Raw genomic sequence first — 55,627 nt, 5'->3', positions numbered from 1 at the left:
TCTCGAGACTGCGGAAAGGGTCGTCGATCGGCTCACCGTGGATCTCGTCGACGGACAAATCAACCCTCCGGGGCGTCGTGGTGGATCCGCTCGGGCGCCACGCCGAGCACCTGCAGCGCGGCACTGGTGGCGGCCAGCATCACCGGCGGTCCGGCCAGGAAGACATCCGCCTCCGACCATTCCCCGTACGCCGCGATCGCATCCGTCACCAGGCCCGAAGCGTACTGACCCGAATCGCCCTCGGAAACGACGGGAACGACGGTCGCCCTCCGGCAAGCGCGGGCGATCAACGCGATGTCGTCCATGTCGTACAGCTCGTTCAGGTCGCGTACGCCCCAGAACAGCACCGCCGACCGAGGATCGCCGGTCGCCGCCAGCTCGCCCAGCATCGCCTTCAGCGGGGCGACGCCGGTGTCACCGGCCACCAGCAGCAGATCCCGCGAGCCCGGCGGCACACCCATCGAGCCCTCCGCGCGGCTGAACCGCACCTGGTCACCCGGCTGCGTGCGGTACACCAGCGTCCCCGACACACCCGTCTCCGTCTTCGCCCGCACGTGCAGCTCGATGACGCCACCCCGCCCCGCCAGCGAGTACGGCCGCCACACCCCCGGCACCTCGCCCACCTCGATGCGCGCGTACTGCCCCGCACGAACCGGGAACGGCAGATACGGCCGGATCCGCACCACGGCCAGATCCGGGCGCCGCAACTCGTGCGACACCACCTCGGCCAGCCACGTCACCGGCTGATACCGGGCCGCCTCCGCACCGTGCCCCATCCACTCGTGCACGTGCTGCCAGGTGCTCCGCCACGCCTGGTCGAAGTCCTGCCGCCACCCGTTCGCGGCCATCCCCGCCCGCATCGCCTCGGCCAGCGCGGCGCCCACCAGCTGCAACTGCGCCGGCTGGATCCCGCACGCGGCGAGCGCACCGCCCAGCTGCACACACCCCGCCACCACCGCGGGCGGATTGTCCAGGTTGTGCGCCAGCCAGGTCAGCGCCTGCGCGAGCTGCTCCCGCTGGAGCTGCGCCGAGCCCGGCAGCATCGTCACCAGCTGCGGCTGGGCCAGGATGAGCGCGGCACGCAGCCGGGTCGCCACCTCGTCGGTGCCGCCGGCCAGCGACAGGCTGTTGCTGAGCAGCCGCTGTACTTCGCGCAGCACGGCGTCGTCCGCCGGGTTCATGCCGTCGGCGGGTGCGGGTGGTGCGTGGCCGGGCCCTTCAACAGCCGGGGGTACGCCGATGCCGGCCACCCGCGGCCACATCGCCCCCGGCATCCCGGGCATGCCCGGCATCCCCGGGGTGACTGGCTCGGGGTACTGGCCGGGGACCGCGCGGCTGACGCCGGACACCGCGGAAACCGGGTCGATCGAGACCGGGCCGGTCGAGATCACGGAGCCGTGACCGGGGTGCGGGCTGGTATGCGCCGGGCCGCGTTGCACCCGGCTCCCTTGCGCAGGGCTTCCTTGCGCAGGGCTTCCTTGCGCAGGGCTTCCTTGCGCAGGGCTTCCTTGCGCAGGGCGCACCGAGGACGACGCCCACGGGATGGGCACGCTCTCGCCACCGGGCACACTCGGCAGCTGCGGAATGACACCCGGCTGCTGTGCAGCCGGGTGCTGTCCGCCCGGGAACATCCCACCCGGTTGCGCGCCCGGTTGCGAAACGACCGGGAGGCCCGGTTGCGAAACGACCGGGAGGCCGCCTGGCTGTGGAACGGCTGGTTGGCCCGGCACGGGCTGCGGCACCAGGGCGCCCGGATTGAAGGCGCCGGGCCCGGGTCCGATTGCCGGCGGTGCGGGCTGTGGTGCCGCCGGGTCGGGCGCCACGGGACGGCCGCCCGGCGCAGGCATCGCCGGGAAGGTCGCGGGCCGGAACGGCGTCGTACCGGCGGGCGGCCCCGGGCTGTAGGTGAGCGGCGTGTTCGGTCCGCCCGATGCCGGGGTGAAGGTGTCGCCCTCCGGCGGAGCAGCAGGCTGCCCGGGCGACGCAGGCTGCCCGGGCGACGCAGGCTGCCCGGGCGAGGCAGGCTGCGCGACAGGTGAGACTCCCGGGCCGCCCGGGGCCGACGGGATCGGGAGAAGCCGAGGGGCCGCAGAGTGCGAAGGCAGGTGCTCGACCGGCTGGTGAGCAGACTGCGCGAAGGGGTCCGCGTTGGCCGGTCTCGCGAAAGCGTCGTCCACCTGAGCGTTGCCGGAACCGTCAGCGCCCGGCGCGGAGAGGCCGTGAGCAGCGGCACCGTGCGCAGAGAGCCCGTGAGCAGCGGCGCCGGGGGCGGATGGGTCGTGCGCGGCGACGCCGGGGGCGGATGGGTCGTGCGCGGCGGCGCCGGGAGCGGATGGATCGTGCGCGGCCGGGGCGGGCGGCAGGCCCAAGCAGGCGGCCTGCGAGAGGGCGGCCGGCGGCGGGCCGGCGGGCATCGGGGTGGCCGAGTTCGGGCCGGCGGGCATCGGGGTGGCCGTGGACGAGCCAGCGGGGCCGAGGGCCGCCTCGACGTCGGCGGCGCCGGCGGCAGCCGCCTCCGGATGGGCCGCGCGGAGGCGGATGGCCCGGAGGAGGGCCATCAGATGCGGGTCGGAGCCGGACGACACCTGCACACCCCCGGATCGGCCGGTGAACGCGAACAGTACAACCGTACTGCCGTGGTGGGCACTGCGTCCTCTACCCGGACAGAGCGGCCGCCAGGCGGGCCGTCGCCTCGTCGAGCACGTGCGCACCCGTACCGTAATTGAGCCTCACGTGTCCCGCCCCGGCCGCGCCGAAGTGCAGGCCGTCCTCGAGGGCGACCTTCGCGCGGTCCAGGAAAAACGGCTGGGGGTCGTCGGCCAGCTTGTGGCAGTCGAGCCAGGCCAGGTAGGTGGCCTGCGGCGGATGCCAGGACACCGCGGGCAGGCGGTCGCGCAGCAGCCGGCCGAGCTGGGTGCGGCGGGCGTCGAGGGTGTGCAGCAACTGGTCGAGCCAGGGACCGCCGTGGCGGAAGGCGGCGATGGACGCGATCACGCCGAGGTGGCCGGTACGCCAGCGGGAGTCGGGAGGGAAGTCCTCGACGGCGGCGGCCATCCGGGCGGAGGCGGTGACGACGGCGGCGCACTTCAGGCCGGCCAGGTTGAAGGCCTTGCTCGCGGAGACGACGGCGACGGCCACGTCGGCCGCGCCGGGCAGGGAGAGGATCGGCGTGTACGCGGCTCCGGGCAGCACCAGCGGCGCGTGGATCTCGTCGCTGACCAGCGTGACCCGGTAACGCGCGGCCAGCCGGACCAGCGCGGTCAGCTCCTCGGCGGTGTGCACCCGGCCGACGGGGTTGTGCGGGTTGCTCAGGACGTACACGGCGGGGTGCAGGGCGAATGCCGTCTCGATGGCGGCCAGGTCGAGGCGGTAGCCGGTCTCGTCCCGGTGCAGCGGGACCTCGAAGGTGCGGACGCCGGCCTCGGGGTTCCAGTCGAAGAACGGCGGATAGACCGGCGGGCTGATCGCCACCATGTCGCCGGGGCGGGTGAAGACCCGCAGCAGTTCGACGACGCCCACCCCGACGTCGGTGATCGCGGTGACCGCGGCGGGATCGACCTGCCAGCCCCAGCGGTCGGCGGCGAACCCGGCGTAGGCCTCGCCCAGCTCGGGTTCGGCGTGCGAGTAGCCGACGTCGGACGCGTCGACCGCCTCGCGCAGCGCGGCCAGCACGGGTGGGGCCAGCGCGAAGTCCATCTCGGCGACGTGCAGCGGGAGCACCCCGGCGGGATATTTGCGCCACTTGGCGGACCGGCGCCGGGTGAGCTCGGACAGCGGCGCGACCGGCAACTCGTCAGTCATGGTTGTCACTTTGCCGGGTTGGGGAGGCGGTAAACGACGGATGGCATGACGCCGTCGGCGAAGTCCAGGGCGGGGTCGTGGATCATGCCGAGGCGGGTCATGACGGCGTGCGAACGGGTGTTGCCGGCCGCCGCGATGGCCACGATCTCGGGGAGGTTCAGCGTGTCGAAGCCGTACGCCAGGCAGGCGCGAGCGGCCTCCGTCGCGTACCCGAAACCCCAGGTCTCGCGCGACAACCGCCAGCCGATCTCCACACCCTCGATCGGCGCGCCGGGATCGGTGGGGTCGAGGCCGGCGAGGCCGGCGAGGGTGCCGGTCGCGGCCACCTCGACCGCCCACCAGCCCCAGCCGCGCTCGGCGATCCCGGCGCGGAACCCGGACATCGACGCCAGGCTCTCCTCGCGGGTGAGCGTGCCGCCGAAGAACTCGCGGACCTGCGGGTCGGCGTTCAGGGCGGCCCACGGGTCGAGGTCGTCGTCACGCCACTGCCGCAGGATCAGCCGGTCGGTGCGCAGGTCGGTCATCCGTCGATCTCCTTGTCGTCGCGGCCGAGCTCCCAGAACGCGACCGCGGCGGCCGCGGCCACGTTGAGCGAGTCGACGCCGCGGCGCATCGGGATCTTGACCGGCACGTCGCTGGCGGCGAGGGCGTTGCGGGACAGGCCGGGGCCCTCCGCGCCGAGCAGCAGCGCCGAACGCTCCCGCTGGGCCGGCGTCAGGCGTTGCAGGGGCACCGCCGCCGGGTCCGGGGTCATCGCCAGCACGGTGAAACCAGCCGCCCTGACCACTTCCAGGCCGTCCGGCCAGGGCTCCAGGCGGGCGTACGGCACGGCGAACACCTCGCCCATCGACACTCGGACGGCCCGGCGGTAGAGCGGGTCCGCGCAGGTCGGCGACAGCAGCACCGCGTCGACGCCGAGCGCGGCGGCGTCCCGGAACACGGCGCCGATGTTGGTGTGGTTGTTGATGTCCTCCAGCACCGTCAGGCGCCGGGCCGAGGCGATCAGCTCGTCGGCCGTCCGCAACGGGAGCCGGTGGAAGGAGGCGAGCACGCCACGGTGCACGTGGAAGCCGGTGACCTGGTCCAGGACGGCGGGTGCGGCGGCGTAGACGGGCGCGTCGGCGGGCAGGTCGGCGAGCTGGTCCACCCGTTTCGCGTCGATCAGATAGGACCGTGGCCGGTAGCCGGCCCGCAGCGCCCGGCGCAGCACCAGCTCGCCCTCGGCGATGAACAGCCCGTTCGGCTGCTCCCACTTGATGCGCAGTTCCAGGTCGGTGAGGGCGCGGTAGTCGCCGAGGCGGTCGTCGGCGGGGTCGGTGATCTCGTGGACGTCGGGCACGGTCAGTCGACGCGGTAGGTCAGGTGGGTGGCGTGTGCGGACTGGCGTACCCGCAGCTGGCGCAGCGCGCGGGGAGGGCCGCCGTGGAACAGTGGCGTGCCGGCGCCCAGGCCGTTGTCCGGCCCCGGGTCCGGCCCGGTCACATATCCGTCGAGGGATATCGAGACGTCACCGATCACTCTCGCCATCAGGCGAGCATGCCATGCGGTGATCAGGCGGGCGGGATGAGGCGGCCGCCGGTCCAGGCCAGGCCCATGCCGGCGGCGAGCAGCAGCAGGGCGCCGATGGTGGGGAACGGTTGGACCGCGTACGAGCCGGCCCCGATGGACACCGCGGCCAGCATCAGCAGCACGCCGTCGGCCGGGTTGACCAGCCGGCTGCGGAACACCGCCCAGCCGAGCAGCAGCCAGCCGGCGCCGAGGACGGCGGCGCCGGCCAGCGCGGCGGTGTGCACGTCGCCGCCGGCCAGCGGGGTGCCGTCGGGCGCCACCCCGGCGGGCAGCGCGGACAGCGGCAGCAGGACGGTGGCGCCGGCCAGGCCGATGAGCAGACCGGCCACGGCGGGGCGGCGGGTACGCGACGCGGCCAGCAGCGCCGCCAGGGCGATCATCGCGATCGTGGAGCACCAGCCGGCGGCGAGCCGGACGACCAGCGGGCCGGGCGGCATGGCCACGCCCAGGCTGGACCAGCCGAGCAGCAGCGCGCTCAGCGGCAGCGCCCAGAGAGCGGCCCGCGCGTAGCGGCGGACCGACCAGATCCAGACCGCCTCACGGACGGGCAGCAGATGACTGTCGGTGCCGGCCGGCCGCGCCGCGCCCACCCAGGCCGGTGAGACCCGCAGCGGTCGTCCGCTCGCGGTCTGATGATGGCTGATGCTCATGGCGCGTTCCCTCGCTCGGGTCACGGCCGAGCGGCTCGGGGGCACCGTCGGTGGGTCCTCGGACAGCTTCGCAGAGGATCGCCGCTTCCGACGTGAAACGCCCGAAAAGGGACAGGTGTTTCGGATGGGGCGGCCTACGGCGACCGCCCCATCCTTCAGGTCAGGCGCGTTCCTGCTGCTGCGCGCCGTTGTAGTCGGCGCCGCCGAGCGCCGCCGACGGCGGGACCGGCTCCGGCGCCGGCAGCCCCTTGGGTGCGTCGGAATTCCCGGAGACCTGGGCCTCCGCCTCGCGGACCTGCTTGCTGACCGCCGCGGCCTCGGCCGCCGCCGCCTCGGCCGCCTCGGCCGCTTCCCGCTCGACCGCGCCGGCGTCGATGCCCTCCATGGGCTTGTCGCCGACCATGTTGGCCAGCCCGCCGAGCGCGCCGCCGAGGCCCTCGAGGGCCCGGGTCAGCTCGGTCGGCACGATCCAGACCTTGTTGGCCGTGCCGTTCGCGATCTGGGGCAGGGCCTGCAGGTACTGGTAGGCCAGCACCTTCTGTGACGGGTTGGCGGTGTGGATGGCGTCGAAGACCGTCCGGATCGCCTTGGCCTGGCCCTCGGCCTGGAGGATCCGGGCCTGCCGGTCACCGTCGGCGCGCAGCACCTGCGACTGCTTCTCACCCTCGGCGGTCAGGATCGCCGCCTGCTTGTGGCCCTCGGCGTTCAGGATCGTCGCGCGGCGCTCGCGCTCGGCCCGCATCTGCTTCTCCATCGAGTCGCGGATGCTCGGCGGCGGCTCGATCGCCTTGATCTCCACCCGGGTCACCTTGATGCCCCAGCGGCCGGTGGTCTCGTCCAGCACGCTGGACAGGTGCCGGTTGATCTCCTCGCGGCTGGTCAGGGCACGCTCCAGGTCGAGCGAGCCGATGACGTTACGCAGCGTGGTGACGGTGAGCTGCTCTATCGCTTGCAGGAAGTTGCTGATCTCGTACGTGGCCCGTACCGGGTCGACCACCTTGAAGTAGAGGACCGTGTCGATCGAGACCACCAGGTTGTCGGACGTGATCACGGGCTGCGGCGGGAAGCTGACCACCTGCTCGCGCATGTCCACCTTGCTGCGTACCGCGTCGACGAACGGCACCAGCAGGTTGAGGCCGGGCGACAGGGTCCGCTTGTACTTGCCGAGCCGCTCCACCACATCCATCCGCTGCTGCGGAACGATCCGCACCGACCGGATGAGCGTGATCACGGCGAACAACGCGATCACGAAAATGAGTACACCGACGACAGCGTCCATAGTGCCCCTCAGATATTCGGCATGTCATCGCGCCACACGATGGCCGTGGCGCCTTTGACCTTGACCACCCGGACCCGCTGGCCGGGCTGGTATTTCTCGGTGTGGTCCATGACGCGGGCCTGCCACAGCTCGCCGTCGATCTTGACCAGACCGTGGTCGGTGTCGACCTCCTCGAGCACCGTCGCGCTGGCGCCCTCGAGGGCCTCTAGCCCGAAGGGGGTCTCGCCGGACTCCGCCGCGGACCGCTGGTGCTTGACGATGATCGGCCGGATCGCTCCCACCGAGAGGGCCGAGACGACCGCGAAGACGATCGCCTGGACCAGTACGGGGGCGCCGAGCGCGGCGGCGCCGGCCGCGGCCAGGGCACCCACCGCGAAGAAGATGATCAGGAACGTGGCCGTGAACGCCTCACCGATCGCGAGCGCGACCGCGAGCACCACCCAGAGCACAGCGTCCATACCTGAATCGTGACACGTCTACGCACGCATAGCTCGTCCCGGTCAGGCCCGAAGACGCACTTCCAGCCGCATTCCGTCGGCGAGCGTCTCCGCCCCGCCGAAAACGCTCGCCCGCGCCAGGCGGGTGAACTCGTCGGCGGCCAGCGCGCGGCGGCGCAGCCAGGTCAGCGTGAACCGGGTGACGGCCGCGTTGACGCTGCTCAGGCCCATGTTGGCGACCTCGGCGGCGATGTCGGCGCGGCTCGCCGACGCGTTCATGTCCTGGATGATCGCGACGCCGCCCGGGCGCAGCACCCGGTGCATCTCGTTCAGCGCCGCGACCGGGTCCAGAAAGTTCTTGAACGCCGCCTGGCAGACGATCAGGTCGAAGGACGCGTCCGGGAACGGCATCGCGGTGGCGTCCCCGTGCCGGAAGTCGGCGGTGGCCCCGGCGTCTGCGGCCGCCGCCCGGGCGATCTCGACCATGGTGCGGCTGATGTCCAGTCCGGTCACCGTGTGACCCAGCCGGGCCAGCTCGACCGCGTGGTAGCCGGGGCCGGGCGCGATCTCCAGCACCTCCGCGCCGGGCGACTCGCTCGACAACGAGGCCGCCGTACGCCGGTACTCGGCCATCTGCGGCGCGCTGGCACGCTGTTTCGCATACCACCGCGCGGTGCGGCCCTCCATCTCCGGAACCCGTATCTTCATTCCCGCTCCTCCCCCTGCTCCAGCAGTGCCATGAACTCCGGCGGTGCTCCGCCGTCGCCGTCGTGCCAGGCCTGCCAGTCGGCGAGACCCGGCAGGCTCCCGGCGCGCAGCTCCCCCAGCAGGCCGCGCACCCACTCGGCCTCCGCGGCGCGGACCGCGATGGCGAACTCCTCCTCGATCAGGAACAGCCGCGGCACGGTGGCCGCGTCGACCTCGAGCGTCGTGCGGCGGACCGCGAGCTCCCGGTCCAGCGCGGCCAGGCGCAGCTGGAGCAGCCCGGCGGCCTCGGCCGGGCTGAGCACGCCGAGCACCGAGAGCGCGGCGGCGAACCGGGGCCGGTCCTCGGCGGGGTCGCTGACCAGCTCGGTCATCCAGTCGTGCAGCTCGGTGCGGCCGCTGCCGGTGATCGAGTAGCGGGTGCGCTCGGGACGGTTGCCGGCTCGCCCGGTCTCCACGGGCTCGATCAGCCCGTGCTTGGCGAGGTTGCCGACGACCGTGTAGAGCGAGCCCCATTTGATGGCCATGTCCTGCTCCTTGCCGGTGCGGCGGAGCACGGTCGCCATCTCGTACGGATGCATCGGCCGGCCCGGCGACAAGAGCGCGAGCAGCGCCAGCGCCGTCAGATTTCCCACCTTGCGCTTGTTCTTCTTCACCGTGACCCTTATTCGCAGCCGAGTACTCGTACACGAGTATAGGCACCGAACTCCGTAGCCGAAACGGCGCGCGGCAGTTAGACATGGAAGTTCCCCGACCGAAAGGCCTCCCGTGACCCTGCTGCCGGAATCCGTGCGTCGCGTCTCCGAGATCACCGCTCGCGCGCAGTCCGCGGGCCGGGTTCCGTCAGTGGCCCTCGGCGTCGTCCGGGACCGCGCGGTGCTGCACTTCGCGGCCGCCGGCGAGCATCCGAGGCCGGACCCGAAGACGCAGTACCGGCTCGGCTCGATCACCAAGACGTTCACCGCGACGATGGTCATGCAGCTGCGTGACGAGGGTGCCTTCGCGCTCGACGACCTGCTCTACCGGCATCTGCCCGGCACCCCAGTCGGCGGGATCACCCTGCGGCAGCTGCTCGGGCACGTCTCCGGGCTGCAGCGGGAGCCGGACGGGCCGTGGTGGGAGCGCACCGACGGCGGGAACGTCGAGCAACTGCTCGCGGGGCTGGTGCCGGAGAAGCTGTCCGGCCGGCCGTACCGGGCGTTCCACTACTCCAACCTGGCGTACGGACTGCTCGGCGCCGTCCTCGAGCGGGTCACCGGGGAAACCTGGGCGGCGCTGGTCGGCAAGCGCGTGCTGGACCCGCTCGGGATGAAACGGACCACGTACGCCCCGGTCGAGCCGTTCGCCCGCGGCTACGTCGTCGACCCGGCGTACGGCACCCTGCACGAGGAGCCGCGGCCGGACGCGGGCGCGATGGCACCAGCCGGGCAGCTCTGGTCCACGGTCACCGACATGGCCAAGTGGGCGGCGTTCCTGGCCGACCCGGCGCCCGCGGTGCTCAGCCGGGAGACGGTCGACGAGATGTGCGCGCCGGTCGCCCTCTACGACCTCGAGTCGTGGACCGGCGGGCACGGGCTGGGCCCCGAGCTCTACCGGGTCGGCGAGCGGGTCCACGTGGGGCACGGCGGATCGATGCCGGGCTACGTCGCCACCCTCGCGGTGCACCGGCGCAGCCGGCTCGGGGTGATCGCCTTCGCCAACGCGTACGGCCTGACCGGCACCTCCATCCAGCAGGTCGTCCTGGACGCGCTGACCGCGGTGCTGGACGCCGAACCGGTGGTCACCACGCCGTGGCGGCCGTCCGCGCCGCCCACCCGGGAGACCGCCGAGCTGTGCGGGCGCTGGTGGTGGATGGGCCGCGAGTTCGAGATGCGGGCAGACGGCGACGACCTCGTGCTGGACCTCGCGACCACGCCGCGCGAGGAGCCGTGGCGGTTCGTCCGGGAGGGCGGCGACCGGTGGCGCGGCGTGAGCGGGGAACAGCTCGGCGAGGTGCTCCAGGTGATCCGGGCGGTCGACGGCGCCGTGGAGTCCCTGGACATCGCTACGTTCGTGTTCCGGCGAGAGCAGCTGCCCCTCGCCTGACCGGCATGCCGGCGGCCAGGCCGATCGCGACCAGCGCGATGCCGGCCCAGACCAGCGGTCCGGGCAGCGGTTCGCCGAGCGCCACCCCGGCTCCGGCGGCGGCGATCGGGGCGATGCCGGTGAGCAGCCCGGCCCGGCCCGCGCCGAGCTGTTCCACGGCCGTGTACCAGAGGACGAACGCGCAGGCGGTCACGCCGACGGCCAGGTAGGCGGCGGCCAGCAGCTCCGGCCCGGTCGTGGTCAGGATCGCGGCCGGGCCCTCGGCGACCACGCCGTACGCGCCGAAGATCAGCCCGGCCAGCCAGGTGGTGTGCACCGAGACCCCGACCGGGCCCAGACGGCCCAACAGCGGCACGGCCAGCAAGGTGAACCCGGCCTCGCAGGCGAACGTGACAACGGCCCAGGCGATGCCCGTCGCGTCGGCACGGCCGGCGCCCTCGACCAGGATCGCGCCGGCGGTGACGACCACGGCCGCAGAAAGGACGTTCGTTCTCCTCCCGGCCGTGCCCAACGCTGCCAGGACGATCGGCACGCAGGCCACGGCCACGCCCAGGACGGCCGGCTCAGCGTGTTTGGAGCCCTCGACCAGCGCGATGTTGAAGAGCACCAGACCGGCGCCGGTCACGCCGAGCAGCCACAGCCACTCGCGGCCGCGCGGCCGTTCGACCTTCTTCTCGAAAACGCGGGCGTAGCCGACCAGCAGGAGGGACGCGACGGCGTAGCGGAGGGACTGCAGGGTGGCCAGCGGCGCCGCGGCGAGCACGCCGGACACCGCGACGCTGCCGCCGACGAAGACCATGCCGGTGGCCCCGGAGAGGATGCTCCCGGAAAAGTTGGCTCTGGGGTTCACGTGGTTCATGCTGGTCGGGCGAATGGTCCGGGTGAAGGACCAATGATGGCGTCGGGAGGTGGACCATTGTCGGACTTCCTCCAGCTACGTCCGGAGCACGCGCCGGTCAAGGGGCTGACCACGTGGCTGGCCGACGGGCTGCGGGCGGCCATCCGGGCCGGGCGGCTGGCGCCGGGCGTGCGGGTTCCGGCCAGCCGCGTGCTCGCCGGTGAGCTGGGCGTCTCCCGGGGCGTCGTCGTCGAGGCCTACCAGCGGCTGCTCGACGAAGGGCTGGTCACCGCGCGGGCCGGCGCGGGCACGGTGGTCAGCGCGCTGGGTGCGGCGGCGCGGCCGTCCGGGTCCACGACCGATCGGCGTACGCAGGCCGGGATCCGACTGCCCGTGCCGGTTCCGGCGGGCATCCGCTACGACCTGTCCCCCGGCGTGCCGGACCTGTCCGCGTTCCCCCGGGCGGCCTGGCTGCGCGCCGAACGGGCGGTGCTCGACCGGTCCGCCGCACCCGACCTCGGCTACGGCGACCCGGGCGGCCATCCGTCGCTGCGCCGCGAACTCGCCGGCTGGCTGGCCCGCAGTCGTGGAGTACGCGCCGAACCGGACGACGTGATCGTGGTCAGTGGGGTGGCGCAGGCGCTCGCGCTGCTCGCGCAGACGCTGCGCGCGACCGGGACCACGGCGGTCGCGGTGGAGGACCCGGGGTCGCGCGGGGCGCGCGACCAGATGGCCCACTGGGGGGTGCGGCCCGGTGGGGGTCGAGGTCGACGACGATGGGGTACGCGTTGACGACCTGCGCGCCACCGGCCTCGACACGGTGGTCCTGACGCCCGCGCACCAGTTCCCCACCGGCGTGGTGCTCAGCCCCGCCCGCCGCCGCGAGCTGCTCGACTGGCCCGGGCTGGTGATCGAGGACGACTACGACGCCGAGCACCGCTACGACCGGGCGCCGGTCGCCGCCCTGCAGGCCACGGCGCCGTCGCGTGTCGCGTACGCGGGAAGCACCTCGAAGTCTCTCGCCCCCGGCATGCGGCTGGGCTGGCTGATCGCGCCGGCCCGCCTGCGCCCCGCACTGCTGGCCGCCAAGCACGCCAGCGACCTGGGCAATCCCGCGCTGCCGCAGCTGGTGCTGGCGCGGCTGCTGGCCACCGGCGACTACGAACGGCACCTGCGCGCGGTCCGCACCCGCCAGCGCCTGCGCCGCGACGCCCTGCTGGCCGGCCTGCGCGAGCACCTGCCGTCGGCCCGCGTCACGGGCGTCGCCGCCGGCCTGCACCTGGTGGTCACCCTGCCCGGCGATGTCCCCGACACCGACCTGGCCGCTCGCGCCGCCGAGGCGGGCGTCATGGTGCAGCCACTCTCCTGGCACCGCCACCGCCCCGGACCACCGGGCCTGGTCCTCGGCTACGCCGCGCTCACCCCCGACCGCCTCCGCGAGGCCGCCGCTCTGCTCGGGAGATCTCAGAGGCTCTGACCACCGGACAGGACGGACCCCGGAGGTTGATCCGGACCAGCTCGTCGAACTGGCCCGGCGTGGTCTGCGCGTACGACGCGGCTCACCGGCTCCAGGCCCCGTCGACCACCCCACGCGGTTCCCGGCCGGCCATCAGAGGTACGGCTCTGTCACGAAGTCGATGAGGCGTTCCATGGCGTTGATCAGCGGCGTCTCGACGTCCTTGTAACTGTCCACGGAGGACAGAATGCGGCGCCACATCTCGTAGGGCTCGCGGATGCCGACGGCGGCGCAGACGCCCTCCTTCCAGGGGCGGCCGGGCGGGATGACCGGCCAGGCGCGCAGGCCGACCTTCTCCGGCTTCACCGCCTGCCAGACGTCGATGTACGGGTGGCCGGTGACCAGCACGTCCGGGTCGGTCACGGACGCCACGATGCGGCTCTCCTTGGAGCCCGCCACCAGATGGTCGACCAGGACGCCGAGCCGCGCCTTCGGGCCGGGGCCGAACGCGCGCACCTCGCCGGGCAGGTCGTCGATGCCGTTCAGCGGCTCCACCACGATGCCCTCGATGCGCAGGTCGTCGCCCCAGATCCGCTCCACCAGCGCGGCGTCGTGGACGCCCTCCACCCAGATCCGGCCGGCCTTCGCCACCTGAGCCTTCACGCCCGCGACCGCCGTCGAACCGGATGCCGTGCGCTGACGCTCCGGCTGATTTCTCGCGACCGGCTTGCGCAACGTCACGGTCTGGCCGTCGAGCAGGAAGGCCGCCGGCTCCAGCGGGAAGTTGCGCCGCTTGCCCTTGCGGTCCTCCAGAACGACCGCGCCCAGCTCGAAACCGACCACCGCGCCGCAGAAACCCGAATCCACATCCTCCACGACCAGGCCCCGCTCGGCGTCCACCTCTGGTATCACCTTGCGCCTGCGCCAGTTGCCGGACAGCACGTCCTCCCCATACATGAGACGCACGGTAACCCGAGAGCTATGACACGCCGCTCATGACGCTCCGGACCGAGACAAGGCTGTCGGACGGCACGTACCCTTGCCGCATGTCCCCCGCAGCCAACGCGGCCACTCTCACCGCGCGCCGGTCGACCCGGTTCGTGACGTGGGTGCGCGCCTGGCGGGCCGGTCTCGTGCCCTTCGACGAGCTCGACAGCGAGATCGCCGGCGATGAGGAACACCTGGTCGCCGACGCCCCCGGCACCTGGACCGACGTCCCGCTGGCCCAGGCCCTGCCCTGTTTCGCCAAGCTCCACCCGGACGAGATACGCCTCGTCCTGCCGGCGCCCGGCGACCCGCGCGGCCTGTCCGGCCCGGGCCCGCTGACCGGCGCGGCGATGCTCGCGGGCGAGGCGGTCATGACGCCCACCTTCGGGGTGGTCCCCGAGGTGCGCACGCACACCTCCGGCTCCGGCGTCACGTTCGAGACCGTGCTGTGGCGGGTGATCCCCGCCGAGTCCTACCGGCCCGGCTTCCAGATCGGCGCGGCCGAGGCGGAGCAGGAGCTCACCCACGCGCTGGCCGAGGCCACCGCGGCGCTGACCCGGCTGGATGTGGCGCATTGGCGGCCCGAGCTGGCCGGTGCGCTGCAGGCACTGCGCCGGCCGGAGAGCACCGCCACGCTGCCCGCCGGTTTCGACCCGCGGGCCCGCCGGGTGTTCGCCCGGGCCAGCGTGCTCGACCAGGTGCTGGCGCTGGCCGAGCACAACGCGCCGGGCGGTGCGGTCAACACCTATGAGGCGCAGCAGCGCGACGCCGCCTTGCGCCCGCTGACCGCTGCCTGCCGTCAGGCTCTCGTCGCCGCGTGCAACTCGCCGCTGTCCGGCTGATCCAGGCCGGCTGATGCAGGACCGCTTCGCGCATTGCACGTTCTGCGGCGCGCGCTTCGTCCCCAACCAGGCGTGGCCTCGTCGCTGCGCCGCGTGCGGCGAGATCAGCTACCGCAATCCCCTGCCGGTCGCCGTCGTGGTCCAGCCGGTCGGCGACGGCCTGCTGGTGGTGCGGCGCGGCATTCCACCGGCCCGCGATCAGCTGGCCCTGCCGGGCGGCTTCATCGAGGTCGGTGAGACCTGGCAGCAGGCGGCCGTACGCGAGCTCCGCGAGGAGACCGGTGTCGTCCAGGACGCATCCGACGTCCGCCTCGTCGACGCGCTGAGCGCCCTGGACGGGATGCTCCTGGTCTTCGGCGAGGTCCCGCCACTCGCGTCGTTGCCCGCGTTCGTCCCGAACGAGGAGACGCTGGCGCTCGAGGTGATGACCGGGCCGGCCGAGCTCGGCTTCCCGCTGCACACCGAGGTCGCCGACGACTGGTTCGCGTCCCGCGTCCCCTAGATGTCGAGGTCCTCGACGTCGGGCTGCCCGGTGAGATCGACGACCAGGTCGTAAAGCTCCTGCGGGACGAGGGCGTGCAGGTCGTCCAGGGTCACGGCGACGTGCAGGGCGGACGTGGCGGGAGTGCGGCTCCAGGTCTGGTTGGCGCTCCAGTCACCGATCCAGGCACGCCAGCCGGTGTTCCACTTCTCGGAGTTCGGGCCGTGGTTGACGTGCATCTCGGACTGCTCGACATGCACCGCGAAATTCTCGGAGCGGGTGCGGTAGACGCGATAGGTCTCGGTGCCGCCGTTGCCGGAGCGCTCCAGCTCGGCCAGGAGCACGCCGGAGAACCGCTGCTTGCGGCCCAGCCCCTGGCCCACGCGCACGACGATCTCGGCGTACCCGAGTTGACGCCCCTCCTCGAACTCGACGTAGCGCCTCAGCGCGGTGGCGATGGCGGCCGACAGTTTCCCTCCGGCCAGGTCCTGCGCCCTCTGGTACAGGGGCAGGTCGTCGTCGGACACATAGATCGTCTTGTTGGGCATGGGACGCACTATACGCATACATGTACGTAGTAGTCACGGGACGTGCAACCACTCCGCTCCCGGCAAGCTCTCCGGCCGGCGGCGCCCCCGCCGATCTTCGGTTCGTCCCGACCGCACCAGGCGAAGGTTGACCCGGACGCATGACCTCTCACCTGCGGCTCCGCCGCGTCACCACCGCCCTGCTCGCCGCCGTCACCGGCGCCGGGATCGCCGCGGCGCCCGCACAGGCCACCCCCGCCCCGGCCGGGCGCTACATCGTGGCGCTGCGGGCCACGCTGGGCCTGAGCGCGGACTCGCTCGGCCACACCGCCGACCGGCTGGCCGGCGACCGGACCGAGGACATGCTCGCCGGCGTCTCCGGATTCACCGCCACGCTGACCGCGCGCGACGCCGCCCGGATCGCCGCCGACCCGGCCGTGGCCATGGTCGAGCCGGACCGGCGCGTACGCGTGACCGACACCCAGCGCAACCCACGCTGGAACCTGGACCGGATCGACCAGCGCGGCCGGACAGCGAGCCGCTCCTACACGCCGTTGAGCGCGGCGGCAGCCGTACGCGCCTACGTCATCGACACCGGCATCTGGACCGGCCACGACCAGTTCCGGGGACGCGCGACGAGCGGCTACGACTTCGTCGACAACGACCGTGACGCCACCGACTGCGACGGGCACGGCACCCACGTCGCCGGCACCATCGGCGGGCGCACGGTGGGCGTGGCCAAGAGCGTGCGGCTCATCGGCGTACGCGTGCTCGACTGCGACGGCGAGGGCTACACCTCCGACGTCATCAAGGGCATCGAGTGGGTGACCTCGCACGCGGTGAAACCGGCGGTGGCCAACATGAGCCTCGGCGGCGACCGCGACCCCCTGCTGGAGCGGGCCGTCGCCAAGTCCATCGCCTCCGGCGTCACGTACGTGGTGGCCGCCGGCAACGAACACCGCAACGCCTGCCTCTCCTCGCCGGCCCGCGTGCCCACCGCGATCACCGTGGGCGCCACCAATGCGAGCGACACCCGCGCGTCGTTCTCCAACTGGGGCGGCTGCGTCGACATCTTCGCCCCCGGCGTCGGCATCGTCTCCGCCTACCCGGGCGACTACGCCGGCGACAACTCCATGTACGCCACGATGGACGGCACCTCGATGGCCAGCCCCCACGTGGCCGGCGCCGTCGCGATGCTGCTCGCCGCCAGCCCCCGCCTGACGCCCGCCCAGGTCACATCCCGCCTCCTGGCGGCGAGCACCAAGAAGGCGATCCGCAACCCCGGCGCCAAGTCCCCCAACCGGCTGCTCTTCACGACCCTCCCGCCGGCCGCCGCCGCGATCACCACGGCCACCCTGCCGGACGCCGCGGCCGGGGTCGCCTACCAGCAGCAACTCACCCGCAAGACCCCGCTGATCGGCACCTGGACAGCCACCTCGCTGCCTCCCGGCCTCACCCTCAGCACCGCCGGCGTCATCACCGGCACGCCCACCGCAGCGGGCACCTACGAGATCGGCATACGGTTCACCGACTTCGTCCCGCGCATCACCGAGCGCACCCTGACCCTCACGGTGGCCCCGTAGGCGTGTGCGACGATCGACCGATGACCACGGTCGACGTCGTACTCGGTGACATCACGCGGGAACAGGTCGACGCCATCGTGACCGCCGCCAACGAATCCCTGCTCGGTGGCGGCGGCGTCGACGGCGCCATCCACCGGGCCGCCGGTGACCGCCTGGCCCACGCCGGTGCGGCCATCGCCCCGTGCGAGCCGGGCGACGCCAAGGCGACCCCGGCCTTCGACCTCGAACCGGCGGTCCGCCACATCATCCACACGGTCGGACCGGTGTGGGAGGGCGGCGGATACGGCGAGGCCGAGGTGCTCGCCTCCTGCTACCGGCGCAGCCTGGAGGTCGCCGACTCCCTCGGCGCGTCGTCGGTCGCCTTCCCGGCCATCGCCACCGGGGTCTACGGATTCCCCTCGGACGAGGCGGCCCGGATCGCGGTGCGCTCGATCCTGGCGACGTCCACAAAGGTGCTTCGGGTGCGGTTGGTCGCCTTCGACGAGGAGACCTACGAAGCCCTCCGCGCCGCGTCGGCCTGAGGCCGGCCTCGCCGCGCACCTGGCTGATCCACGACCCGGCCTAGCGGCCCTCGGGGCGGATCCAATCGCGGTTCTCGCGCACGACGGTGAAGCCGGCCGACCGGTACAGCGCCACGGCGGCGGTGTTGGAGGCGGGTGGAACGACGGCGACCGCGCTCGCGCCCCTCTCGGCCAGTGCCGCGCAGGCGCCCAGTACAGCGTCGCGGCCGTAACCGTGGCCTCGGTGGTCCGGATGGGCGCCCACCGGTTCGAGCAGGCCACATCGGCCCGCGCCGGCGAACCATCCGGTCGCGGCGGCCGCGGGCTCGCCTTTCGGGGTGCGGACCAGCGTCTCCACGGCCAGGTCCGGTCACGCCGCCGCCGGCATCGAGGAGCTCTTCGGCGTCGGCGGCCAGGGCGTCGAGGTCGGCGCCGGGCGCGGTGGTGATGCGCAGCACGCCGCCGTCGAGGAAACCGACGGCCGCCCGCCCGGCAGCATCGGTCCACAGCACAATCTCGGCGTCGCCGTTGCGCAGTTCCCACCCCACGTCGCCGGGGTGGAGCCCGCCGCCCGGAGACTCGGCCGGCGTCCACTCGCACAGCGCACGCACGGCCGGGCCGACCTCGGAATGGGCCAGGCGCTGCCGCACGAGCGAGGTCATGGCCGTACGTTAGCGATCATGCCGAACCACCGCGAAGGCTTTTCGAAGAAGCCCAACCGCTCACGCACGTGGAGCGCAGCGACCCTCGGCGGGAGCAGCGGTCGGAACCACCCACCCACCTACGACATCGGTCTTGAATTGATCTAGATCTCGTCGATCAGGTCGGCGACGCTGTCGACCACTCGCGAGGGGCGGTAGGGGTAGCGCTCGCTCTCCGCGCGGTCGCTGATGCCGGTGAGGACCAGGATCGTCTCCAGGCCGGCCTCCAGGCCGCACAGGACGTCGGTGTCCATCCGGTCGCCGATCATCGCGGTGCTCTCCGAATGGGCCTCGATCGTGTTCAGCGCCGAGCGCATCATCACCGGGTTGGGCTTGCCGATGAAGTACGGGTCGACGCCGGTGGCCTTGGAGACCATGGCGGCGACCGAGCCGGCCGCGGGGAGGGCGCCCTCGTTGGACGGGCCGGTGGCGTCGGGGTTGGTGCAGATGAACTTGGCGCCGCTGTCGATCAGGCGGATGGCCTTGGTGATGGCCTCGAAGCTGTAGGTGCGGGTCTCGCCGAGCACCACGTAGTCGGGGTCGAACTCGGTCAGCACGTAGCCGGCCGCGTGCATCGCGGTGGTCAGGCCGGCCTCGCCGATCACGTACGCGGTGCCGCCGGGGCGCTGGTCGGCCAGGAACTGGGCGGTGGCCAGCGCGGACGTCCAGATCGACTGCTCGGGGACGTCGAAGCCGACCCGGTTGAGCCTGGCCTGCAGGTCGCGCGGCGTGTAGATGGAGTTGTTCGTCAGGATGAGGAACGGCTTGCCGGACGATTTCATCTTGTTGACGAACTCGGGCGCCCCGGGCACCGGCACGCCCTCGTGGACGAGCACGCCGTCCATGTCGGTGAGCCAGCTCTCGATGCGCTTGCGCTCGGTCATCGGGGTCCTCGTCTCTGCGGTGCGGGGCAGCAGTCCTGGGGACAGACGTCCCAGACCGGGAGGCTACCGAGCCGCTGTTGCGACGCCGTGCCGGTGCGTTCCAGGACCAGGTCCCGGATCATCGCCACGAAATCGGGGTGGGTGCCCGGCGTACCCGCGCGGAGGTAGCCCATGCCCAGCTCACGCGCCGTTTCCAGGGCCTCGTTGTCGAGGTCCCAGACCACCTCGAGGTGGTCGGAGACGAAGCCGATCGGGCTGACGATGACGTCCGTCACGTCCTTCTCCGCGAGGGCGCGCAGGTGGTCGTTGATGTCCGGTTCGAGCCAGGGCACCTGCGGCGGGCCGGAGCGGCTCTGCCAGACGAGGTCCCAGCTCAGGTCGGGCGCGGCGGCGGCGTGCACCAGGGCCGCGGTCTCGTTCAGCTGGGCGGTGTAGCGCCCGCCGGTGGGGCCGGCCGTCTCGGCCATGGTCACCGGGATGGAGTGCGCGGTGAAGACCAGGCGGGTGGTGGCGCGGCGGGCCGGGTCCAGCTTCGCCAGAGATTCGCGTACGGCCGCCACGTGCGGTCCCACGAAGCCGGGGTGGTCCCAGAACTGCCGCAGCTTGGCGATCCGTGGCGCACCGGGCCCGACGTGCTTGCGGGCGGCGTCGATGTCCTCCCAGTACTGCCTGCAGGACGAATAGCCGCCGTACGCGCTGGTGGCGAAGCCGAGCGCCGACTCGACGCCGTCGTCACGCATCTGCGCGACGGTGTCCGCCAGCATCGGCTGCCAGTTGCGGTTCCCCCAGTACGCCGGGAGCCCCACCCCATGGGAAGCGAAGTCGGCCCGCACCGCCGCCAGCAGCTCACGGCACTGCTCGTTGATCGGGCTGACCCCGCCGAAGTGCATGTAGTGCTCGGCGACCTCGACCAGCCGCTCCTCGGGGATGCCACGCCCGCGCGTCACGTTGCGCAGGAACGGCATCACGTCGTCAGGATGCTCGGGGCCCCCGAAGGACAGGAGGAGAAAGGCGTCGTAGGGCACGACGCCATTCTCGCACTCTCCGCTACATGGTGCCCTGTGGCTGTGGACGGGGCCGGTTGCGGGCGACCAGCCGGACGGCGACACCCACCGCCATCAGCAGGATGGAGAAGAAAGATCCTTCTTTCGGGAAGAATCCTCACAAGTCAGATATTTAGTCGATGCGCTCGCCGGGTCGGTGGCCCAAGCCTCGCCGGTCAGTGGCCCATGCCGAGGCCGCCGTCGACCGGGATGACAGCCCCGGAGATGTAGCCGGCGGCATCGCTCGCCAGCCAGGCCACCACGGAAGCCACCTCGTCGGGCTGGGCCAGCCGGCCGGCCGGGATCGCCGCGAGGATCTCCTTCTTGCGGGCCTCCGGCAGCCCGTCGGTCATGTCGGTGTCGATGAAGCCGGGGGCCACCACGTTCGCGGTGATGTTGCGGGTGCCCAGCTCCCGGGTGATCGAACGGGCCACCCCGACCAGGCCGGCCTTGCTCGCCGCGTAGTTGACCTGGCCCGCGCCGCCGTACAGGCCGACCACCGACGAGATGAAGATCATCCGGCCCCACTTGGCGCGCAGCATCTTGGACGAGGCGCGCTTCGCGACCCGGAAGGCGCCGCCCAGGTTGGTGTCCACCACCCGGCTGAACTGGTCCTCGGACATCCGCAGCAGCAACGTGTCGTCGGTGATGCCGGCGTTGGCCACCAGCACCTCGACCGGGCCGAGCTCGGCCTCGACGGCGGTGAACGCCGCGTCCACCTGCTCGGCGTCGGTGATGTCGCATTGCACGCCGAACATGCCCTCCGGCGCGCCGCTGCCCCGGTGGGTGATCGCCACCCGGTCACCCTGCTTGACGAAAGCCTGCGCGATGGCCAGGCCGATGCCGCGGTTGCCGCCGGTCACCAACACGGTGCGGGCCAACGGGAGCCTCCCTCATGTCATACCCAGGTATGAGAACAATGAGCAGACCACGGACCGACGAAACCCTCGCTCCGCCGCCGTAACCTGCTGAGAATGGAGACTAGCGGCCGGGCCGCCACCCACGAAGTCACGGGCCCGTGGGGTGGCCTGCGTCGCCTCTGGCTCGGCCCGACCACCAGGCTGACACTGCCCAAGTTCGTCTTCCTGCGGTACGCCGCGCCGATCGCCCTGCTCGGACTCGTGGGCCTGACCGTGGCCAACGCCGCCTTCCTCCAGGACAGCCGCGAGATGACCGGCTGGTCGGCCCTGCTGATCTCGGTGCTCACGATCGGGCCGCTCGTCGTCGCCGTCCGCAACCCGGTGATCGCCTGGCGCTTCGCGTACCCGATGCTGATCGTGGGGGCGATCGGCGCCAAGCCGACCGACGCGTGGCCGTGGGCGCCGATGCACATCATCGCCTTCCTGGCCGGCATGCTGCTGATGGCCTTCACCCAGGAAACCTCGATCACCCTGTGGGCGACGGCGTTCAACATCGTGGTGCCGTTCCTGTTCGCCGACAGCGGTAACGCCTACGGCATAGCGGTGCTCTTCGCCGCCGTGGCGTTCCTCGGCGACCTGGTCGCCCGGCGGCAGCGGAGCAAGGTGCAGCTGGCCGAGCTGGCCGAACAGACCGAGTTGACCGAGCTGGAACGCGCTCGCCGGGCCGTCCTCGAGGAACGCACGCGGATCGCCCGTGAGATGCACGACGTCGTGGCACACCACATGTCGATGATCGCGGTGCAGGCCGAGACCGCTCCGTTCCGGGTGACCGACCTCAGCGAGCCGGCGCGGGCCGAGCTGGCGACGATCGCCGACTCGGCGCGGTCGGCGCTGTCCGACATGCGCCGGCTGCTGGGCGTGCTGCGTGCCGAGGGGCAGGAGGCGCTCAAGGCCCCGCAGCCCGGGCTCGACGAGCTGTCCCTGCTGGTGGACAAGGCGCGGCAGTCCGGGGTGGAGCTCAGCGTGGAGGCGACCGTGCTGACCTCGGTGCCCGAGGCGGTCGGGCTGGCGTCGTACCGGATCATCCAGGAGGCCCTGGCGAACGCGGCCCGGCACGCGCCCGGCCGGCCGGTCCGTCTCGAGGCTCGCGCCGAGGACGAGCGGCTCCTCCTGGTGGTGCGCAACGAGATCGCCCCGGACAGCCCGCCGCCGGACGAGGACGGCGACGGGCACGGGCTGCGCGGCATGCGGGAACGCGCCGAACTGCTGGGTGGGACACTGCGGACCGGGCCGGACGGCACCGGTGGGTTCCGGGTCGAGGTGTCGCTGCCCTACAGGGACGGAGAGGAACCGTCGAAGTGATCAAGGTGCTGATCGTCGACGACCAGGCGATGGTGCGGCAGGGCTTCGGCGCGCTGTTGTCCGCCCAGGACGACATCGTGGTGGTGGGCGACGCGGAGGACGGCGAGGCGGGCGTGGCCAAGGCCCGCGAGCTCGGCCCCGACGTGGTGCTGATGGACGTGCGGATGCCCCGGATGGACGGCCTGGAGGCCACCCGGCGGCTGCTCGGCCGCCGCCCGGCCGGCGACGAGAGCGGCCCGCGCGTACTCATCCTCACCACCTTCGACCTCGACGACTATGTGTACGAGGCGCTGCGCTCCGGTGCCAGCGGCTTCCTGCTGAAGGACGCGCCGGCCGCCGACCTGGTCAACGCCGTGCGCGTGGTGGCCGCCGGCGAGGGCCTGCTCGCCCCGACCGTGACCCGCCGGCTGATCGCCGAGTTCGCCGCCCGGCCGCACACCGACCGGCCCCGGCCGACGTCACTGAACGCCCTGACGCCCCGGGAGACCGAGGTGCTGCGGCTGATCGCCCGCGGCCGGTCCAACCAGGAGATCACCGAGGAGCTGGTGGTCGCCGAGCAGACCGTGAAGACCCACATCGGACGGATTCTGGCCAAGCTCGGCCTCCGCGACCGGGCACAGGCGGTCGTGTTCGCGTACGAGTGTGGTCTGGTGGCCGTCGGCGAGTAGCACCCCGGTACGACGCCGAGGTGAGCACTCTGGTCTGACGATCTTCGATATGCCGTGGCCGCACATTGCGACCCATGTCGAAGTCCCTGGTCAGCACCGCAGCCCTGCTCCTGCTCTCCGCGCCGGTCCCCGTCGCCCTTCCGGGCCCGGTCGCCTCGCCGGCCCCGGCCCTGCCGTCGTTCGCGGTGGCGTACCGGGACACGGCGGCGGCCATCCAGCGGGCCGGCGGAACCTACGCCACGTGGACCGGCCGTCATTTCCTGTCCTTCGACCCGGCCGGCGACGGCACCGCGGTCGAGGTGGTCGGCGACCTCGCCACCGCGGACCGGATCGCGATCCTGGTGCCCGGCGTGGACACCACGCTGAAGAACTTCGACCGCGGCCTCGGCGGCGTGGCCCGCAGGGCGCCCGCCGTGCAGGCCCGCGCCGTCTACTGGAAGCTGCGCGGCACCGACCGCAAGGCCAAGGTGGCCGTGGTGGCCTGGCTGGGATACGACACCCCGGAGGGCATCGGGATCGCCGCGGTCCGCGAGCAGCGGGCCCGGGCCGGCGCGGACGCCCTGACCCGCTTCGTCGACGGCGTGCAGCGGCAGCGTCCCGCGGCGGCGGTCACGCTGGTGGGCCACAGCTACGGTGCCATTGTGGTCGGTCTGGCGGCGCCCCGGCTGCCGCGGGTGCACGATGTCATCGCCCTCGGCGCCCCCGGCATGGGCGCGGCCCACGCGAGCGACCTCGGCGGTGCGCGGGTCTGGTCGGCCCTCGCCCCGAAGGACTGGATGCGCCGCATCCCCCAGATACGCCTCTTCGACCTGGGCCACGGCCGCCGCCCGTCGGACCCGTCGTTCGGCGCCGACCCGCTCCCCACCGGCGGCGTCGAGGGCCACGACTACTACCTGACCCCCGGCAGCGACACCCTCGACGCCGTGGCCACCGTCGTCCTCGGCGGGGGTGCCGCATGACCGCCACCCTCACGACCGGCCGCGACCACAGCATCGACGTGGTCCGGGCGATCGCGGTCGCCGGCGTGGTCGGCGGGCACTGGCTGGTGACGGGCCTGGTGATCGGCGGCGACGGCGGCTGGCGGCAGGCCAGCCCGCTCTCGACGATGCCGGCCTTCACCCCGATCTCCTGGGTGCTGCAGACCCTCGCCCTGCTGTTCTTCGCGGGCGGCTTCGGCGCCGGCCGCCCCCGGCCCGCCGCGACAGGCGCCGGTCGACGCTTTGCTCTGAGCACATATACGCATCACCTACCCGGACGGCGCCCCACGAGGCGCCCCGCGGCGCCGGCAGAGACGGACGCGCCGGCAGAGACGAATACGCCGACCGAGACTCTCGCCGCGACGGATGCGGCGCGCGGTCAGGCGGCGGCGCGGCGGCGCGGTGTCGTCGCGAAGCTGGCCGTCCCGGTGGCGGTGCTGCTGGCCGGGTGGGCCGTCGTGCTGGTGGTGGCCACCGCCGCGGGAGTGCCGTTCGGAACCCGGCGCACGATCGCGATGCTGGTGATCAGCCCGCTGTGGTTCCTGCTGCCCTATCTCGTGCTGCGCGCGGCGACCGGTCCCCTGGCACGCGCCGTGGACCGGGTCGGGCCGTTCGTCCTGGCCGCGCCGGCCGTCGGCCTGGTCGTGCTCACCGACGACGGTCTCCTGCCTGCCTGGGTCGCGGTGCCGGCCGCCTGGTCGGTGCCGTGGATTCTCGGCATCGCCGTGGCCCGCCGGGGCCGCGCCTCGCTGCCCGCCGCCCCGATGATCATCGGCGGCATCGCCGCAATGGTCTTCCTGGTGCTGGTCCTCGACTATCCGGCCGCCGCGGTCGGCGTCCCGGGCGACGGCCGCTCCAACCTCTCCCCGCCGTCGCTCTTCGCGATCGCGCTCGGCCTCGCCCAGATCGGGATCTACCTGCTCGTGGCCCGCCTCGCCGACCGCCGCGGCCGAGGCGACCGACCCGGCCGGGACGACCGACCCGGCCGGGACGACCGACCCGACCGAGACGACCGACCCGACCGGGGTAGTCCGAACGGCGTCGTCCGATCCCTCAACCGGGCGGCCCTGCCGATCTATCTCGGACACCAATCAGTCCTCGTCGCGACCGTCGGCGTGGCCCACCTGATCATCGGCGGTCCGGTCGAGGGCCTGCTCAGCGCTCCGGCCGGACCCCAGTGGATCATCGCCCGGATCGCGTGGCTACCATTCCTCGCGCTCGTCCTCGTCGCACTCATCCGGGTGGCGTGGCCGGCGACACGACGTACCCGGGCGGCTTGATTCGCGATGTCGCGGTAAGCTGCCCAACGGCCCTGAAAGAGCTACGACCTACGGAGGTGATCGCTGTGCGAGATAGCGATCCTCCCAGTCGTGGCCGGGCCGCTCGTCAGCGTGTCTGAGCCGCTGACGTAGTTCCTCGCCCTCTCACCCACCGTGCCGCCATGCCCGTGGCCCGGTGCCGGTCGTGTGCGCCGCGACCACGGTGAGCGGGGTGCCGGCCGCGACGTGACGTGCGCGCTTTCCGAGAGCAGAAACCCTACGGAAGGTACGTCCGATGAGCCGATTCGTCGCGCCCCTCACCTTCACCATGGCAGCCGCCTGGGTGGTCATCGTCTTCGTGCTCGTGCACGGGAACAACTAAGGCAAGCGGGAAGTCCACAGCAGACTCATGGCGGCCGCCACCAGGCCGAAGAGCAGCGCGGCGCCCGCGTAGTACTGGGTTACCTCGCGGGCCTCCACCCGATGTCCGATCGAGGAGCCCATGTCCTCGTAGACCTTCTTGAGTTCGCTCACCGAGGCCGCCTCGTAGAAGTAGCCCTTGGTGGACTCCGCGAGCTGCTGCAGCGACAGCCGGTCGACCGGCACGCGCTGGAGCTGCCCGCGGATGTCCACCACGCCGGTGTCGGTGCCGAAGGCGATGGTCGAGACGGGCACGTTCGCCGCCAGGGCGGCCGCGCCGGCGTCCTCCACCGAGCGTCCGGACGTCCGGTATCCGTCGGAGAGCAGCACGATCCGGGCGGGCGGCGCGCCGTTCGCACCGTCGGCCGGAACGGTGCGGATCGCGTCCAGCGACGTGAACACCGCCTCGCCGGTCGCGGTCGCCTCGGCCAGGGTCAGCCCCTCGACCCCGGCGATCACCGCGGAGCGGTCCTTGGTCGGTGGCACGAGCACGTTCGCCGCCTTGGCGAAGGAGACCAGCCCGAGGTTGTACGTGGGCGGCAGCTCCTGCACGAACGCCTTGGCCGCCTCCTGGGCCGCCTCGAGGCGGTTGGGGGCCACGTCGTCGGCCTCCATCGACAGCGACACGTCGATGGCGAGCATGACGGTGGCGCGTTCCAGCGGCTGTTCCTTGTCCACCGACGGCCGGGCCATCGCGGTGCCCAGGGCGACGAGGCTGAGCAGGAACGCGCCGGCCGCCGCGTGCCGGCGCCAGCCCAGCCCGCGCGGGGCCAGCGTCTTCAACAGGTCGACGTTGGTGAAGCGCATCGCGTACGACCGCTTGCGGAACTGCCGCCAGACGTAGACCGCGGCGACCGCGATCACCGGCAGCAGGGCGAGCAGCCAGATCGGTTGCAGGAAACGGATCATCGTGTGGTCCCCCGGGTGCGTGCGTGTCGCTGGGCGGCGACGAATCGGACCGTGTCCAGGAGCCAGTCGGTGTCGGTGCGCAGCCGCAGGTGCGCCGCGCCGGCCGCGCGCAACGCCCGGGCGATCGCGCCCCGCTGTTCACCGGCCGCCTCCGCGTAGCGCTGGCGCAGTGACGGGTCGGCGGTCTGCACCTCGTGCAACTCGCCGGTCTCGGGGTCGGCCAGGGTGAGCACGCCGACGTCGGGAAGTTCCAGCTCGCGCGGGTCGACGACCTCGATGGCCAGGACGTCGTGCCGCACGCCGAGCTTGCGGATCGGGCGCGACCACGAGTCGACCGGCGCGAGGAAGTCGGAGATGACCACGGCGACACCCCGCCGGCGCGGTGGTCGGTTGAGCTTGTCGATCAGCTCACCCAGGTCGGTGCGTCCGGGCCTGATCTGAGTACGGGCGACAGCCCGCAACAGTCCCTGTGCTTCCTTGCGCCCCGGCCGGGCCGGCATCCGCACGATGCCGTCGACCGAGTGCTCGACGCGAGGCGAGTGCTCGGCCTGAGGAGTGGGTGCGGGGGTACGCCGCCAGCGGCCGAAACCACGCGGCGACTTCCAGGCCGGCTCCCGGGCCGGCGTGCCGGTGCCCGTACCCACCACCGCGCCGATCCGGTTGCCGCCGCGCACCGTCAGGTGGGCCATCGCGGCCGCCGCAGCGATCACCAGGTCGCTCTTGAGCCACTGCGCGGTGCCGAAGGCCAGGCTGGCGGACAGGTCGATGGCCATCCAGGTCTCCAGCTCGCGGTCGGCCACGGTACGCCGGACGTGCGGCGTCGTGGTCCGCGCGGTGACCGGCCAGTCCATCCGCCGGACGTCGTCGCCGGCGCGGTACTCCCGGGACTCGCCCGCCTCGCTGCCGGGGCCGGGCAGCAGGCCCGCATAGTCGCCCTGGAGCAGACCGTCGAGCTTGCGCGTGACCAGGAGTTGCAACCGGGACAGGACGGCCTCGGCCCGGGCGGTCCCACCGTCGGTGGCCGCCGGGAGCCCGGAGGTTGGCAGTCCAGCGCCGGCTTGGGTCATTGCTGGCCTGGCCAGACGTTCCCGGGCTGATGCTGGTGCGGCTGCTGGTGTTCGGCCGGCGCGGCAGGCACCGCGGAGGCCGGCGCTCCGGAGTCGGGCTGGTGGCCGTTCGGCGTGGCGCCCTGACGGGACGCGACGGACGGCATCGGGACGCTCTGCATGATCCGGCCGACGATGTGGTCGGCCGGGACGTCGTCGGCGAGCGCGTCGTAGCTGAGCACCAGCCGGTGGCGCAGGATGTCCGGCACGACGTCCTGGAGGTCTTGCGGCAGCGCGTAGTCGCGGCCGCGGAGCAGGGCCAGCGCCCGGGTGGCCCGGACGATGCCGAGCGAGGCACGCGGGCTGGCGCCGTACTGCACGAGCTGTGCCACGTCGGGCATGCCGTGCTGCGCCGGGGCGCGGGTGGCCAGCACCAGCCGGACCGTGTAGTCGACCAGCGCGTTGTGGACGAACACCTGGTCGGCGCGGCGCTGCAGGGCGATCAGGTCGGCCGGGGTGAAGACCGGTTTCGGCTCGGGCGGGCTGACGCCCATCCGGTAGACGATCTCCCGCTCCTCGGCATCGGTCGGGTAGCCGACCAGGATCTTCATCAGGAACCGGTCGCGCTGCGCCTCGGGCAGCGGGTAGACACCCTCCTGCTCGATCGGGTTCTGCGTGGCCATCACCAGGAACGGGTCGGGCACGGAGTGGCTCTCGCCGCCGATCGACACCTGGTGCTCGGCCATCACCTCGAGCAGCGCCGACTGCACCTTGGCCGGCGCCCGGTTGATCTCGTCGGCGAGCAGGAAGTTGACGAACACCGGGCCGAGCTCGACGTCGAACTTCTCACTCGACTGCCGGTAGATGCGGGTGCCGACGATGTCGGCGGGCACCAGGTCGGGCGTGAACTGAACCCGGGAGAACGTGCCGCCGACGACGGTGGCCAGCGTCTCCACGGCCAGGGTCTTGGCGACGCCGGGGACGCCCTCGATCAGGCAGTGGCCGCGGGCCAGAAGCGCGACGAACATCCGCTCGACCATCCGGTCCTGGCCCACGATGACCCGCTTCACCTCGAACATCGCACGCTCGAGCTGGGTGGCGTCCTCGGCCGGGGTCACCGGCGTCGAGCTGGTCTGGATCTCGGGCGTGGTCGGCTGGGCCACCGGTCCTCCGAAGCGGGTCTGTTGGCGTGCCGGCTCACGTGCCGGCCCCCAAGACTTACATGAGCATCCTGAGAGCGTACGGGCAGGCGGTGTTTACGCGCCGGGCGGCGGACTCGCCATAGACCAAAGGAGTCGATCTTTCTGCGCGATACGCCGGAACTCCCAGGCCGCCGGGGCTGGACGAGCCAGCGGATCACCCGTGTAAGATTCATGGTGTCGCCGGGCGACTTCCCCCGTGGTCGCCCGGCGCTCAAGCCTCCGGCCCTGTGTCTGCATAAAGCGCAGACCAGGGCCTTTCGCATGTTTACTTTGGGGGCCAAGCCCCCAGACCCCTGCTGGGGCCTAGCCCCAGACCCCGAACTCCTGCCGGGGCTGTCCACAGACCCCGGCCCCTGCCGGGGCTGTCCACAGACCCCGACCCCTGCCGGGGCTGCCCACAGACCCCTACCCCTGCCGGGGCTGCCCCCATCCCTGCTCGGGCCAAGCCTCAGAGTGCTGGGTGGGGCGGGCTGCGAGCCCGGCCTATGGTTGGTGGGTGGTTGAGGCCGATGTCCAGTGCAGCGCCAAGGGTTGCCGTGCGTCGGCGGCCTGGCGGCTGCTGTGGCAGAACCCCAAGATCCATGTCGGCGACCGGCGCAAAACGTGGCTGGCCTGCGATGATCACCGTCAATCGCTCGGCGACTTTTTGGACGCCCGCGGCTTCCTGCGCGAGGTGCAGCCGTTCTCGCCGCTATCTCCTAGGCTTTAGGGCGTGACTGAGCCCACGCGCACGGAGGTCGTCGATCCCCTCGAGCCGTGGCCCGAGGCGGTCGAGTGGCGGTCCGTCTCACCCAAGCTGATCACTGTGGAGCTGATCAGCCGCGGCATCCTCCTGATCATCGTGATGGCCGGGCTGGTGGTCGGCTGGATGGCCAGCGACTTCTGGCTCTTCCCGGTGCTGATGGCCGCCAGCGTGCTGCTCGCGGGCTGGCGGGCGATCATCACGATCCGCGCCGTCAAGGCTTGGGGGTACGCCGAGCGCGACCATGACCTGCTGGTCAGGCACGGCCTGCTGATCCGCCGGTTGTCCATCGTCCCGTACGCCCGCATGCAGTACGTGGACGTGACCGCCGGCCCGTTGGAGCGGGCGTTCGGCCTGGCCACCGTCCAGTTGCACACGGCCGCCGCGGCCAGCGACGCCAGAATCCCGGGCCTGGCGCCGGTGGAGGCGTCCCGGCTGCGCGACCGGCTGACCGCGCTCGGCGAGGACCGGGCCGAGGGCCTGTGACCACCGACGCGCAGCCCGACCCGCGATCCCGGCCCGCGCCGACGCAGGACGCGCCGCACCCCCAGCCCGCGTTGGCCGAGGAGGAGCCGCGCCGCCGGTTGCATCCGCTGAGCCCGCTGCTGCACGGCGCCAAGTCGCTCGTCGTGATCGTGGTCGGCCTCTCCTGGCAGACCCTCGCCCAGATCGGCTTCGAGAAGTTCGCGCTCGTCGTCCTCGGCCTCGCCGTCGCCGTGGTGATCTTCTCGCTGATCAACTGGCTGAACACCGGCTACCACGTGGTCGGCAAGGAACTGCGGATCCAGGACGGGTTGCTCTGGCGGCGCAACCGGGCCATCCCGCTGGAGCGGCTCCAGGCGGTGGAGTTGCGCCGGCCGCTGCTGGCGCAGCTGACCGGCCTGGCCGAGCTGCGGCTCGAGGTGGTCGGCGGCGGCAAGACCGAGGCGCCACTGGCCTATTTGACGGTACGGGACGCCGCCGCCCTCCGTGAGCGGCTGCTGGCGCTCGCCGGGCGTACCCCGGCCGGCGAGGCCGTGACGACGCCCGGAGTGACCGGCGCACCCGCCCTTGAACGCCCCCTGCTCCGCGTGCGCAACCGCGACGTCGTGATCAGCCAGCTGCTCACCCCGCAGGCGTTCCTGCTGCCGTTCGGTGTGGCGTTCGTTGTCATGCAGTTCGTGGTGGAGGGCGCCTGGACGTTCATCGGCATCGCGTCCACGTTCACCGCGATGGCCGGTGTGCTGCTCCAGCCGGTGCGCCGGGTCCTCCAGGACTGGGACTTCCGGCTGGCCCGGGACGCCGGCGGCCGCCTGGTGGTGCGCTACGGCCTGCTGGAGACCCGCAGCCAGGTGGTGCCGCTGAACCGGGTGCAGTCGGTGGGCGTGACCTGGCCGCTGCTCTGGCGCCGCAAGCACTGGCTGCATCTGCGACTGGACATCGCCGGGTACGCCGGGCCGCAGGGCAACGGCAACGACAAGCGCTCCGACCGGCTGCTTCCGGTCGGCGACAACGACACCGCCCGCGCCCTGATCGGGGACGTCCTGCCCGGCGTCGACCTCCTCGCGCTGCCCACCACGCCTCCACCGGACCGGGCACGCGTGCTGCACCCGTTCGCGTTGCGCCGCTACGGCGCCGGGCTCACGCCGGAGGTGTTCGTCACGCGCTGGGGGCGGCTCACCCGGCAGATGTCGCTCGTTCCGTACGCCCGCCTGCAGAGCGTCCGCGTGATCCAGGGGCCGGTGCAGCGCCGGCTCGGGCTGGCCACGGTCTACGCCGACACGGCCGGGGGCCGGGCCGGGGTGGCGCACGACCGCGACCTCGGCGAAGCCTGGACCCTCGCGCACGAGCTGGCCACCCGCGCCCGTCAGGCCCGCGGCCCGGCGCCGCTGGTGACCGGCGAGATCGCCCCGGACGCGGCCGCCGCACCCATGGACTCGGCCGCCGCACCCGCGAACTCGCCGACCGCACCCGTGGACGTGCCGGTTGCGGACCGTGCCGTTCCTTCGCCGGGTGAGGCACCGCCGGGTGAGGTACCGCCGGATGACGACGACGTGTGGAAGCGACCCGGAGAGGCGCGTCCCTAGAATCACCGGCATGGAATTTCCGGAGTTCGCCCCGGGCCTCAGCGCCAAGCTGGAGCTGACGGTCACCGACGCCGACACCGCGCAGGCTCTCGGCTCCGGCGATGTGCCGGTGCTCGGCACGCCGCGGGTGCTGGCGCTGGCCGAGGCGGCGACGGTCGCGGCCACCGCCCGGCAGATCCCCGGCGGTGTCACCACGGTCGGCACCCGCGCCGAGGTCGAGCACCGCGCCCCTACGCCGCTCGGTCGCACGGTCACCGCGACCGCCACCCTGGCGAAGGTGGACGGCCGCAAGCTGACCTTCGACGTGACCGTCCGGGACGGCGACCAGATCGTCGCCGAGGTCCGCGTCGAGCGGGTCATGCTCGACCGCCAGCGCTTCATCGAACGAGCCACCGGGTCATAAGCATTTGCCTAAAGGTGTTAGGCAAAGTATGAATGCCTTATGGCACGTGCGGGTCTCACCACGGACAAGCTCGTCACGGCCGGCGCGGAGCTGGCCGACGAGGTGGGCTTCGAGCACGTCACCGTGTCCGCGGTGGCGCGGCGCTTCGACGTCAAGGTGGCCAGCCTCTATTCGCATCTGAGCGGCTCGGACGACCTGCGGACCCGGATCACCCTGCTCGCCCTGGCCGAGATGGCCGACCGGGTGGCCGCTGCCCTGGCCGGTCGCTCCGGCAAGGACGCGCTGGCCGCCGCGGCGAACGTCTACCGCGACTACGCCCACGAGCACCCCGGCCGCTACGTGGCCGCTCAGCAGCCGCTCGACCACGAGACGGCGATGGCGAGCGCCGGCCCGCGGCACGCGGCGATGACGCTGGCCATCCTGCGCGGCTACGACCTGCCCGAGTCCGAGCAGGTGCACGCGGTCCGGCTGCTCGGCAGCGTCTTCCACGGCTACGTGCGGCTGGAGCTGGGCGGCGCTTTCGACCACAGCAGTCCCGGCTCCGACGAGAGCTGGCCACGCGTCCTCGACGCCATCGACGTCACGCTTCGCAACTGGCCCCCGACTGCCGCCTGACGAGGGCAACTGGCCTCGACCGGCCCCGACGAAGGAAGGCTGACCATGGAAAACCTGGTGAAGGGCGCCGCCGAGCTGGAGCGCACGCCCGAGGGTCTGGTGCCGCACCGGCTGCCGGCCTGGGCCCGCGCCCAATGCCCCGACCCGCAGCTCGCGATGGTGGAGAGCCAACCTTCCGGGGTACGCCTGGCGTTCCGCACCCGCGCGACGACGATCGAGCTCGCCACCGTGCGGACGGTGATCGTCCTCGCCGGCGTCCCGGCCCGCCCGGACGGCATCTTCGACCTGGTCGTGGACGGCACCCTGGTGGCGCGGTCGACCGCGACCGGCGGCAACCGGGTGACCATCGACATGGCCACCGGCAGCACCACGGCCACGCCCGGCCCGGCCCACACCGCGCGTTTCGCCGACCTGCCCCCGGGCGAGAAGGATGTCGAGATCTGGCTGCCGTACCAGGAGACGACCGCGCTCGTGGACCTGCGGGCGGATGCTCCGGTCGAGCCGATGCCGGACCGCGGCCGCCGGGTGTGGCTGCACCACGGCAGCTCGATCAGCCACGGTTCGAACGCGGCGAGCCCGACGGCGATCTGGCCGGCCCGGGCCGCGGCGGCGACCGGTGTCGAGCTGGTCAACCTGGGGCTGGGCGGCAGCGCGCTGCTCGACCCGTTCACCGCCCGGGTCATGCGGGACACCCCGGCCGACCTGATCAGCGTGAAGATCGGGATCAACGTCGTGAACGCCGACCTGATGCGCCGCCGCGCGTTCGGCCCGGCGGTGCACGGCTTCCTGGACACGATCCGGGAGGGCCACCCGGGCACGCCGCTGCTCGTGGTGTCGCCGATCTGGTGCCCGATCCACGAGGAGACGCCGGGGCCGGGCGACTTCGACCTGGCCGCGCTGGCCGAGGGCAGGATGCGTTTCCGGGCGACGGGCGACCCGGCCGAGGTCGCGCGCGGCAAGCTCACGCTGGGCGTGATCCGCGAGGAGCTGGCCCGGGTCGTGGCGCAGCGCTCCCCCGGCGATCCGCACCTGAGCTATCTGGACGGCCGCGAGCTGTACGGCCCGGACGACTACGCCGAGCTGCCGCTGCCCGACGAGCTGCACCCGGACGACGCGACCCACGCCCGGATCGCCGACCGCTTCGCCAAGCAGGGCTGGCTGACGTCCTGAATCAGGGCGGCCTGAGTCCTGAATCGTGGATCACCCGAGTGCGATGCGGGGCCCTGGGTGATCCACGAGACAGGACTCAGGCCTGAATCGGCTAGAGGAGGGCGCCCCAGCGGGCGGTGAGCTCCTCCTGGGTGGGCATGGCCACCGCTCCGCCGTGGCGTTCGCAGACCAGGCCGGCCACGGCGAGCGCGAAGCGGACGTTGCGTTCCCAGCCGCCCAGGTCGGCGGGCACCCCGTCGGCGAGCAGGCGGCGGATCAGCGCGCCCATCACCGAGTCGCCCGCGCCGGTGGCGTCCACCGCGTTCACCGCGGGGGCGGGCAGCATGGTGCCGCCGCCGGCGACCGCCGCGTACGCGCCCTGGGAGCCGCAGGTGACGACGACCGCCTTGGCGCCCATCTTGAGGATCCGCTCGGCGGCCGCGGGCGCCGCGGCGCCGTCGTAGAGTACCTCGGCGTCGGCCAGGCTCAGCTTGACCAGGTCGGCGGTGGCGAAGAACTCCTCGGCCAGCTCCCGCTGCGTGTCCACGGCGGCCTGGTCGGGCAGCAGCGTCGGCCGGACGTTGGGGTCGAAGACGCGCAGCGGGCCCTCGACCCGCCAGGCGGCCCGGGCTGCCTGGCGGAACGGTTCGCGGAGCAGGCAGATCGAGCCGGCGTAGACGACGTCCGCGCCGGCGAGCAGGCCGGTGTCCAGGTCGGCGGCTTCGAGCAGGGCGTACGAGGGCGGCTCGCCGTAGAACGTGAAGGTCGGTTCGGCGCCCTCGAACGTCGTCACCGCGAGCGTGGTCGGCACCTGAACCCGCTTGAGCAGGCGGGTGCCGACGCCGGTGGTGCGCAGGAACTGGGCTATCCGGTCGCCGAGGATGTCGCTGCCGAGCGTGCCGGCGAACTGGACGTCGCCGCCGAGCCGGGTGACGCCGACCGAGACGTTCAGCGGCGCGCCACCGATCGCCTGGCGGTAGATGAGTTCGCCGTCCCGGTCGGTTTCCAACAGGTCGACCAGCGACTCACCGAGCACCACCGCATAGCCCATCAATGACCTCCCGAAACCCGCGCGACATCTGACCATCAGCCTCGCGTCCGGACGGCGAGAAAGCCAGATGCGTGTCCTTTACGCCCGGGTTTGACATGATTATCGGATGCGTCGCCTGTCGATTGTCGTCCTGCCAGCACTGATCACCGCGGTGACGGGATGCGCGGCGAACCCGACCGCGCCCGTCGCGATCCCCGGTGAGTCACCCACCCCGCGCCCGGCCATGAGCCCGACCCTGTTCGGCCTGCCCGCAGGCGAACCGAGCGAGGGCGCGTCGATGTTCGGGGCGGAGAACATGAGCGCGCCGGACGCCATGGCCAAGGGCACCTTCGATCCCAAGGGCAACACCGCCATCACGTACGAGCCACGCATCGTCCCGGCCGGGTCGACCGCTCAGGTCATGGTGACCCGGGTGGCGGGCGGGATGCAGGTACGGCTGGCGGTGACCGGGATGCTGCCGCGGCGCACCTACGGCGCGCATCTGCACACCAAGCCGTGCGTGCCCGCCGCGCCGGCCGGCGCCGGGCCGCACTACCAGCACAACCCGGACCCCAAGGCGTCCGCGTCGCCGCCCTCGGTCGACCCGTCCTACGCGAACCCGCGCAACGAGGTGTGGCTGGACTTCACCGCCGACCGGATCGGCGCGGCCACCACCACGGCCGTGCTGCCGTGGTCGTTCGACGAGCTCAAGCCGCCGCGCTCGGTCGTCGTGCACAGCTCGCGTACGCGTACCGAAGAAGGTTTTGCCGGCACCGCCGGAGACCGGGTGGCGTGCCTGACGCTGCCCGGCTGAAAGCCGGTACGGTCAGAGGTGGACCGAGACGGGAGGACCCCCAGCATGTCCGAGCAGCAACAGCCGAGCCAGTCCAAGACCGAGAGCCACGATCCGGACTACCCCGAGGCTTTCCTGAATTTCATGCGGACCGGCTGGCGGGATGACGCTCTGGCCGTGACGCCGCTGGCCGAGGGCCCGCACTACGCCAAGCGGCGGGCGGCGCTCTCCGACGCGTTCCCGGGCGAGACGCTGATCATCCCGAGCGGCGTGGAGAAGGTGCGGGCCAACGACACCGAGTACCACTTCCGCCCCGGCAGCGACCTGGTCTACCTGACCGGCGACCGCGACCCGGACAGCGTGCTCGTGCTCAAGCCCACCGGCTCCGGGCACGACGCGGTGCTCTACACCCGCGAGCGGAACTCCAAGGAGACCGACGCGTTCTTCCGCAGCCGCGACGGCGAGCTGTGGATCGGGCGGACGCACACCCTGACCGAGAAGTCGACCGAGCTGGGCCTCGAGACGGCACCGTACCCGGCTCTGGGCCGCGCCCTGGCCGAGTGTGCGCCGGCCCGCACCCGGGTGCTGCGCGGGCTGGCCCCGGCGGTGGACCGGGCGATCCTGCCGTACGAACCGGATCCGGTGCTCCGCCGCGACCGTGAGCTGGCCCGGGTGATCTCCGAGCTCAAGCTGGTCAAGGACGAGTGGGAGATCGGGCAGCTGCAGGACGCGATCGACGCCACCGTGCGCGGTTTCGAGGATGTCGCCCGCGTCCTGCCGGCCGACCGCTCGGTCAAGGAGCGCCTGCTGGAGGGCGTGTTCAACCTGCGCGCCCGGCACGACGGCAACGACGTCGGCTACAGCTCGATCGTCGGCAGCGGCGCGCACGCGACGATCCTGCACTGGGTGCGGAACACCGGCGTGACCCAGCCGGGCGAGCTGCTCCTGATGGACATGGGCGTCGAGGGACACAACTTCTACACCGCCGACGTGACCCGCACGGTGCCCGTCTCCGGCACGTTCACCCCGCTGCAGAGGCAGGTGTACGACATCGTGCACGCGTCGCAGCAGGCCGGCATGGACTACATCCGGCCCGGTGTGGTGCACCGCGACGTGCACCAGGTCTGCATGCGGGTGCTCGCCGAGGGCCTGCACGACCTGGGTCTGCTGCCGGTGAGCGTGGACGAGGCGATGGAGAAGACGTCGACGGTGTACCGGCGCTGGACGCTGCACGGCTTCGGCCACATGCTCGGCATCGACGTGCACGACTGCGCGGCGGCCCGCAAGGAGAAGTACACCGACGGGCCGCTGGGCGAGGGCTATGTGCTGACGGTGGAGCCGGGCCTGTACTTCCAGCCGGAGGACGACCTGGTCCCCGAGGAACTGCGCGGCATCGGCGTCCGCATCGAAGACGACGTGCTGGTCACCGAGGACGGCTGCAAGAACCTCTCGGCTGGGCTACCGCGCAGTTCCGACGAGGTGGAGAAGTGGCTGGCCGCGCAGCGCGAGGCCGGCCCCCGACTCCCGGAGTAAGGCAGCCGCCGGGCCGCGCCCGCCACGAGCGGGCGCGGGCCGGCGCAAACGGACGCGGGCGCGGGCGGCCGGTGCCCGCCGGCGCGGGACTACTGCGGGGCGTACTCGCTGATCTTGAAGCAGGTCGCCCCGCCGTTCTCCTCCTCGGCCCGGTTGATGACCACCGACGTGGGGTGGCCGTCGGCCGGGTCGTGGGTGGTGGTCGCGTCGGCGCCGTCGTCGATCGCGGTCTGCACCGCCTCCAGCATGCCGCCGAGCGAGGGGACCTCGACCTCTTCCTCACCCTCGGTGGCCTTGCCGTCGGTGCGCTCGGTCTTGGCGATCTCGCCACCGGCCACCGTGATCTTGAACTTTCCCGTCGAGGTGGTGCCGTCGCAGGTGCGGTCGGCCACGAAGGAGTAGTTCGGCGGCTCGGTCCACGGCGGCGGCGATCCGGCCGTGGTGGCCGGCGGCTGCGGCGCCGGCTCGTCCTCGGACGTACAACCGGTGAGGGCCAGCGCGGTCGCGGCCGCGACGATGAGGAACTTTCGGGTCACCGGCGGGACTCTAGCGAGTGGAAGCCAGAGCCGGCGTGAGCGGGGCGACGAACACCGCGACGGTGCGGGCGGGGACGGTCAGGACGCCGGCCGCGGCGGACGCCGTCCGGACCAGCGGGTCGGCCGAAGCAGCCAGGTCGGGGTGCGGGCGCAGGTCGTCGGCAACGTCGGGGAGCGTCTGCACGGTCGGGGACGAGGTGGCGTTGAAGACGACCACGAGCTGCCGCCAATCCGGGTCCAGCCCGGTCGCGTCCAGCGCCATCACGATCACCCCGGGCGTCTCCCCCGGCCCGCCCAGCGGGAAGCTCACCCGCCGCTGCACCTCCTCGGCCGTCGGCAGCCCGAAGACCGGCGACGACCGGCGGATCCGCAGCAGCTCCCGGTAACGCTCGGCGGCCATCTCGACGATGTCCGGCGGCGGCACCAGCGCCGGGTCGGCGAGCAGCGGCCGGGCCAGGTGCCACACCCGCGAGTTGTCCGGCGCCGGCGGCAGGCCCGCCCCGAAGCCGTTGCCCTCGGCCGGATCCCAGCGGATCTGGTTGAACCAGTCCCCCGAGTCGTACGAGTTGCGGTCCAGCGACTTGGACCGCAGCCGCTCGCTGCCCAGCGCGATGAACCCGACGCCCTGACTGAGCACGACCGTGGACAGCGCCAGGATCTGCATCCGGGCGCGGTCCTCGACGCTCAGGGAGTGCGGCAGCTTGTACGCCATCGCGTCGTACAGGATCTCGTTGTCGTGCGCGTCCACGTAGATCACCGACTCGCCGGGCGCCGCCGCGTACCCGCTCGGCGCGCCGTGATAGCCGACCTGCGACCCGGACAGCTCCTCGCCGGTGTGCGTGACGAACCGGTACGCCGCCAGCCCGCCGGCCAGCCCCACCTTGATCGAGTCGTGCAGCCACAGCGGGGTGCGCGAGCCCAGCCCGGACGCGAAGCCCTGCACGGTCGGGTCGCCGTGCGCGCTGCCACCCCGCACGGCGTCGCGGAGCCGGTCGTTGAACGTGCCGATGCCGGTGCCGGCCATGTTCACCTGGGTGGCCTGCGCGAACCGGGCGTCGTACGCCACCTCGCCGAAGTTCCAGCCCTCGCCGTACAGATAGATGTCCTTGCCGTTGACGCCTTCCACGTCGGCCGTCAGATGGTCCAGCGCGACCCGCACCTCGAGGATGTTGGCCCGCGGATGGTGACCCATCAGGTCGAAGCGGAAGCCGTCCACCTTGTAGTCGCGCGCCCAGGTGACCACCGAGTCGACCACCAGCCGGCCCATCATCATGTGCTCGGGAGCGGTGTTCGAGCAGCAGGTGGACTCGGCGACCGTGCCGTCGGCGAGCAGCCGGTGGTAGTAGCCGGGCACGACCCGGTCGAGCACGCTCATCCGGTGCAGGCCGTCGGCCATCGTGTGGTTGTAGACGACGTCCATGACCACGCGCAGCCCGGCGGCGTTCAGCGCGGCCACCATCTCGCGGAACTCGCGGATCCGGGCGGGGCCCTCCGGTTGCACCGCGAAGCTGCCCTCGGGCGCGGTGTAGTGCCACGGGTCGTAGCCCCAGTTCCAGCCGTCCGCGGCGGCGACGGCCAGCACCGCTCGCTGCTGCTCGGCCGAGTCCGGCGGCAAGGACGCCAGATCACACTGGGGTACGGCCTGGTCGGCCCTGCGGTCCGGCACGGTGGAGAAGTCGAACGCGGGCAGCAGGTGCAGGTGGCTCAGCCCCGCGTCGGCCAGCGAGCGCAGGTGGCGCATCCCGGCCGAGTCGGCGGCGAACGCGGCGTACGTGCCACGCTGCTCCGGCGGCACGGTCGCGTCGGCGATCGAGAACTCGCGGACCGACACCTCGGCGATCTGCATCCGGGCCGGTTCCACGGCCGGCGGCTTGACCAGGGTGTCCCAGCCGGGCGGGGCGAGGGCCGGGTCGGCCAGGTCGGCGATCAGGCTGTGGGTGGAGTCGACGGCCAGACCCACCGAGTACGGGTCGGTCACGCTCGTGGTGACCACCCGCTGCGCCGCCGGGTGCCACGCCTCGACCCGGTAGCGGTAGTAGCGGCCGAGCCACTTGCGCTTGCCGGCGATCGACCAGACGCCGGTCACCGGGTCGCGGTCCATCGGCAGCACCTTGGGGTCGCTGCCGGGCGTCTTGAACAGTTCCAGCGACACCGTCCGGGCGGTCGGCGCCCACACCGACAGCACCGGCTTCTCCTCGTCCGTCAGCGGGCCGAGGGGCGCCTCCCGGGCGTCGGCGTAGAGGTCGTCCAGCACCCCGGGCAGCTGCACGCCGGTCAGAACCGTGAGCCGGCCGTCGTCGTCGCGCCCGGCGAGCAGCAGCTGGCCGCGCAACAGCTCTCCCAGCGACCTCGCGCCCAGCTCGCGGACGGCGAACGCGGCGTAGGCGCGCAGGTGCGGGAACTTGATGCTCTGCGACTGGAACAGCCCGCCCGGGCGCGGGGTGAGCGAGAGCGTGCTGTGCTCGCCGGTCAGGTCGCCGCCGTCCCGCCGCAGGCCGCCGTCCGGGGCCGCGATCAGGGCGAAGGTGCGGGCTCGTGCGGCGAGCTCGGCCGGTAACGCGATGGTGGTGCGGTCGGCGAAGACGGCGAGGGACCGGGCCGGGTCGAGCTCGGGTCCGAGGGTACGCAGGGCCGGCCGCAGGGGCGCCCGTTCGCCCGCCAGCAGCCACACCTCGCGGCACCCGGTCAGGTCGAGGCGCTGGTCGTCGGGCAGGTCCTTGTGGTCGCCGTGGTGCAGCACGAAGCGCAGCCCGACGGCGTCCGGCCGGACCGGCACCCGGAACACCGCGCCGAAGTCGTCATGCGAGAGCGCGCTCAGCGGCGTACCCCAGTCGGGTTTCGACCTGGTGCCCTCCCAGGCGTGGAGGCCCCACCCGCCGTAGTCCCCACCCGGCCGGCGGTAGTGGATGACCACCTCGCCGGGATGGTCCGGCGCGGGCATCGGTGGCTCGGTGACGACCGTGACGTCACCCTCGGTGAGCCAGATCTCCGGGCTCACCCCCGGGTCGACGAGCCGGTCCTCTCCCACGTCCTTGGCGCCGGTGCGGTCCACGACCAGGAAGCCGATCTCGCGGGCGTCGTCGGACAGCCGCACCCAGGCGAAGCGGCCCCACTCGTCCACGCCGGCGAACGGGTGCCCGCCCGGGAAGCCGGTCATCTCGCCCGCAGCGATGTCACCCCACGCGTGCAACGCCCACGCCGAGTAGTCGCCGTCGGCGCGCCGATAGTGCACGACGAGCCATTGCGGCCTGCTCAGATGCTGATGCGTACGGGCCGGGATGATCTCGGTCGTGGTGGTCACCTGGCCACTATCGTCGATTCCTCACCGCGTCGCGATCACCGTGGTGATTCGTGGCCCATCGGTGTCCGCCCTGACCAGGTATCGGTAACTCTCGCCCGGGACGGCGCCGCCGGAGGAGTCGAGGTACTCCCACTCCACCGCCACCATCGCCAGCGCGCTGGTCAGTCGCTGCACGTCCAGGATCTGGGCGTGCGCCGCGACGATCTGCTGCTCCTGGTACGCCGGGGCGGCGCCGAGGAAGGACAGCGCCACCGCGGCCGGAGAGGCGAACGTGAAACTGTACGTATCCGCCACCACCATCCCCGGCAACGCGTAGCAGTTCGCGACCGCCGATACGTCGCCCCTGGTCAGGGCCGAGCCGTACCGATCGAAGAAGTCGGTGAGGTGGTCCAGATCCGTGATGGCCTTCACGGAACGCGATGTTCCCACAGCGTGACAAGGGAAAACGCTGGTTTGTGCGACTGTCACCCGGACTTGCGCATGAATACAAGACGGACGTACGGTTTATTGGATCGAGCGGGGACCGTCAGTTAGGTCGGCCTAACTGCCGAGGTGCCGTGACCGGTGCGAAAGACTGGTGAGGACGACTCACGGTCGGGCGTGTGAAGGGAGCTGACGTGGCCAGCCTGGACACCTTTGGTGCGAAGAGCGAGCTGCGCGTCGGGGACGCGAGCTACGAGATTTTCACGATCGACAAGGTGGAGGGCCACGACCGGCTGCCCTACTCCCTGAAGATCCTGCTGGAAAACCTTTTGCGGACCGAGGACGGCGCGAACATCACCGCCGACCACATCCGCGCCCTCGGCGGCTGGGACTCCTCCGCCGACCCGAGCGTCGAGATCCAGTTCACGCCCGCGCGGGTGCTGATGCAGGACTTCACCGGCGTCCCCTGCGTCGTCGACCTCGCCACCATGCGTGAGGCCGTCCGCGACCTGGGCGGCGACCCGGCGAAGGTGAACCCGCTCGCCCCCGCCGAGCTGGTCATCGACCACTCGGTGATCGCCGACCTCTTCGGCCGGCAGGACGCCTTCCAGCGCAACGTCGAGCTGGAGTACCAGCGCAACCGCGAGCGCTACCAGTTCCTGCGCTGGGGCCAGACCGCGTTCAACGAGTTCAAGGTCGTCCCGCCCGGCACCGGCATCGTGCACCAGGTCAACATCGAGTACCTGGCCCGCACGATCATGGAGCGCAACGGCCAGGCGTACCCGGACACCCTGGTCGGCACCGACTCGCACACCACCATGGTCAACGGCCTGGGCGTGCTGGGCTGGGGCGTGGGCGGCATCGAGGCCGAGGCGGCGATGCTCGGCCAGCCGGTCAGCATGCTGATCCCGCGGGTCGTCGGCTTCAAGCTGCACGGCGAGATGCCGGCCGGCACCACCGCGACCGACCTCGTCCTCACGATCACCGAGATGCTGCGCGAGCACGGGGTGGTCAGCAAGTTCGTCGAGTTCTACGGCCCCGGCGTGAGCGCGGTGCCGCTGGCCAACCGGGCCACGATCGGCAACATGTCGCCGGAGTACGGCTCGACCGCGGCGATCTTCCCGATCGACCAGGAGACCATCAAGTACCTCCAGCTCACCGGCCGGTCCGAGCAGCAGGTCGCGCTGGTCGAGGCGTACGCGAAGCGCCAGGGCATGTGGCTGTCGCCGGAGGCCGAGCCGGATTACTCCGAGCGGCTCGAACTCGACCTGTCGACCATCGTGCCGTCGCTGGCCGGGCCGAAACGCCCTCAGGACCGGGTGCCGCTGAACGCCGCCAAGCCGATGTTCCGGGACGCGCTGACCAACTACGTGTCCGCCACCGGATCAGCGGACGAGGCGTCCGAGGAGTCGTTCCCGGCCTCGGACCCGCCGGCCAACCACGTCTCGGATGACTCCGACAAACCGCACATCTTCTCGGCTGCGAACGGCGCTGACGGGCGGCCGTCCAACCCGGTGCGGGTGACCAACGACGACGGCGTCGAGTTCGAGCTCGACCACGGCGCGGTCGTCATCGCCGCCATCACGTCCTGCACCAACACCTCGAACCCGCAGGTCATGATCGGTGCGGCGCTGCTGGCCAAGAACGCGGTCGACCGCGGCCTGACCAGCAAGCCGTGGGTGAAGACCACGCTCGCGCCCGGGTCCAAGGTCGTCATGGACTACTACGACCGGGCCGGCCTCACGCCGTACCTGGACAAGCTCGGCTTCAACCTGGTCGGCTACGGCTGCACGACCTGCATCGGCAACTCCGGGCCGCTGCCCGAGGCGATCTCCGCCGCGGTCAACGAGAACGACCTGACCGCCGTCTCGGTGCTCTCCGGCAACCGGAACTTCGAGGGCCGGATCAACCCGGACGTCAAGATGAACTACCTGGCCTCACCACCGCTGGTGGTGGCGTACGCGCTGGCCGGCACGATGGACCTGGACATCACGACCGAGCCGCTCGGCACCGGGTCGGACGGCAAGCCCGTCCTGCTCTCCGACATCTGGCCCAGCGCCAAGGAGATCGACGACGTGATCGCCTCGGCGATCGGCGCGACCGGCTTCTCGGCGGCGTACTCCGACGTGTTCGCGGGCGACGAGCAGTGGCAGTCGCTGCCCACGCCGACCGGCGACACCTTCGAGTGGGCCTCCGATTCGACCTACGTCCGGAAGCCCCCGTACTTCGAGGGCATGTCGGCCGAGCCGACGCCGGTGGTCGACATCTCGGGCGCCCGGGTGCTGGCCAAGCTGGGTGACTCGGTGACCACCGACCACATCTCCCCGGCCAGCTCGATCAAGCCCGACTCCCCCGCCGGCAAGTACCTGGCCGAGCACGGCGTCGAGCGTCGCGACTTCAACAGCTACGGCTCGCGGCGCGGGAACCACGAGGTGATGATCCGCGGCACGTTCGCCAACATCCGGCTGCGCAACCAGTTGGTGCCCGGCGTCGAGGGTGGTTTCACGGTCAACCACCTGACCGGCGACCAGAGCACGATCTACGACGCGTCGCAGGCCTACCAGGAGGCCGGCGTCCCGCTGGTGATCCTGGCCGGCAAGGAGTACGGCTCCGGCTCGTCCCGCGACTGGGCGGCCAAGGGCACCATGCTCCTCGGGGTGCGCGCGGTGATCGCCGAGTCGTACGAGCGCATCCACCGCTCCAACCTGATCGGCATGGGCGTGCTGCCGCTGCAGTTCCCGCCCAAGACCAGCGCCGAGAGCCTGGAGCTGTCCGGCACCGAGACCTTCACCATCACCGGGGTGACCGCCCTCAACGACGGCTCGATCCCGTCCACGGTGAAGGTCCGCACCGACACCGGTGTCGAGTTCGACGCCGACGTGCGCATCGACACCCCCGGCGAGGCCGACTACTACCGCCACGGCGGCATCCTGCAGTACGTCCTGCGGAAGATGCTCGACAGCTGAGTGTCCATCGGTCGTCTCCCTGTTCGTAGTTGAGGCAACATGCTGAACGACGGACAGGGAGACGAAACATGAAGTACCTGATGCTGATGCACGCCGGCGCGGTCGACGAGAACGGTCAGAACACCGCCTGCACGCCCGAGGACTGGATGACCTTCGACAAGGAGGTCAAGGACGCCGGGGTGTTCGTCTCCGGCGAGTCCCTGGCCGACCTGGTGAGCGCGACGACGGTACGGGTGGCCGCGGACGGCCGGCGGGTGGTGACCGACGGGCCGTTCGCCGAGACGCGCGAGGTGCTCGGCGGTTTCTACGTGATCGACGTGCCCGACCTGGACGCCGCGCTGGACTGGGCGGCCCGCTGCCCCGGCTCGTGGGGCGACGGCTCGATCGTGATCCGCCCGGTCGCCCAGTTCTGACGGCTCGGCTCTGATCGTGGACGAGGTGGATTCGGTGGCCGCCGTGTTCCGGGAGGAGCGCGGCCGGCTGCTGGCCGCCTTGGCCCGCCGCTTCGGCGACCTGGACCTGGCCGAGGAGGTCACGTCCGAGGCGATCGAGGCGGCGCTCGTCTCCTGGCCGGTCGACGGGGTGCCACCCAGGCCGGGTGCGTGGCTGATGACGACGGCCCGCCGCCGGGCGATCGATCGGTTGCGGCGCGATCAGGCGTACGCGGCAAGGCTGGCGATCCTCCAGGCCGAAGCGGACCGCGCGGCCCCGCCCGCCCCGGTGCCGCCGGACGACCTGCCGGACGAGCGGCTGCTGCTCTTCTTCACCTGCGCGCACCCGGCACTGCCGGCCGAGGACCGCGGCGCCCTGACGCTGCGTTTCCTCGGCGGGCTGACCACCACCGAGGTGGCGCGGGCGTTCCTGGTGCCGGACGAGACGATGGCCAAGCGCATCACCCGGGCGAAGAAGAAGATCAGCCAGGCGCGGATCCCGTTCCGGGCGCCGTCCGCCGGCGAGTTGCCGCAGCGGCTGCCGGACGTGCTCCAGGCGGTCTACTCGATCTTCACCGAGGGGTACGCGGCCCGCCGGTCCGACCTCGCCGAGGAGGCCATCCGGCTCGCCCGGATCCTGCGCCGGCTGCTGCCCGCCGAACGTGAGGTGGCCGGGCTGCTCGGCCTGATGCTGCTCGTCCACGCCCGGCGGGACGCGCGTACCGGCCCGGACGGCGAGCCGGTCCTGCTCGACGACCAGGACCGCGGACGCTGGGACCGCCAGCTGATCGAAGAGGGCACGACGCTGGTCCGGGTCGCGTTGACCGGCGGGCCGCCCGGGCCGTACGCGGTGGAGTCGGCGATCGCCGCGCTGCACAACGAGGCGGCCGACGTGGCCACCACGGACTGGCCGCAGATCGTGGCGCTCTACGACGTGCTGCTGGCGCTGACCGAGTCGCCGATCGTGGCCTTGAACCGGGCGGTGGCCGTGGCGATGCGGGACGGTCCGGAGGCCGGCTTGGCGCTGCTCGACGAGCTGGCTTCTTCGCCGCAGCTTCGCGACTACGGCCCGTTCGAGGTGGCCCGCGCGGACCTGCTGCGGCGACTCGAATAAATCGGTTGCGGCTCTTCCCGGGCTCGGGCAGAGTCGCTCCCGTCGTTGGAGGTATGTCTCTCGAAGAGGGGGTGTGGAACATGGCCGTCTTTGTCTTTCGTCGTGCCCTGATTCCCGTTTCTTCCTCTTCCAAGGAGACCCTCAAGTGCGTGAGCACTCCATGCGCCGCGGAAAGCGCAAGTTCGACGACGACGATTCCACCTTCCTGAAGCGTGGCGGCCCCGGCCCCCAGCTCAAAGAAGATCCTGATCTGCCCGACGAGGGCGACCGCTGGTCGACCTGGGACGGCGCATTGCAAGGTCCAGAACCCAGGCCCGATTGGGTACGCACCGAGCACGGCGCCGTGGACACCGAGCTGGGCATGGTGAAGACCGGCAAGGAAGCCGACGTCTTCCTCGTCCGCCGCTACCTCCCCGCCACCGGCCAGTTCAGCATGCTGGCCGCCAAGCGGTACCGCGACGGCGACCACCGCCTGTTCCACCGCGACGCCGGCTACCTCGAGGGGCGCCGGGTCCGCCGGTCCCGCGAGATGCGGGCGATGACCAACCGCACGTCGTTCGGCAAGGAGATGATCGCCGGGCAGTGGTCGGCGGCCGAGTTCGGCGCGCTGTCCCACCTGTGGCAACTCGGCCGGGAGAGTGGCCTGATCCGGGTGCCGTACCCCGTGCAGCTGATCGGCACCGAGCTGCTGATCGAGTTCATCGGCGACTGGGAGACCGGCGAGGCGGCGCCGCGCCTGGCGCAGGTCCGGGCCGGGCAGGACGAGCTCGAGGACCTGTGGCGGCAGATGGTGGACGCGCTGTCCATCCTGGCGCGGGCGCAGGTGGCGCACGGTGACCTGTCGCCGTACAACACCCTGGTCCACGAGGGGCGGCTGGTGCTGATCGACCTGCCGCAGATCATCGACGTGATCACCAACCCGCAGGGCGCCGACTTCCTCGCCCGGGACGTGAAGAACGTGGCGGCCTGGTTCACCAGCCGCGGCGTCGACACCAAGACCGACAGCGTGATCGAGCGCCTGCTCTACGAGGCGGGCTTGCTGTGACAAGGCGCAAGCGCGTCCGGCCGCGGCCACCCAGTCCGAGGTGGCCGCGGCCGCGGCCGCGTCACTGGTAGTAGTTCTCCACCTCGGAAACGCTGTGTGCCTGTTCGGCGTTCGGGTCGTTACCCGCCTCGCGGGCGGCCCGACGCCGGCGCAGCAGATCCCAGCACTGGTCGAGCCCTTCCTCGAGCTCCCTGAGGCGGGCGTGTTCGTCATCGGTGCTGATCTCGCCGCGCCCCACCTGCTGGCGCAGCTTGTGCTCCTCGTCGACCAGCTCATGGATCCGGCCGAGCACGGTTTTGTCATCCATGCCCGAAGCCTAGCCTCGCCCACGATCAGGGAAACCCCGCGACGGCCGAGCGGTCCCGGGCATAAGGTGTCGTCGGCTCGGGTCAGGGCGGGGCTGCCTGCTGAAGATGAACCGCTGGACCCAGGTCCTGTCTCGTGGGCCACCCAGGGCTGCGGAGGGTTCCAGAGCGCGCCTGACAGCGCCCGAAAGCCACCCAAATACAAACCCGGTATTAGGGCGGCTTTCGGTCGATGTCAGCCACACTCTGGAACCCGCCTCGCACTTGGGTGGCCCACGAGACAGGACCTGGCGCCTAGAACACGGCGATCAGCGAAGGACACAGCAGGTGAGCAAGCTCTATGACGGCGCCGCCGAGCACTATGTGCGGGGGCGGCGGGACTATCCGGCGACGCTGGGCGAGACGATCCGGGACGCGCTGGGACTGGACGGGACCGGGCGGCTGCTCGACGTCGGCTGCGGGCCGGGCAAGCTGACCACGCTGCTGGCGCCCTACTTCGCGGCGGCCGTCGGGGTGGACGCCGACCCGGGCATGATCGCGGTTGCGGCAGCTTCCAACCCGGAGATCACCTGGGTACGCCGTAACGCCGAAGAACTGCCCGCCGGCCTCGGCACCTTCCGATGCGTGACGTTCGCGCAGTCATTCCACTGGATGGATCAGGACCGGGTCGCCGAACGGGTCCGGCCCATGATCGAGCCCGGCGGCCACTGGGTGCACGTGGCAGCGCAGACGCATCGCGGCCACATCGGCGACGTCCCGTGGGACCGCATCCAGGAGCTGGTCCACACCCACGTGGGCGACACACATCTGCCCGGCGCCTCCCGCAGCGGCGAGGAGGACGTGATGCTGGCGGCCGGCTACCGCGGCCCGGAACGCATCTCGCTGCCGTGGGGCGAGTCGGTCACCCGCTCCGTCGACGAGGTGGTCTCGGCGGTCTTCTCGCTGTCCTGGGCGGCGCCGCACCTCTTCGCCGACGGCCTGCCGGCCTTCGAGCGGGACCTACGCGCCCTGCTGGGCCCGGGCCCGTTCACGGAGGAGATGTACGAGATGGAGGTCGTTATCTGGTCGCCATGACCGCTGACAAACCCTGGATGACGTTGCCGACCACGCGGGTCGGGGCGTAGCGGTTGTCCAGCCAGTCGCGGCCTCGGTGCAGCCAGACGCTGGGCAGGCCCATGGCCGCCGCGCCGCCGATGTCGGCCTCGGGGCTGTCGCCGACCACCCAGGCGCCGCCGAGGCGCATCCGGACCCGCTGCGCCGCCATCGCGAAGATCCGCGGGTTCGGCTTGCTCACCCCGGCCTGTTCGGAGATGACCCAGTCGGCGACGTACCGGTCCAGGCCGGTTCGCCGGATGCGGCCCTCCTGCGCCTCGGCCGGGCCGTTGGTGACCACCACCGGGACCCAGCCGGCGTCACCGGAGATCTGCAGGGCGCAGGCCACGAGAGGATCGAGTCTCTCGTACGCCAGCGGGCCCTCGTGCAGTTCCTCGAGCAGGTCGATCGACGGGATACCCAGCTCGTACCTGTCCCGGATCGCGTCGGCCACGTCCCAGCGTGACGTCAGACCGTCAGCATCGACGGAGAGTAGCCAGTCCAACTCGGCGGCCGGCGCCCCGATCTCGTCGAGGAATCCCTTCGCCCACAGCCGGAAAGCACCACTGCGGTCGAGCAGGGTGTCATCCAGTGCGAGGAAGACGAGGGGCACGCGCGCACTTTACGTGAGTGAGTAGGTCACCCGACAGCCCGAGTGTGTTAACAAACTCGGGTCGAGATGGTGGAATTCGCGTCATCCGGGCACCTCTGCGGGTGATGACACGGCCGGGCGCTGCCTTCAGTCCGATCGGGGGCGGTGGCGGGGGGAGAGTGGCAAGCCGTACGTACGGATTGCAACGGACCTGACCGGCGTGACACGATCGACGCCGTGCCCAGGGTGAGTCAGGACCAGCTCGACGCCCGCCGCCACGAGATTCTCGCCGCGGCGCGCGGCTGTTTCGCGCGGTTCGGTTACGAGGGCGCGACGGTCCGTCGCCTGGAGGACGCCACCGGGCTGTCCCGCGGCGCGATCTTCCACCACTTCCGGGACAAGGACTCGCTCTTCCTCGCGGTCGCCGAGGACGACGCGGCGGCCATGGCGCAGACCGTCGCCGAGAACGGTCTGGTCCAGGTCATGCGCGATCTGCTGGATCGGGCAGGCAGCGACACGGCCGGCTGGCTGGGCAGCCAGCTGGAGGTGTCCCGGCGGCTGCGCACCGACCCGGCGTTCGCGAAACGCTGGGCCGAGCGGTCGGCCGCGATCGCCGAGGCCACCCGCGAGCGCCTCTCCCGGCAGCGGGACGCGGGCGTGCTGCGCGACGACGTCCCGCTCGAGGTACTGACTCAGTTCCTGGAACTGGCGTACGACGGGATGGTCCTGCACCTGGCCACCGGCCGCCCGCCCGGCGAGCTGAGCCGGGTGCTCGACCTGGTCGAGGACGCCGTCCGCAAGCCTTGAGCAACCCCTCCGAACAGGGGAACCGCAGGCATTGCGCGGGTGTTCACAATGAGGCTGTGACCGACACCTGGGGCATTCCCGGACCGACGTTCCTCCTCTACTTCGCGACGGCCGTCGTAGCGGCCTCGGTCGTCGCCACGATCGCGCGACGGGTCCTCTTCGCCGGACCGTCCAACGGGGCCATCGCGCCGCTCACCCCGCAGCAGGTGGCCTATCTCAACGGTGGTGACCGGCGGGCCATCTGCGCTTCCATCACCGGGCTCCGCGCGCACGGCGTGATCGGCAGCGAGGCCGGCGGCGTGATGGTGCAGACCGGGTCCTTGCCGGCCGGGTCGACGTCGCTGGACACCGCGATCTACAACGCCGCCGGACGCCGGGCGCGGTCGCAGGACCTCAAGACCGACCAGTGGGTGGCCTCGGCGGGCGATCAGCTGCGGCAGGGCCTCGAGCAGCAGGGGTACGCGGCGACGAACGGCCAGCGCCGCCAGGCCGGGATGTGGGCGCTGCTGCCCGCCGCGGTGGTTCTGCTCGGCGTGGTCCGCGTCATCGCCGGCGCCTCGAACGGCAAGCCCGTCGGCAACCTGGTCCTGCTGCTCGTGGTGGCGGTCGTCGCGGCCGTGGTGGCGCTGTTCAAGGCCAACCGCCGGGCCACCTTCTCCACCGCGAGGGCGCTGCGGCAGGTCAAGACGGACAGCCGCCACCTGTCCCCGCAGATGACGCCGTCGCTGACCACCTACGGCGCGACGGGCGCGGCGATGGGTGTCGCGGTGTTCGGCGCCGCCTCGCTGTACGCGATGGACCCCGCGTTCGCGGCCGAGGCGGAGATCCAGCGGGTCGGCGCCGGCGGCCCGCTCACCACCGGCGGCGGCGACAGCGGCAGCGGCGGTTCCTGCGGCGGCGGAGGCGGTTGCGGCGGCGGGGGCTGCGGGGGCTGACCGCCGTGTCCGCCCTGGTCAAATGGTGTTTGCCAGCTGCTGCACAATGAAGCCGGCAGGTAAGTGAAAGGGGGGTACTCAGATGGCCTACATCGCAGCGGCCTCGGACACCTGGGGCATTTCCGGACCCACCTTCCTCGGTTATTTCGCCGTTGCCGCCGTCGTCGCCGCGATCATCGCGGGCATCGCACGGCGCATCATCTTCGCGGGGCCGTCCGACAGCACCCGCCTGACCCTGGCGCCGCAGCAGGTCGCCTATCTGAACGGCCGGGAGAACCTGGCGGTCTACGCCTCCCTGACCGGCCTGCGCGCCGCCGGCGTCCTGACCAGCGGGCCGGGCGGCACGCTGCAGATCACCGGGCCGATGCCGGCCGGCCTGACCCCGTTGGACGTCGCGATCTACAACGCGGCCGGTCGCGGCGCCCGCGTCCGTGACCTGAACCGCGACCAGTGGGTCCGCCCGGCCCTCGACCAGCTCAAGGAAAGCGTCGAGCGCACCGGATACGCCACCACGAGCAGCCAGCGGTCGATCGCCCGGCTCTGGGCGCTGCTGCCCGCCGCCGTGGTCGCGGTCGGCGTGGTCCGCCTGCTCGACGGCTCACGCAACGACAAGCCGGTCGGGTTCCTGGTTCCGCTGCTGTTCTTCGGCGCGATCCTCGCGCTCTCGGCGCTGCTCTACAGCAACCGCAGCGCCACCTACGCGACCGCGAAGGCCCTGCGCAAGCTGCGCGTGGACAACCAGCACCTGGCGCCGCGGATGTCGCCGTCCTACGCCACCTACGGCGCATCCACGGCGGCGATGGGTGTCGGGCTGTTCGGCGCGGCCTCGCTCTACGCGATGGACCCGGCGTTCGCGGCCGAGGCGCAGATCCAGCGCAACCTCGGCACCGCGTCGGGCGGCTCGTCGGACAGCAGCGGCGGGTACTCGTCGTCCTGCAACTCGACCGGCGGCAGCTCGTGCAGCAGCAGTAGCAGCTCGTGCAGCAGCGGCAGCTCCTGCGGTGGTGGCGGCGGCGGGTGCGGCGGATGACGGACTACGGCGTGGGGATCGGCTGGCGGCCCGAGATCGCCGGCTTCGTCGCCGGGCTGCCCGGCCTGAGGTTCGCCGAGGTGGTCGCGGAGTCCATCCACGACCACGACGACCTGCCGCCCGGGCTGGCCGAGCTGCGCGCCCGCGGCGTGGCGATCGTGCCGCACGGCGTACGGCTGTCGCTGGGCGGCGCCGAACCGGTCGAGCCGGACCGGGTGCGGCACCTCGCCCGGGCCGCCGAACGGCTGGCCGCGCCCCTGGTCAGCGAGCACATCGCGTTCGTCCGGGCGGGCGGCGTCGAGGCCGGCCACCTGCTGCCGATCCCGCGCAGCCGCGAGGCGGTCGACGCGATCGTCGCCAACGTGGAGCGCACCCAGGCGGAGCTGAGCGTCCCGATCGCGCTGGAGCCGATCGCCGCGGTCTTCGACTGGCCGGACAACGAGCTCGACGAGGGCGACTTCCTCACCGAGATCCTCGACCGGACCGGCGCCCTGCTCCTGCTGGACGTGGCGAACGTGTACGCCAACGCGCTGAACCGAGGCGACGACCCGGCCGCGCTGTTCGACCGGATCCCGCTGGAGCGCATCGCCTACGTGCACGTGGCCGGCGGCGCCGAACACGACGGCATCTACCACGACACGCACACCGACACCGTGCCCCCCGCCGTCTACGACCTGGTCGCCGACCTCTGTGCGCGGCACCGCCCGCCGGCTCTGATGCTGGAACGCGACGGCCACTACCCACCGGCCGACGACCTGCGCGCCGAACTCGACGCGATCGCCAAGTCCTCCGGCTACCCGGCCGTGACATGACCCCGCCGGCGGGCGACCACGTGACCTCAACCGGGGCGGGACCGCGGCCCGGCGACCACGTGACCTCGCCCGGGGCGGGGCTGCGGGCCGGTGACCACGCAGGACAACCCGGCGGCGCGGCACGGAGCCTGGCCGACCGCCAAGCCGAGCTTGTGGGGACGCTCACCTCCGGTGCGCCCGTACCAGAAGGGTTTGATGCTCGTCTGGTCGAGACCGCGCGGGTCGCGTTGCTCAGAAAGCGTGCCGGCGAGGTCGCGAAGGCCTGGCCCGCACTGGCGGCCAGTCACGGCCGGGAGTGGAATGCGGCCTTTGCGCGATGGGCGGCGACGCGGCCGACGCAGGGATCGTTGCGCGACGGCTGGGATCTGGCCCGCGAGGTGGGTGCCGGCCTGCGGTCCGACGCGGCGGAGGAACTCGCGGCGAGAGAGGCCCTTCAGGTGTACGACGGGGAGCACGCGCCGCGCCCACGACGGCTCCCGGCCGTGCGGCGCGGCGACGGCGGCGTACTCATCCAGGTAGCGGGCCGGCTGCGAACCCTCCGGTGGCCGTCAGGCTGAACTGCCGCATCGTCAAGCCGTGCAGCCCGCCCTCCGGCACGTGCAGGAAATCGCCCGCCGTGCCCTCCACCCAGCGTTTGCCGTCGTAGAGCTGGATCGAGCCGGACAGCACGTAGAACGACTCGGAGATGGACCGGTGGAAGTGCGGGTCCGGGCCGCTGCGGGGCCCCTTGAAATCCCAGCGGTACAGGCCTAACTGGCCGTGCGTGGTCTCGCCGGTGGCGAGATAGCTGGTGGCGTTGCCCGGGGTGCTGAGCTCCGGCTGCTGGGAGCCGAGACGAACGGTGGCCGACGCCTCGCCACCGTCGCCGAGGTACCGCGGTTCGGGATACGACATGGGTCCGAACCTACGCTTTGTGGATAGGGTCGGGACATGGATCTCGGGCTGGCAGATCAGGTCTTCGTCCTCACCGGGGCTTCCAAGGGCCTCGGGTACGCCACGGCGGCGGCCCTGGTCGCCGACGGCGCCCGGGTGGTCGTCTCGTCCCGCGACTCGTCTCAGGTCTCCGCCGCGGTGTCCCGGCTCGGCGACCTCGCCACCGGCGTCGTCGCCGACCTGACCGACACCTCGACCCCCGAAATGCTGGTGGGCACGGCGATCGACCGCTTCGGCCGCTTCGACGGCGCCCTGATCTCGGTGGGTGGCCCGCCGTCCGGCACAGCCGCCTCGATCACCGACGAGCAGTGGCTGGCGGCGTTCCAGACGGTGTTCCTCGGGTCGGTGCGCGCGGCCCGGGTGTTCGCTGAGGCCCTGGCGGCGCGCGAGGGCGGCGCGATCGGCCTGGTGCTCTCCCGCTCGTCACGCGAGCCGCTGGCGGGGCTGGGCTTGTCCAACGGTTTGCGGCCCGGCCTGGCCGGGGTGGCCAAGGACATGTCCAACGAGTACGGACACCGCAACGTCCGCTTCGTCAGCCTCCTGCCCGGGCGCATCCTCACCGACCGCAACCGCGAACTCTTCGAAGCCTCGGGCGACCCCGGCAAGGCTGCCGCCGACGCCGCCGGCGAGGTACCGCTGGGCCGCATCGGTGACCCGGACGAGTTCGGCCGGGTGGCCGCCTTCTGCCTCTCCCCCGCCGCGAGCTACCTGACCGGCATCACCGTGCCGGTCGACGGCGGCGCCCTCCGCGGCCTGTGAAACCAACGGCTTCGGATCTTGCGGCAGCGGCCGGGAAGATCATCCCTGACCTGGTGGGGCCGGACCTGCGAGTGCTGTTCTCCGGCATCAACCCGAGCCTCTACTCGGCCGCGACCGGTCACCACTTCGCCCGCCCCGGCAACCGTTTCTGGCCGGCCCTGCACCTGTCCGGGTTCACCGGCCACCGCCTGCATCCGTCCGAGCAGTGGGGTCTGCCCGCGCTGGGCCTGGGGATCACCAATGTGGTCGCCCGGGCCACGGCCCGCGCCGACGAGCTCTCCCCCGCCGAGCTGATCGCCGGCGGCGAAACCCTCCAGGCTCTGGTTGCTCAGTGGCGCCCCCGCTACCTGGCCGTCCTGGGCGTGACGGCGTACCGCACCGCCTTCGCCCGCCCCAAGGCAGCGGTCGGTCCCCAGCCCGACGACCGGCTCGGCGACACCAGGATCTGGGTCCTTCCCAACCCGAGCGGCCTCAACGCCCACTACCAGATCGACCGTCTGGCCTCGGAATTCGCCCGCCTCCGGGAGGTTGCCTCATGACCGCCGCGATCGTCCAGCTGCTCGCTTCCCCGGCGCACCGCTTCGAGGGCCGCCCGATCGACGGTCCCGCACCCGCCCCGCCGGGCGAGGTCGTCACCGAGGCCCACATCCGCGCCGGTCTCGGCATCGTCGGCGACCGCTACTACGCCAAGCAGGCCCACCGGGACGCCGCCGTCACGCTGATCGCCCAGGAGTCCCTGCCGCCCGGCATCGACCTCACCCATGTCCGCCGCAACATCCTCACCACCGGCATCGCGGTCGACGACCTGGTCGGCCGCACCCTCTGCCTGGACTCGGGCGCCGGCCAGGTCTGCCTGGAGGTCCGCCGCCCCGCCAACCCGTGCGCCTGGATGGACGTCACGATCGCCCCCGGCGCCTGGCGCACCCTGCGAGGCAGGGGCGGCATCCGCTGCGTCCCCCTCAACGACGGCATCCTGGTCCCTGGCCCGGTGACGGTCGAGATCCGATGATCAGGCGCGATGAGGCGATGGAGCCGTTCCCGCTCGTCGCCGGCCGTCACGACGGCCTTGGCCGGGAAGGAGCCGTCGCCGAGTTCCACCGTCACGTCCGGGCCGGCGCGCACGTCCAGGTTGGCGCGCGGAGCA

At 72.1% G+C, this 55,627-nt stretch carries 61 protein-coding genes (1 of these 61 running past the window's edge); 33 read left to right on the top strand and 28 right to left on the bottom strand.

Annotated features, from left to right (window positions below; translation table 11 throughout):
• The 11 genes from QSK31_RS04670 to QSK31_RS04620 all read right to left on the bottom strand — a co-directional run.
• A protein-coding gene (locus QSK31_RS04670) for a prolyl oligopeptidase family serine peptidase (RefSeq protein WP_285681229.1) crosses the window boundary here: on the bottom strand, positions 1–58 show its 5' end (the start). Its footprint begins 1,952 nt before the window's first position; only the first 58 of its 2,010 coding nucleotides appear in the window; the start codon lies at positions 56–58; its stop codon lies off the left edge, out of view.
• A 1-nt stretch (position 59) separates the two neighbouring features.
• A complete protein-coding gene (locus QSK31_RS04665) occupies positions 60–1,439 on the bottom strand; it encodes a globin (protein ID WP_285681226.1) in 1,380 nt (459 codons plus the stop codon).
• A 1,216-nt stretch (positions 1,440–2,655) separates the two neighbouring features.
• Positions 2,656–3,801 carry a MalY/PatB family protein gene (locus QSK31_RS04660; protein ID WP_285681224.1) on the bottom strand — a complete coding sequence of 382 codons (1,146 nt, stop codon included), beginning with the start codon at positions 3,799–3,801 and terminating at the stop codon, positions 2,656–2,658.
• A 5-nt stretch (positions 3,802–3,806) separates the two neighbouring features.
• Positions 3,807–4,325: a GNAT family N-acetyltransferase gene (locus QSK31_RS04655; RefSeq protein ID WP_285681221.1), complete on the bottom strand. Its 519-nt coding sequence runs from the start codon at positions 4,323–4,325 to the stop codon at positions 3,807–3,809.
• A complete protein-coding gene (locus QSK31_RS04650; RefSeq protein ID WP_285681220.1) occupies positions 4,322–5,140 on the bottom strand; it encodes a TrmH family RNA methyltransferase in 819 nt (272 codons plus the stop codon). Before QSK31_RS04650 ends, QSK31_RS04655 begins: the two co-directional genes overlap by 4 nt.
• Positions 5,141–5,142: 2 nt before the next feature.
• Positions 5,143–5,328 carry a hypothetical protein gene (locus tag QSK31_RS04645; RefSeq protein ID WP_285681218.1) on the bottom strand — a complete coding sequence of 62 codons (186 nt, stop codon included), beginning with the start codon at positions 5,326–5,328 and terminating at the stop codon, positions 5,143–5,145.
• A gap of 23 nt (positions 5,329–5,351) precedes the next feature.
• Positions 5,352–6,020, bottom strand: a complete 669-nt coding sequence (locus tag QSK31_RS04640) for a hypothetical protein (RefSeq protein ID WP_285681216.1) — start codon at positions 6,018–6,020, stop codon at positions 5,352–5,354.
• 160 nt (positions 6,021–6,180) lie between these two features.
• On the bottom strand, positions 6,181–7,299 hold the full coding sequence (locus tag QSK31_RS04635; RefSeq protein WP_285681215.1) for an SPFH domain-containing protein: 1,119 nt from the start codon (positions 7,297–7,299) through the stop codon (positions 6,181–6,183).
• Positions 7,300–7,307: 8 nt separating this feature from the next.
• Complete coding sequence (locus QSK31_RS04630; RefSeq protein WP_285681212.1) at positions 7,308–7,757, bottom strand: NfeD family protein; 450 nt, start codon at positions 7,755–7,757, stop codon at positions 7,308–7,310.
• A gap of 42 nt (positions 7,758–7,799) precedes the next feature.
• The gene (locus QSK31_RS04625; RefSeq protein WP_285681210.1) at positions 7,800–8,444 is read right to left on the bottom strand and encodes a class I SAM-dependent methyltransferase; all 645 of its coding nucleotides are present in this window, start codon (positions 8,442–8,444) and stop codon (positions 7,800–7,802) included.
• Complete coding sequence (locus tag QSK31_RS04620) at positions 8,441–9,097, bottom strand: PadR family transcriptional regulator (RefSeq protein ID WP_285681208.1); 657 nt, start codon at positions 9,095–9,097, stop codon at positions 8,441–8,443. Before QSK31_RS04620 ends, QSK31_RS04625 begins: the two co-directional genes overlap by 4 nt.
• Positions 9,098–9,209: 112 nt before the next feature.
• On the opposite strand from QSK31_RS04620, the gene QSK31_RS04615 reads away from it, so the two are divergent.
• Positions 9,210–10,526, top strand: a complete 1,317-nt coding sequence (locus QSK31_RS04615) for a serine hydrolase domain-containing protein (protein WP_285681206.1) — start codon at positions 9,210–9,212, stop codon at positions 10,524–10,526.
• Here the strand turns inward: QSK31_RS04615 and QSK31_RS04610 are convergent.
• A complete protein-coding gene (locus QSK31_RS04610) occupies positions 10,486–11,376 on the bottom strand; it encodes a DMT family transporter (protein ID WP_285681203.1) in 891 nt (296 codons plus the stop codon). The two genes, QSK31_RS04615 and QSK31_RS04610, sit on opposite strands and share 41 nt — an antisense overlap.
• Positions 11,377–11,442: 66 nt before the next feature.
• On the opposite strand from QSK31_RS04610, the gene QSK31_RS04605 reads away from it, so the two are divergent.
• Positions 11,443–12,156 (top strand): aminotransferase class I/II-fold pyridoxal phosphate-dependent enzyme, encoded by a 714-nt coding sequence (locus tag QSK31_RS04605; RefSeq protein ID WP_285681200.1) that lies wholly within the window; start codon positions 11,443–11,445, stop codon positions 12,154–12,156.
• Entirely contained in the window at positions 12,119–12,841 is a 723-nt protein-coding gene (locus tag QSK31_RS04600; RefSeq protein WP_285681197.1) for an aminotransferase-like domain-containing protein, read from the top strand. The genes QSK31_RS04605 and QSK31_RS04600 overlap by 38 nt, the downstream gene beginning before the upstream one ends.
• Before the next feature lie 132 nt (positions 12,842–12,973).
• On the opposite strand, the gene QSK31_RS04595 is transcribed toward QSK31_RS04600, so the two are convergent.
• Positions 12,974–13,777 carry a DUF3097 domain-containing protein gene (locus QSK31_RS04595; RefSeq protein ID WP_285681195.1) on the bottom strand — a complete coding sequence of 268 codons (804 nt, stop codon included), beginning with the start codon at positions 13,775–13,777 and terminating at the stop codon, positions 12,974–12,976.
• Between the two features lie 89 nt (positions 13,778–13,866).
• On the opposite strand from QSK31_RS04595, the gene QSK31_RS04590 reads away from it, so the two are divergent.
• Positions 13,867–14,649 carry an Rv1486c family protein gene (locus tag QSK31_RS04590; RefSeq protein ID WP_285681194.1) on the top strand — a complete coding sequence of 261 codons (783 nt, stop codon included), beginning with the start codon at positions 13,867–13,869 and terminating at the stop codon, positions 14,647–14,649.
• A 13-nt stretch (positions 14,650–14,662) separates the two neighbouring features.
• Positions 14,663–15,151 (top strand): NUDIX domain-containing protein, encoded by a 489-nt coding sequence (locus tag QSK31_RS04585; RefSeq protein ID WP_285681192.1) that lies wholly within the window; start codon positions 14,663–14,665, stop codon positions 15,149–15,151.
• Here QSK31_RS04585 and QSK31_RS04580 read toward each other — a convergent pair.
• Entirely contained in the window at positions 15,148–15,678 is a 531-nt protein-coding gene (locus QSK31_RS04580) for an EXLDI protein (protein WP_285681191.1), read from the bottom strand. The genes QSK31_RS04585 and QSK31_RS04580 overlap by 4 nt on opposite strands.
• A 140-nt stretch (positions 15,679–15,818) precedes the next feature.
• Here QSK31_RS04580 and QSK31_RS04575 point away from each other — a divergent pair, with 140 nt between their 5' ends.
• On the top strand, positions 15,819–17,240 hold the full coding sequence (locus tag QSK31_RS04575) for a S8 family serine peptidase (protein ID WP_285681190.1): 1,422 nt from the start codon (positions 15,819–15,821) through the stop codon (positions 17,238–17,240).
• A gap of 20 nt (positions 17,241–17,260) precedes the next feature.
• Complete coding sequence (locus QSK31_RS04570) at positions 17,261–17,761, top strand: macro domain-containing protein (RefSeq protein WP_285681188.1); 501 nt, start codon at positions 17,261–17,263, stop codon at positions 17,759–17,761.
• A gap of 40 nt (positions 17,762–17,801) precedes the next feature.
• Here the strand turns inward: QSK31_RS04570 and QSK31_RS04565 are convergent, their stop codons facing one another.
• Positions 17,802–18,098, bottom strand: coding sequence for a GNAT family N-acetyltransferase (locus QSK31_RS04565; RefSeq protein WP_285681186.1), 297 nt, complete (start codon positions 18,096–18,098; stop codon positions 17,802–17,804).
• Here QSK31_RS04565 and QSK31_RS04560 point away from each other — a divergent pair.
• Positions 18,079–18,549, top strand: a complete 471-nt coding sequence (locus QSK31_RS04560) for a hypothetical protein (protein ID WP_285681184.1) — start codon at positions 18,079–18,081, stop codon at positions 18,547–18,549. The genes QSK31_RS04565 and QSK31_RS04560 overlap by 20 nt on opposite strands.
• Here QSK31_RS04560 and QSK31_RS04555 read toward each other — a convergent pair.
• From QSK31_RS04555 to fabG, 3 genes are all read right to left on the bottom strand, one after another.
• A complete protein-coding gene (locus tag QSK31_RS04555; protein WP_285681183.1) occupies positions 18,546–19,325 on the bottom strand; it encodes an HAD-IIA family hydrolase in 780 nt (259 codons plus the stop codon). The genes QSK31_RS04560 and QSK31_RS04555 overlap by 4 nt on opposite strands.
• A complete protein-coding gene (locus QSK31_RS04550; RefSeq protein WP_285681181.1) occupies positions 19,322–20,350 on the bottom strand; it encodes a ferrochelatase in 1,029 nt (342 codons plus the stop codon). Before QSK31_RS04550 ends, QSK31_RS04555 begins: the two co-directional genes overlap by 4 nt.
• 194 nt (positions 20,351–20,544) lie before the next feature.
• The gene (fabG, locus tag QSK31_RS04545; protein WP_285681179.1) at positions 20,545–21,249 is read right to left on the bottom strand and encodes a 3-oxoacyl-ACP reductase FabG; all 705 of its coding nucleotides are present in this window, start codon (positions 21,247–21,249) and stop codon (positions 20,545–20,547) included.
• Positions 21,250–21,342: 93 nt separating this feature from the next.
• Here fabG and QSK31_RS04540 point away from each other — a divergent pair, with 93 nt between their 5' ends.
• From QSK31_RS04540 to QSK31_RS04525, 4 genes are all read left to right on the top strand, one after another.
• A complete protein-coding gene (locus tag QSK31_RS04540) occupies positions 21,343–22,590 on the top strand; it encodes a sensor histidine kinase (protein ID WP_285681177.1) in 1,248 nt (415 codons plus the stop codon).
• Positions 22,587–23,258 carry a response regulator gene (locus QSK31_RS04535; protein ID WP_285681175.1) on the top strand — a complete coding sequence of 224 codons (672 nt, stop codon included), beginning with the start codon at positions 22,587–22,589 and terminating at the stop codon, positions 23,256–23,258. The genes QSK31_RS04540 and QSK31_RS04535 overlap by 4 nt, the downstream gene beginning before the upstream one ends.
• A 74-nt stretch (positions 23,259–23,332) precedes the next feature.
• Entirely contained in the window at positions 23,333–24,217 is an 885-nt protein-coding gene (locus tag QSK31_RS04530) for an alpha/beta hydrolase (protein WP_285681173.1), read from the top strand.
• Positions 24,214–25,515: an acyltransferase family protein gene (locus QSK31_RS04525; RefSeq protein WP_285681172.1), complete on the top strand. Its 1,302-nt coding sequence runs from the start codon at positions 24,214–24,216 to the stop codon at positions 25,513–25,515. Before QSK31_RS04530 ends, QSK31_RS04525 begins: the two co-directional genes overlap by 4 nt.
• Before the next feature lie 357 nt (positions 25,516–25,872).
• Here the strand turns inward: QSK31_RS04525 and QSK31_RS04520 are convergent, their stop codons facing one another.
• Genes QSK31_RS04520 through QSK31_RS04510 form a run of 3 tightly spaced genes read right to left on the bottom strand, consistent with a single transcriptional unit; the run spans position 25,873 to position 29,032 of the window.
• The gene (locus QSK31_RS04520) at positions 25,873–26,823 is read right to left on the bottom strand and encodes a VWA domain-containing protein (protein WP_285681171.1); all 951 of its coding nucleotides are present in this window, start codon (positions 26,821–26,823) and stop codon (positions 25,873–25,875) included.
• A complete protein-coding gene (locus tag QSK31_RS04515) occupies positions 26,820–27,905 on the bottom strand; it encodes a DUF58 domain-containing protein (RefSeq protein WP_502872907.1) in 1,086 nt (361 codons plus the stop codon). The genes QSK31_RS04520 and QSK31_RS04515 overlap by 4 nt, the downstream gene beginning before the upstream one ends.
• Positions 27,887–29,032 carry an AAA family ATPase gene (locus QSK31_RS04510; RefSeq protein WP_285681167.1) on the bottom strand — a complete coding sequence of 382 codons (1,146 nt, stop codon included), beginning with the start codon at positions 29,030–29,032 and terminating at the stop codon, positions 27,887–27,889. Before QSK31_RS04510 ends, QSK31_RS04515 begins: the two co-directional genes overlap by 19 nt.
• A gap of 535 nt (positions 29,033–29,567) precedes the next feature.
• Between QSK31_RS04510 and QSK31_RS04505 the strand changes: the two genes are divergently transcribed.
• From QSK31_RS04505 to QSK31_RS04480, 6 genes are read left to right on the top strand one after another with little or no spacing between them, the layout of a single operon-like run.
• Positions 29,568–29,780, top strand: coding sequence for a hypothetical protein (locus QSK31_RS04505; RefSeq protein WP_285681165.1), 213 nt, complete (start codon positions 29,568–29,570; stop codon positions 29,778–29,780).
• Between the two features lie 3 nt (positions 29,781–29,783).
• Positions 29,784–30,299 (top strand): PH domain-containing protein, encoded by a 516-nt coding sequence (locus tag QSK31_RS04500; protein WP_285681164.1) that lies wholly within the window; start codon positions 29,784–29,786, stop codon positions 30,297–30,299.
• Positions 30,296–31,879, top strand: a complete 1,584-nt coding sequence (locus QSK31_RS04495) for a PH domain-containing protein (protein ID WP_502872898.1) — start codon at positions 30,296–30,298, stop codon at positions 31,877–31,879. The genes QSK31_RS04500 and QSK31_RS04495 overlap by 4 nt, the downstream gene beginning before the upstream one ends.
• 10 nt (positions 31,880–31,889) lie before the next feature.
• Positions 31,890–32,282 (top strand): thioesterase family protein, encoded by a 393-nt coding sequence (locus QSK31_RS04490; RefSeq protein ID WP_285681162.1) that lies wholly within the window; start codon positions 31,890–31,892, stop codon positions 32,280–32,282.
• A 39-nt stretch (positions 32,283–32,321) separates the two neighbouring features.
• Entirely contained in the window at positions 32,322–32,897 is a 576-nt protein-coding gene (locus tag QSK31_RS04485) for a TetR/AcrR family transcriptional regulator (protein WP_285681161.1), read from the top strand.
• 45 nt (positions 32,898–32,942) lie between these two features.
• Positions 32,943–34,067: a GDSL-type esterase/lipase family protein gene (locus QSK31_RS04480; RefSeq protein WP_285681159.1), complete on the top strand. Its 1,125-nt coding sequence runs from the start codon at positions 32,943–32,945 to the stop codon at positions 34,065–34,067.
• A gap of 91 nt (positions 34,068–34,158) precedes the next feature.
• Here QSK31_RS04480 and QSK31_RS04475 read toward each other — a convergent pair whose 3' ends face one another.
• The gene (locus tag QSK31_RS04475; RefSeq protein WP_285681158.1) at positions 34,159–35,097 is read right to left on the bottom strand and encodes a carbohydrate kinase family protein; all 939 of its coding nucleotides are present in this window, start codon (positions 35,095–35,097) and stop codon (positions 34,159–34,161) included.
• A 106-nt stretch (positions 35,098–35,203) separates the two neighbouring features.
• Between QSK31_RS04475 and QSK31_RS04470 the strand changes: the two genes are divergently transcribed.
• Together QSK31_RS04470 and QSK31_RS04465 are read left to right on the top strand one after the other, a co-directional pair.
• Positions 35,204–35,890, top strand: a complete 687-nt coding sequence (locus tag QSK31_RS04470; protein WP_285681156.1) for a superoxide dismutase family protein — start codon at positions 35,204–35,206, stop codon at positions 35,888–35,890.
• 45 nt (positions 35,891–35,935) lie between these two features.
• A complete protein-coding gene (locus QSK31_RS04465; protein WP_285681153.1) occupies positions 35,936–37,402 on the top strand; it encodes an aminopeptidase P family protein in 1,467 nt (488 codons plus the stop codon).
• An 89-nt stretch (positions 37,403–37,491) separates the two neighbouring features.
• Here QSK31_RS04465 and QSK31_RS04460 read toward each other — a convergent pair whose 3' ends face one another.
• The 3 genes from QSK31_RS04460 to QSK31_RS04450 are packed head-to-tail and all read right to left on the bottom strand — an operon-like array spanning position 37,492 to position 41,650.
• Positions 37,492–37,938: a DUF6174 domain-containing protein gene (locus tag QSK31_RS04460; RefSeq protein ID WP_285681151.1), complete on the bottom strand. Its 447-nt coding sequence runs from the start codon at positions 37,936–37,938 to the stop codon at positions 37,492–37,494.
• Between the two features lie 10 nt (positions 37,939–37,948).
• Positions 37,949–41,239: a pullulanase-type alpha-1,6-glucosidase gene (gene pulA / locus QSK31_RS04455; RefSeq protein ID WP_352244364.1), complete on the bottom strand. Its 3,291-nt coding sequence runs from the start codon at positions 41,237–41,239 to the stop codon at positions 37,949–37,951.
• Between the two features lie 21 nt (positions 41,240–41,260).
• A complete protein-coding gene (locus tag QSK31_RS04450) occupies positions 41,261–41,650 on the bottom strand; it encodes a DUF6841 family protein (RefSeq protein WP_285681149.1) in 390 nt (129 codons plus the stop codon).
• Between the two features lie 191 nt (positions 41,651–41,841).
• On the opposite strand from QSK31_RS04450, the gene acnA reads away from it, so the two are divergent.
• From acnA to QSK31_RS04430, 4 genes are all read left to right on the top strand, one after another.
• Positions 41,842–44,628 (top strand): aconitate hydratase AcnA, encoded by a 2,787-nt coding sequence (gene acnA, locus QSK31_RS04445; protein WP_285681147.1) that lies wholly within the window; start codon positions 41,842–41,844, stop codon positions 44,626–44,628.
• Positions 44,629–44,696: 68 nt separating this feature from the next.
• Positions 44,697–45,041: a YciI family protein gene (locus QSK31_RS04440; protein ID WP_285681144.1), complete on the top strand. Its 345-nt coding sequence runs from the start codon at positions 44,697–44,699 to the stop codon at positions 45,039–45,041.
• 16 nt (positions 45,042–45,057) lie between these two features.
• Complete coding sequence (locus QSK31_RS04435) at positions 45,058–46,173, top strand: RNA polymerase sigma factor (protein WP_285681141.1); 1,116 nt, start codon at positions 45,058–45,060, stop codon at positions 46,171–46,173.
• A 145-nt stretch (positions 46,174–46,318) separates the two neighbouring features.
• Entirely contained in the window at positions 46,319–47,218 is a 900-nt protein-coding gene (locus QSK31_RS04430; RefSeq protein WP_502872897.1) for a serine protein kinase RIO, read from the top strand.
• A 61-nt stretch (positions 47,219–47,279) separates the two neighbouring features.
• On the opposite strand, the gene QSK31_RS04425 is transcribed toward QSK31_RS04430, so the two are convergent.
• A complete protein-coding gene (locus QSK31_RS04425) occupies positions 47,280–47,525 on the bottom strand; it encodes a DUF2630 family protein (protein WP_285681139.1) in 246 nt (81 codons plus the stop codon).
• Positions 47,526–47,850: 325 nt separating this feature from the next.
• Here QSK31_RS04425 and QSK31_RS04420 point away from each other — a divergent pair, with 325 nt between their 5' ends.
• Positions 47,851–48,597 (top strand): class I SAM-dependent DNA methyltransferase, encoded by a 747-nt coding sequence (locus QSK31_RS04420; RefSeq protein ID WP_285681137.1) that lies wholly within the window; start codon positions 47,851–47,853, stop codon positions 48,595–48,597.
• On the opposite strand, the gene QSK31_RS04415 is transcribed toward QSK31_RS04420, so the two are convergent.
• Positions 48,581–49,228 carry an HAD family hydrolase gene (locus QSK31_RS04415; protein WP_285681135.1) on the bottom strand — a complete coding sequence of 216 codons (648 nt, stop codon included), beginning with the start codon at positions 49,226–49,228 and terminating at the stop codon, positions 48,581–48,583. The genes QSK31_RS04420 and QSK31_RS04415 overlap by 17 nt on opposite strands.
• Positions 49,229–49,444: 216 nt before the next feature.
• Between QSK31_RS04415 and QSK31_RS04410 the strand changes: the two genes are divergently transcribed.
• From QSK31_RS04410 to QSK31_RS04390, 5 genes are all read left to right on the top strand, one after another.
• A complete protein-coding gene (locus QSK31_RS04410; RefSeq protein ID WP_285681133.1) occupies positions 49,445–50,014 on the top strand; it encodes a TetR/AcrR family transcriptional regulator in 570 nt (189 codons plus the stop codon).
• A gap of 56 nt (positions 50,015–50,070) precedes the next feature.
• A complete protein-coding gene (locus QSK31_RS04405; RefSeq protein ID WP_285681131.1) occupies positions 50,071–50,949 on the top strand; it encodes a TIGR04222 domain-containing membrane protein in 879 nt (292 codons plus the stop codon).
• Between the two features lie 82 nt (positions 50,950–51,031).
• Entirely contained in the window at positions 51,032–51,979 is a 948-nt protein-coding gene (locus QSK31_RS04400) for a TIGR04222 domain-containing membrane protein (RefSeq protein ID WP_285681129.1), read from the top strand.
• A complete protein-coding gene (locus QSK31_RS04395; RefSeq protein WP_285681126.1) occupies positions 51,976–52,791 on the top strand; it encodes an MbnB/TglH/ChrH family RiPP precursor modification enzyme in 816 nt (271 codons plus the stop codon). Before QSK31_RS04400 ends, QSK31_RS04395 begins: the two co-directional genes overlap by 4 nt.
• Positions 52,792–52,871: 80 nt before the next feature.
• Positions 52,872–53,348 carry an SCO6045 C-terminal-like domain-containing protein gene (locus QSK31_RS04390; RefSeq protein ID WP_285681425.1) on the top strand — a complete coding sequence of 159 codons (477 nt, stop codon included), beginning with the start codon at positions 52,872–52,874 and terminating at the stop codon, positions 53,346–53,348.
• Here QSK31_RS04390 and QSK31_RS04385 read toward each other — a convergent pair.
• Positions 53,299–53,685, bottom strand: coding sequence for a cupin domain-containing protein (locus QSK31_RS04385; protein WP_285681124.1), 387 nt, complete (start codon positions 53,683–53,685; stop codon positions 53,299–53,301). The two genes, QSK31_RS04390 and QSK31_RS04385, sit on opposite strands and share 50 nt — an antisense overlap.
• Positions 53,686–53,721: 36 nt before the next feature.
• On the opposite strand from QSK31_RS04385, the gene QSK31_RS04380 reads away from it, so the two are divergent.
• From QSK31_RS04380 to QSK31_RS04370, 3 genes are read left to right on the top strand one after another with little or no spacing between them, the layout of a single operon-like run.
• Positions 53,722–54,483, top strand: coding sequence for an SDR family oxidoreductase (locus QSK31_RS04380; RefSeq protein WP_285681122.1), 762 nt, complete (start codon positions 53,722–53,724; stop codon positions 54,481–54,483).
• Entirely contained in the window at positions 54,480–55,022 is a 543-nt protein-coding gene (gene mug / locus QSK31_RS04375) for a G/U mismatch-specific DNA glycosylase (protein WP_285681120.1), read from the top strand. The genes QSK31_RS04380 and mug overlap by 4 nt, the downstream gene beginning before the upstream one ends.
• Positions 55,019–55,492 (top strand): molybdenum cofactor biosysynthesis protein, encoded by a 474-nt coding sequence (locus tag QSK31_RS04370; protein ID WP_285681119.1) that lies wholly within the window; start codon positions 55,019–55,021, stop codon positions 55,490–55,492. The genes mug and QSK31_RS04370 overlap by 4 nt, the downstream gene beginning before the upstream one ends.
• Positions 55,493–55,627 lie beyond the last annotated feature (135 nt).

It is taken from the genome of Actinoplanes sp. NBRC 103695 (genome assembly GCF_030269485.1).
Classification (GTDB): Bacteria; Actinomycetota; Actinomycetes; order Mycobacteriales; family Micromonosporaceae; genus Actinoplanes.
This window is presented reverse-complemented; position numbering and strand designations above follow the sequence as displayed.

What these genes read in the sequence shown, in the direction of transcription:
- QSK31_RS04580 (WP_285681191.1), bottom strand. Translation starts at nt 15,678, where the DNA reads ATGCCCAACAAGACGATCTATGTGTCCGACGACGACCTGCCCCTGTAC.
- QSK31_RS04525 (WP_285681172.1), top strand. Translation starts at nt 24,214, where the DNA reads ATGACCGCCACCCTCACGACCGGCCGCGACCACAGCATCGACGTGGTC.
- QSK31_RS04465 (WP_285681153.1), top strand. Translation starts at nt 35,936, where the DNA reads ATGTCCGAGCAGCAACAGCCGAGCCAGTCCAAGACCGAGAGCCACGAT.
- QSK31_RS04480 (WP_285681159.1), top strand. Translation starts at nt 32,943, where the DNA reads ATGGAAAACCTGGTGAAGGGCGCCGCCGAGCTGGAGCGCACGCCCGAG.
- QSK31_RS04660 (WP_285681224.1), bottom strand. Translation starts at nt 3,801, where the DNA reads ATGACTGACGAGTTGCCGGTCGCGCCGCTGTCCGAGCTCACCCGGCGC.
- QSK31_RS04645 (WP_285681218.1), bottom strand. Translation starts at nt 5,328, where the DNA reads ATGGCGAGAGTGATCGGTGACGTCTCGATATCCCTCGACGGATATGTG.
- QSK31_RS04400 (WP_285681129.1), top strand. Translation starts at nt 51,032, where the DNA reads ATGGCCTACATCGCAGCGGCCTCGGACACCTGGGGCATTTCCGGACCC.
- QSK31_RS04640 (WP_285681216.1), bottom strand. Translation starts at nt 6,020, where the DNA reads ATGAGCATCAGCCATCATCAGACCGCGAGCGGACGACCGCTGCGGGTC.
- QSK31_RS04490 (WP_285681162.1), top strand. Translation starts at nt 31,890, where the DNA reads ATGGAATTTCCGGAGTTCGCCCCGGGCCTCAGCGCCAAGCTGGAGCTG.
- QSK31_RS04655 (WP_285681221.1), bottom strand. Translation starts at nt 4,325, where the DNA reads ATGACCGACCTGCGCACCGACCGGCTGATCCTGCGGCAGTGGCGTGAC.
- QSK31_RS04520 (WP_285681171.1), bottom strand. Translation starts at nt 26,823, where the DNA reads ATGATCCGTTTCCTGCAACCGATCTGGCTGCTCGCCCTGCTGCCGGTG.
- QSK31_RS04370 (WP_285681119.1), top strand. Translation starts at nt 55,019, where the DNA reads ATGACCGCCGCGATCGTCCAGCTGCTCGCTTCCCCGGCGCACCGCTTC.
- QSK31_RS04425 (WP_285681139.1), bottom strand. Translation starts at nt 47,525, where the DNA reads ATGGATGACAAAACCGTGCTCGGCCGGATCCATGAGCTGGTCGACGAG.
- QSK31_RS04475 (WP_285681158.1), bottom strand. Translation starts at nt 35,097, where the DNA reads ATGGGCTATGCGGTGGTGCTCGGTGAGTCGCTGGTCGACCTGTTGGAA.
- QSK31_RS04440 (WP_285681144.1), top strand. Translation starts at nt 44,697, where the DNA reads ATGAAGTACCTGATGCTGATGCACGCCGGCGCGGTCGACGAGAACGGT.
- QSK31_RS04570 (WP_285681188.1), top strand. Translation starts at nt 17,261, where the DNA reads ATGACCACGGTCGACGTCGTACTCGGTGACATCACGCGGGAACAGGTC.
- QSK31_RS04485 (WP_285681161.1), top strand. Translation starts at nt 32,322, where the DNA reads ATGGCACGTGCGGGTCTCACCACGGACAAGCTCGTCACGGCCGGCGCG.
- QSK31_RS04575 (WP_285681190.1), top strand. Translation starts at nt 15,819, where the DNA reads ATGACCTCTCACCTGCGGCTCCGCCGCGTCACCACCGCCCTGCTCGCC.
- QSK31_RS04395 (WP_285681126.1), top strand. Translation starts at nt 51,976, where the DNA reads ATGACGGACTACGGCGTGGGGATCGGCTGGCGGCCCGAGATCGCCGGC.
- QSK31_RS04630 (WP_285681212.1), bottom strand. Translation starts at nt 7,757, where the DNA reads ATGGACGCTGTGCTCTGGGTGGTGCTCGCGGTCGCGCTCGCGATCGGT.
- QSK31_RS04635 (WP_285681215.1), bottom strand. Translation starts at nt 7,299, where the DNA reads ATGGACGCTGTCGTCGGTGTACTCATTTTCGTGATCGCGTTGTTCGCC.
- QSK31_RS04385 (WP_285681124.1), bottom strand. Translation starts at nt 53,685, where the DNA reads ATGTCGTATCCCGAACCGCGGTACCTCGGCGACGGTGGCGAGGCGTCG.
- QSK31_RS04555 (WP_285681183.1), bottom strand. Translation starts at nt 19,325, where the DNA reads ATGACCGAGCGCAAGCGCATCGAGAGCTGGCTCACCGACATGGACGGC.
- QSK31_RS04585 (WP_285681192.1), top strand. Translation starts at nt 14,663, where the DNA reads ATGCAGGACCGCTTCGCGCATTGCACGTTCTGCGGCGCGCGCTTCGTC.
- QSK31_RS04530 (WP_285681173.1), top strand. Translation starts at nt 23,333, where the DNA reads ATGTCGAAGTCCCTGGTCAGCACCGCAGCCCTGCTCCTGCTCTCCGCG.
- QSK31_RS04470 (WP_285681156.1), top strand. Translation starts at nt 35,204, where the DNA reads ATGCGTCGCCTGTCGATTGTCGTCCTGCCAGCACTGATCACCGCGGTG.
- QSK31_RS04595 (WP_285681195.1), bottom strand. Translation starts at nt 13,777, where the DNA reads ATGTATGGGGAGGACGTGCTGTCCGGCAACTGGCGCAGGCGCAAGGTG.
- QSK31_RS04540 (WP_285681177.1), top strand. Translation starts at nt 21,343, where the DNA reads ATGGAGACTAGCGGCCGGGCCGCCACCCACGAAGTCACGGGCCCGTGG.
- QSK31_RS04590 (WP_285681194.1), top strand. Translation starts at nt 13,867, where the DNA reads ATGTCCCCCGCAGCCAACGCGGCCACTCTCACCGCGCGCCGGTCGACC.
- QSK31_RS04380 (WP_285681122.1), top strand. Translation starts at nt 53,722, where the DNA reads ATGGATCTCGGGCTGGCAGATCAGGTCTTCGTCCTCACCGGGGCTTCC.
- QSK31_RS04625 (WP_285681210.1), bottom strand. Translation starts at nt 8,444, where the DNA reads ATGAAGATACGGGTTCCGGAGATGGAGGGCCGCACCGCGCGGTGGTAT.